Genomic DNA, 48,485 nt, shown 5'->3' on the forward strand with positions numbered 1-48,485 from the left:
CAGGAACTGCTTGAGTACGGACGAGCACTGGAGATAACGGTTGGGGATACCTCTACGTACAGAGCTTTCCCTCTAATTGAAATGCAACACTGGCCATGGTACCTCTTAATCGACGAGAGCTTCATCCGGCTCGATGGAATCCGCGGGGACCTGGTTGAGCGTGCGCACTCCATGCGCGCGCGGATCCTGCAGTGGGTGGGCATGCCTTGCTGCATTGGCATCGCCTCAACCAAGAGCCTCGCGAAGCTGGCCAACCACATCGCAAAGCAGGCCGATCGCAAGCCCGGGTCCTACCCCGTGGAGCACGCCCAGGTCTGCGACCTCACCAGGCTCTCTCCCTCCCAGCTCGATGAGCTTTTGGCGGCCACGGATGTGGCCGACGTCTGGGGTGTCGGCCGGCGCATTTCCAAGCAGCTCAACGACCAAGGCGTGCACACCGCCCTGGATCTCAAGCGCATGAGCCCCGCGGCCGCGCGCAACGGATGGAGCGTCGTCTTCGAGCGCACCGTGCGTGAGCTGCAGGGGGAGTCGTGCATGGACATCGAGGACGTCGCCCCGGACAAGAAGGAGATCGCATGCACCAGGTCATTCGGTGCCCCGGTTAGGGATGTGGTCGAGATCCAGGAGGCGGTGACCGACTTCGCCTCGCGCGCCAGCAAGAAGCTCCGGGACCAGGAAGGCGTGGCTGGCCAGGTGCTGGTGTTCATCCGCACGAGCCCTTTTCGGAAAACGCCCCAATACAGCCGTTCGGTGACGATCCCTATGCGGACCCCTTCATCCGACACCGGCGCGATCGTGGCGGCCGCCCTGATGGGTCTGACGGCGATCTTTCGCCCGGGGTTCGACTACGCCAAGGCAGGCGTCATGCTCATGGACATTGCGCCTGGTGCGCGTGAGCAGTTCGAGCTGGACCTCGGGGCGGATGACCCAACGCCGGCGGCCAGGCCCAGGTTGATGGAGGCGCTGGACAGGGTCAACGATCGGTACGGCCGCGGGACACTGCAGCTGGGAACGGGAACCTTGGGAGCCAAGCCCCGGAAATGGACCATGAAGCAGGAGAGGCGAACGCCTGCGTACACCACCAAGTGGGAAGACATGCCTGTGGTGCGGGCGTAAGGCAGTCCGCGAACCTCAGCGATCACCCACAGGACTTAACTCCGGCGACATGCCGCTGCATGGTTCATTTGCAGACGGTATGGAAGCTGGGCATCGAAGGCGTTCCGGTGTTGTGGGAAATGCAAGATGTCTCTCTGGGCTGGGCGCTCTCGATGAGTGCCTGCCGCGAATTGAGTTCGTTGATTCGCCGTTGTTGCAAGTAGACCCATTGAGTCTCGGTGAGCTTGCCAAAATCAATTTGCTCGGCAAGTGCACGTTGATATGAACGGATTTCCGCTGTGAACGGCGTGTCACCCCTGCCGCGGTACAACTGATCCCGCAAACGGTAGTAACCATCAACCAGGGATACCCAAGACATCTGACCGCTCCGGGCACGTGCGTATGCCGCTGCTGTGTAGTTGTCCAGAGATCGGCAAGCCTTGGAGAAGCACTGGTTTTTGATGGGCTGCGAGTCGAGGTAGTACACAACGTCGCCCTCGAGCATAGAGGCGCAGCCGGTCAGTGCAGACAATGCAATGGCGAGATAGAGCTTTCGCATGGGGCCCCCGAAGTGGTGTTTGACTACTTTATCGGCCCATCACACTACTTGCAGTCGAGAATTGATATGCAAACGTCTGCCAGTTCTTTTGATGAGCAACCTTGCATTCGGGTTTTCACGTCGAGCGACTAAGGCAAGACGCGTTCAGTGCGCCACTCATACATCCGGTCCTTGATGAGCGCCGGATCGACCAGGAATTCACGTGTCCCACCTGCCTTGATGTCGAAGTAGCGAAACAGCACCTGGGCGGGATGCCCGTCGGGACCTGGGCTCATCCAGCAGCCGGTTGCATTTGTCTGCCGGCCAGAAAACTGGATGAATCCCGCCCGGCCTTTGGGGCAGTATTTGAGGAATGACGCGCTGTCTGAGAAAAACAAAACCGTGCGCACTGATCCGTCGTCGATGCGTGTCTCAGCGACTTGAATGGGGAACCGGTCGGGAGTTGACTGTGCATGCGCAGTGCCAAGGTACCCACTGCACAAAACGAGTGCGATCGAGCTGATTTTCATGGGTTCAATCTCCGATGGACCGAGGCGACGAGGCTCAGAGGTGATTCAGAGGGCCATTTGCCTCAAGGCCCGTTCTTTCTGCTCACGCTCTTTTCGTTCATCGTGATCTGCAGAATACGGTACATCCACAAGGTAGATCACGGTGAACTTTCCCTTTTTCGCATGAAAGGTCAGATCAATGGTCGAACCCTGAGCCTTGAAAGCATGGACAACGCCATCTTTGATGGCGCTTGTCTGCAAGTGCGAGTATTTCCGATTCAAAGACACAAAAGTCTCGTTCACGGCGCTCAAGTCTGCCTTTGGGTCCGCATCATGGATTCCAAGCCGACGGATGCGCCCAAACTCGCATCCGATTGTGATCACGGCCGCACCAGGAAATGCCGCGTCCACATTGGTAAAGCGCTTGAAAAGCATTGCAGAGGGTTCACCCCCGGCTTGGTCAGAGAGCGATCTGTCAACTTCCAACTTGGCGCCAAGAGATTTCAGCTTGGCATCCATGCGTGCGCATGAGTCGCGGGAAGTGAGATCGATGCCAAATGGATCAGCAAGTGGGCCTGAGGAGGCGCTGGCACTCAATGAAGTCCACAGAAAAATGGTCGCGAGCACTGTCGATAGGGGCTTCTTCATTTCAGTTCGGGGAGACTTTGGGCTGTGTGATGGTACCGAGGAAAGGAGTCGTCTGGAAATCGTGGCTCCTGAATCCGTCAATAGATCGCGATGTCTTGCCTGATGAAATGGGCGCGACTGAACGAAAGCGCTTGCTTGATGGCGCGCAGCACATCGATGTGAATCGGTCGAAGCATTGCCGGTCGCGCGCTATCGCGGGTCTCCAAACACCCAGGATGGTCGTAGGTGAGCAACTGCTCGCCGAACTGCGGATAGAGCTTGCGCACGTCAGTCATCGTATTGACGGTGAACCCTTGACAAATGGGATCGACGTTTTTGCGAAGGAACAGCAGGCCCTCAGGATCGATGCCAAATGCAGACATGATCTCTTTGTCTGATGAGCTTGTGAGCAGCATGCGAAAGTACATGCAGATCCCAAGGAAGCTGTCCAGCCGACGATCCTTGAGGCCGTAGATGGGCTGATCCAGACTCACGCCGGCGCGCACCTGTCGATCGGCTTCGCGGCGCTTGTTGACCCTGCGCATAGTCGTGTCGATCATCAGGCCTTGGCCCCTCATAAAGCCACGCTGCATCCTCGTGAGCCTGGGCGCTCTGCCAATCTGCTCCACCGCCCAATCGGCCGCGAGTGCTTCCGCTTCTGGGTGAACAACACCCAGGTACGCAGGCGTTTTCTTGGTCGAGGTGACGTAGTAGTCGGCCATCTTCCACCACCTGGCCTCTTCCGCGTCGACAGGATCTTGTCCGGCGTGTCGCCACAGGGGAATTCGAAAATCCTCAAGTGACGCCTCGATCTTGCGAGCTCGCTCGGTGTAGCCGCGGACTGAAAACGTGTCTTGCAGAAGGCGCTGGAACTCGATGAGTTCATCGGGCGAACTGTTGCTCAGGTCGTATCCGCCGGTGAGTTGGTGCCAGGCGCGAAGGGCGTCGATCAGATCGGCATCCGGGCTGCGGTGACCTTTGCCGGTGTTCGTTGCCTCATACCGGGAGAAGTCCAGTCCGTAGCGAGCCAACTGGGCGATGTTCGACTCCCCAAGCGTGCCTTTTTTGAACTGATTGAGCTTGAAGCAGAACCAGTTGCGCAGTGACCGGAGCTCGGGGGTGTCTGGGGGCAATGTCATGCCATGGTCACGGACGAAGTCCGCAGCCCAGTCGAATTTGGACCCATAGTGGCTGGGCATAGGAAGGCTGCTCATTGCAGGCTCCCTTCGGCAGACCCTGCGGATGGCGTGGTGAGCCCCATATCTCTGGCGATAGGCCCCCATTTGTAGAGGATTTTTCGACCACCGAACGGCCGAATGTAGTGCACGTCCTTCAAAAGAACTGAGTCTTTCAGGCGTTCGCGAATCGTGCCAGCGTCGTACCTGATTCGTGCTGAAAGCTCTTCTGTCGTTAGCAAATCGCTCTCATGGAAGCGAGGTGATGAATCAGGGGGCACCTGCGGAGATTCAGGAGGCTTTTGAACTGCGGGAGGAGTGTCCACCGCAGGCCTTGAAAGCACCGGCAGATTGCCATCGAACGGGGTGCGAACAAGGCGATCCATTCGCACGCTAAGGCCAGCGTCATAGAGGATCACACAAAGGGCGGCAATGTCCAGGGGGTCGCCATCAGCAATGGCCTCAGTGAGAGATGTGCTGACGGACCCATGTTGAGACAGGCTCAACGGCGCTTCGGCGGCGCCAGTGCGCCGCCGAAGCAACTCCACCCGCTTCGCCAGCGATTCGGAAATGTCTTCTGGCAAAGCGTGAGTGTTGTTGACGGCGGGCTCAGTTGGCAATAGTCCGCGCGCATGCTCGGCAACACATGCTGTTTTGAGTTCGACCCCGGCCGCGGAAGGCGCAATAGGCGATGGGGAAATCGCGAGCTGGGATGAGAGGGGAGGCGAGGGTGGGGTCGCATGAGTGGACGATTCAGAAAGACGCTGCTTGATGCCCTTGTCGATGACTTCAGAGAGGAAGTTGCGGACCTTGACTTCTTGCGACGCGCTCGCTTTGGTGGTGCCCCAGAACCGTTCACGGGCCCGCTGGCGAACGTGGGCCTTGAGGCGCGAAGTGGCCAATGCAAATGACTCACCGCTGAATTCGAACCGGATCACCACCTCGGCATGAAAAAGCGAGATGGATGAACGCTGAATCTTGATCGGTCGGGTCATTCTCACGCCAAGACGATCGATGGCTCTCTGGCACGCGTTGTCGGCAAGATCCCTCGGTGGCGAGTTCAAGTGCTTTGCGACCAGGCGCGCGCCAACGAACAGGTCTTTGAACTCGTTGAGCAACCAGCGCATGGCGTCGATTTGTCTGGCATCGTCAACGAAAGCGATGCTCACGCGCCCATTTCCAACCTTGATGTCGGCCTCTTGAAACAGCGCAATGCGTCGCATGGTGAGGACATCGCTTTCCGTAATCGCCTTGTCAACCATGTCATCAACGCGCAGCGTCAGATCGGACTCCGTCAGGTGGATGTCGCGGGGGAGGTCGATGCCACCATTGCGTTGGGATGGGAAAAGCCTTGTGTTCGTGGAGTTCTGGAGGGTGGCGGCATGCGTCATGAGAAAGTCCTTGAATCTTTGATCGATTGGATCGTTCGGTTATGGCAGATTGATTCTTATGGGTAAAGAATATGCTATACGCATAAATCAAGAAGCCAGAAGATGAGAAATCTGTCCGATTAAGGGCGCAGGGGGCGGCGCGCCTCCGGCGTTGGTGATGGGCGAGGCACTGACTCGACTCTGTTCCAGGCGCCAGGGGCAATCACACCAGTCGCCATCCCCCCGGTTTGCATGACCAGATGGCCATCCTTGAGCAGCACGCTTCCAAGAGGTGGCAGATCAACTCGCGTGCCATCCTGGAGAAGGATTTGAACCGTATCCTGGGTCGTGGGCTGAATGAGAATCCCGCCATTGAGCGCTGACATCATGAGATCCTTGAATGAAGTTATGCTGGGCGCCGCAGCTGGGCGGCTACTTGCGAAAGAGATGCCGACAGGCTCTCGATGTCCTCAACCGTCATGCTGTTGAGGTCGAATTCGGCCGGCGCTTCACCGGCGCCGCGATCGAGAGAGAGGACAACGAAGAAGCTGAGTGGGTGACCGGGCACCGGGGTCTTGCGCTCGATCCAGCCGTCCTTGTCGACCCATGCGGTAACACCCACGCGGCCCGAGCTGGCCTCCACAGGATCGGGGGGCAACGAAGGTAGCTTTTCTGGGGCCGGCTTTGTCATGGCATGGACTCTTGGTGAGGCAAAAACTGGAAAGCCCTCTTTCGAGGGCATTCATGGTGCAGCGATTCGCTGCGATTGCTGGCTTTCATCCAGGCCGGATGTAGGCGTTTCTCAGCAGCGGGAAGAAGTTGTCCGGGAGGTTTTCTTCACCCTTGGCCCAGCGTATCACGTCACGCGAAATTTCCTTCAATGCCTTCTCGAAGATCTGGCGCACCCGTTCTCGTGAGAGCTTGACGATTTCGCCGATCTCGCCAAGCGAGAGCGGTTCGTTCTCGTAGTCCGGATGCAGCCCAACGCGCATCTGGAAGATCTCACCGTGGAGCTCGTTCTCGGTACCGTTGGATGCGCGCAGCAGCCAGGTCACCAGCTTCTTGGCTTCCAGAGCCTGGTCGACGCCCACTTCTTCGGATTCGAGCAAGTCCATCAACGTACGGTCATCATCAGCGCTGACCTGCTGGTTCGCACTGGTGAAACTCGCCGCCGTCGGGCGTTGCGACATCATCACGTCGGCCTCGGCATCGAGATCATCGGCCTCGTCCACCTTGCCCGCCGCACGCGCCTCGCGGGCCGATTTCCGGATGGAAACTTCGCGATCACGAAGGTAGGTGGGTGTGCGAACCAGCTCATCTGCTGACAGGTGCCGACTGATCGACTGGCGAATCCAGGCATCGGCGTAGGTCGAGAAGCGGAAACCCTTGGAGGGATCGAAAAGCTCGGCTGCCCGGATCAGTCCGAAGGAGCCGAACTGAAACAGGTCATCGAGGGAGCGACCTGTCTTACGGTACCGCGCGGCAATGCGAACCAGCAGGCGCGTGTTTCGCTCCACGAGTTCATTTCGGGCGGCTTCGTCACCAGCTTGGATTCGACGGCCGAGGTTGGCCTCTTGCTCGACACTGGGAGGTGCAAAGCGGTCGCCACGCAAACGGTTCAGGAGCGCCTGCATCGCTGCAACGTGTGCAGCCTTGTCAGCCTTGGCTGCGCGTTCTTCTGCTTCGCTCTCGCTGACGGGGGCACGGCCGGCCTCTTCATTGTCGGCGGCCGACTCGCCTTCGTCGTCGACATAGCCTTCGACAACTTCATCCGGCGGATCGATGTCGCCGGACTCAGCAGCTTCTTCCGACGGCGTTGCGGCTGCATCGGCCTTGCGTGGTCGGCCGCGCCGTTTCGCCTGTGCAGGTGCAGATGGCTCGCTGGCAACGTCCGGTGCCATGCTGAAATCTTCGTCGCCCAGGATCCGAGCGATGGCGAAGTTCTCGCCCAGATTCTTCGCTGCATCCTTGTAGGCAAGAGTGGCCTCTTCGGATGCGTCAGCGATCGCGACCATGGCCATGACAGCCTTGGCGTTTTCGCTGGAGCTCTCCACATAGTCCTTGACCGAGGCGAGGTCCATGCCACCCGCGCGCAGGTACATGGCCGTGGACACCTCATCGGAGTTGGCGGCTATATGGCCCAAGTGTGGGTTCGTGGCCGTCACACTGTGGACCACGTCGCGCATTCGTGCCATCACGTGGTCTGCCCTGCTGAGGACGTCCTCGGCAGCGGAATCGTCATCACCGTTGGCGATGTCGAACAGGTCAAGCTGTCCTTCAGAAAACCAGTCTCGGCCGGTTTTCCTGGAACGAGGTCGGGCGGTACTCATGTGCGCTCCGATCAGGCCTTGGCCTTTGCCTTCTTGTTCAGAGACGGCATGTCATCACGGTTGCCGACCACCATGGCGACGAAGTCGTCTCGGGCCTGGTCGGGGTTGTTCCAGATGCCACGGCCAGTGGAGTCGGCAAAGCCCAGCGCCAGGGCCTCTACGACGCCACGGTTGAGCTTGACCTCGATGCCGTCGTACGAACCCAGCGTGTTGATGGCACCCATTCGAGTCATCACACGGGACAACGTGTAGTTCATGTTGCCCGCGGCGAGGTTGGCCAATCCCGTGCACAGGCGATCGGTGGATTCACGCAGGTGCGCCTCGTAGGCGGCTTCGCTCTTCCCCTTGGCCTCGAGGGCTGCGGGTGACAGGGAGATGCGCTCGAAGAACGAGTCGGCCAGCGCCGCACCAAAACGGAAGGAGAAGTCCTGCTCGGATGCTTTGGTCTCGTTGCCGATGTTGGCGTCGAACTTGACCTGGTTGAGGTCGCCGGTGGCCATGAGTTCGTCAGCCAAGGGGATGGCATCGGTCAACATCGCTCGCATGAAACCCACGTAACGCTCTGCAAGCACGCCGCCGGCAGTGCCCTTGACAACGTGGCCGATTTCCTCGGCAAAGATGGTGGGGCTGGCATTGGACTCGCGCGCCATGACGAAGTAGGGCAGCACTTTGGCCATGGCGTTTTCGAGCGAACGGGAGTTCGGCTTCGGAATGCCTCGAGCGCTGCGGCCGTCGCCCACGGGTTCGCGGAAGATGCCATCCTCGTTGCCGTACTTGCCGATGAAGGCGCTGAAAAGCGCGTCGCCGGTCTCGGCGTACTTGGAAGCCACGCGTTGAGCCCAGTCACGCGGTGTGTCGCGCACTCGGACCTTGAACACACGGGTCACCTCGGCATCCGATTGCTCGGATTGGGTGTTGGTGTTGTCTTCCGAGCCCATGTTGCCGGTGAAGGTGACCATGGCATTGCCGATGTCCATCACGCCCGAATAGCGGTTGCTCTGGGCCACCTCCAGCAGAACGTTGCGCACCGATTCCGAGGCGTTGGCCACGTCATCGAAGTTCACGAGAGAAAACGGGGTCTTCGTGGCCATCGCAAAGCGACGGTTGGGCAGCATCTCGGCGACGTACTCCACCGATGCGTCGGCCTTCACAGGAGCGTACGTCGTCAGGCGAATGGCATTGGTGCCCTTCTTGACCTGGATCTGCAGGCGGCCGTCCACCGCTTCGTCACCATCGCGCAGCATGGACACGCCGCCGCCAATCTTTTTGGCGTCTTCGATCACCTGGCGAATCAGGGTGTTGACGAGCAGGTCCAGTTGCGCCGGCTCGCCCTTGAGGACCAGGTCAACAGCGCGCAGGGACCCCTTCATGTATTCGGTCGGCTCTGCCGAGGCAACTTTTGCCAACGCAGACATTCCGCGCGCACGGCTGGCGACTTCGGCCAAGAGCCAGTCGCCGGCGTTGTTGCTACGCGAGATCGCGCCCATGCCCGGCGTGTACTCACCCTTGGATGGCAGGCCGCCGATATCCATTGGGGAGTTTTTGCCTGAGAGGTTGACGGTGAAGTAGTAGAAGTCCTTGGGCGTGAACTGGTGGCCATCCGTGGGGTTTTCCACGAAGTTCAGTTCAGCGACTTCGCAGAACTCTTTGATGGCTGCGCGAATCAGCGTGGTTTTACCCACGCCCGGCTCGCCTTCAAGGTAGAAGGGGACCTTCGGCTCGCCCTTGAAGGTGCCTGGGATCATCTTGATGCCCGCCTTGCCGGAGATGCGCTCAGCGTGAGCGTCGATCTTGGCGTCAACAGCCGGATCGATTCCCTTGAACCTCCGGGCAATGTCAAACAACAGATGCTGGCGGCATTCGTCGGAAGACCAGTTGACGAAGGGGCTGGAAGCCAGGTCGGAGGGGGCGGACGATTTCTTTGCCATGGGGGCTCCAGATTGATTTGCCGCTTCCGATGTGCCACCGGTTGCAGGCCAGGTCTTGTTGATGTGTAAAGGTGATATCCTTTACGCAGCTTGATGCAGTTTCAAAACGCCTCGATGAGGCGTCAACTGGAAGGCGTCAGAACACAATATGTGCGGAGTATATCAGTTACGCATCAAATGCAAAGTCGGATATCCACCGAAAGAAGCGCGGATCAGTTGATCGGCTTGAGTGCGAAAATGTGCATTTCTGAAGCAGTCAAACTCTGCGCTCGTGCCACGTCTGTTTTGGCGCCGGCGCTCTGGGCGAAGCTGCGGCAGGCATCACATCCGCCCATGCCCAACATACAAGCTCCCGACGAAGAGATTCCCGGTCTCTGGGATGAGCTGCGCCCGTTGTTGGAAACCATGTCGGAGCACGAGGCCGAGACCAGCGCATTGGTGGGGTCGCTTTTGAACGTTCCCGATCCACGCGATCTTGTGGGCCGTACCCCGTTGATGCTTGCCTACTGGCTTGGCAACTTGCCCGCCGGACACGTGATCGGTCGCCGCGGCGAGAACTACGATCTCCTCGATCGTGAGGGGCACGATGGCCACTGGTACCTCGCGCACCGTGGTCAGGGTGCACGCATGCGCGGCGTGAGCAACTTCATACTTCAGCACCTGGCGCGAAAAGCGCTCTACAAGGTCATCGAAGAAGAATCGCTCGCTCCCAAGCTGGCTGGCACAGTTCACACTGAAACGCCATCAGCCGGCCCCAGGGCTGATCGCTTGGGGGATGACGGGAAGGTCGTATAGCGCGTCGACCGGGAAGCCGGAGCCACATTCCCCGTGTTTCTGTGGATAACGTTGGGGATTCCTTTGGGGCGAATCCCCTTGAGGCACGGCCCGCTTGAGCCGGCGCTAGATTGCCTTGTTTTTGAGCACAGGAACAAGTGGTCGGCAAGCCTACCGTGAGCACTGCCCTCCATCGAGGAGGCCCATGAATCCGAAACTGAAAAGCCCCGGCAGATTTGCGCTGCTCGGGGCTTCATGATGATGGCGCAAAGCGCGCCAGTCGCGCGCGATTACAGCGCGGCGTCTTTCAGCTTCTTCAGCGAGCGCACCTTGATGCGCACGGTGGCCGGCTTGGCAGCGAATTCGCGCTCCACCTTGGTGAAGGGGTCGATGCCGCGGCGCTTCTTCTTTGCCGGGATGGCCAGGGAGGTGACCTTCAGCAAGCCAGGAAGGGTGAATTCCCCCAGGCCCTTCTTGTTCACGGAAGCGAGCACCGTCAGCTCCAGGCCGGCCAGCACGGCTTTCACGGCCTTGGCATCAACACCGGTGAGCTCAGCCAGGTGGACTTGCAGAGCAGTCTTCGAGAGCGCAGTCTTGATGGGCTTCAGTGCTGCGGGCAAAACGTTCAGCGCAGGCTTTGCCGCGGCCGATTTCACGGGCGCTGCTTTCACAGGAGCCACCTTGACAGAAGTCGCCTTCTTCACCGGAGCGGACTTCTTCACTGGAGCAGCCTTCTTCACCGGGGAAGGTTTTGCGGCTGCGGTCTTCTTGGTAGTTGCCATTTCGAATTCAATCCTTGTGTAGTTGAGCGCCTTTGCGCAGCGGCCATTTTAGGCATGGCGTTCGATGCAGGCTCTTGGGGCTGCGCTGGACGCATTCTCAGAATGGAAAAAGGGCAGGGGTTTGCACCTCCTGCCCTTTCGTTTTTGCGTTGGCCTTACTCTTTCGAGCCGCCACCGCCTTTTCCGCCATCCCGGCGCAGCATGGTGGCAGACAGGCCCGCTTTCACTTCGGTCAGCACGCGTGCGGAGGAGGAATTGGCCTGTTGTGCACCTTGAGCAAACTCTTGCGCTTTCTCGTAACCCGCGAACTGACCGCCGATCCAGGTGTAGACCTTCTGTGCAAGGTCATAGACCAAAGTCAAGCTCGTGCGAACCACCGTCCAGATCATGACCACATAGAGGCAGACCAAAACGGCGATGGAAGCCAGGCCAGTCGTCGAGTTGGCCTGGACTGAGTTGATCGTCGCCGAAAACGCAATCGCGGTGAATTTGCACATCGGATCCAGAATCAGGAATGCACCGATGAGGCCCAGGATGATGAAGATGGGACGCGTCGCCGTTTCGAGCAGGATCATGTAGCCGCCGGCCGCGCGCTGGCCAGCGAAGCCATCTCCATCGGGGTTCAAGTGACCGGCAAGCCAGATGGGTGCCGCGACAACCGCTGAGAACACGGCCATCAGCCAGCCCAGAACGGCCCCGGTGGTCATCAGGAATGGGAGAGTGGGAAGAATCAGCGACATCATGATGCCAGCGAAGAAGAGAACGCCGGCAAGCGTATAGATGACTGGGGCAGCACCTTTCATGAGCTCGGAGAAGATACCCCCAAGAGCCGATCCACCCAGGCTCCCGACTTTGGCGGCAATCTTTGCAACGCCAGGAATTGCATTTGCAGCCTTGTCGATTCCATACACAAGGACCGCAATGCCCTGCGCTGTCACCATCATCGCATCGCCCTTGTTCTTGATTTGAACCATGGCATGGTCAGAGTTACCTGGGTCAAATGCAACCAACTCACCAATCCATTTGGCGAGTGAATCGCCCGGGTTGAACGAGTCGCTCGTGTCTCCCGCGAAACCATTCTCAATTCTGGCGTTGATGCTGTCGAGATCGGTGACCATGTCCTTTGTGGTGAGCCCGGCAACATCAATGTCGCCAAGATGCGAGGAGGAATACACAGGCGTCTGAGAGACCACTTCATTCATCTTGGTGCGAATGGCTGCCATCTGGAAAAATGCAGGACCAGCCATCATCCATCCAGCTTCGCGGCTGTCTTCCATGAACGAGTCCAGGTCGCCCTTGATGGTGTTCACGGATGCTGCGAGTGGGGCTTTGGTGTTCGTCATGTAAATCTGAACACCTTTGGCAATCGCGCTCTTCACCAAGGCCTTGAGCTGTACGTCGTTCAGATCAACCTGGTTTTGGTTCGCATCTGCTTTCGCAGCAATTTGGGCTGCGGCTTCACGCAGTGGACCCTCGGATGCCATTGTGATGGCCCGGGTCTGCTGGTCGATGAGCGTTTTCATCGCCGCTGCAGTGGCCTTCTCATCGCCTGAGCTGGCCCCAGCGATGGCATCACTTCTTCCAAGGATTCCGCTGGTAGCGGATTGCACCGCGAATGATCTGCTGGTCCTCACATACTGCAGTGAGTTGACTTCCCCGCAGTTGTTCATTTCGCTGGTGTTCGGTAGGCCGTACTGCAGAGTCGTTCGATACGTGGAGCCATCGGGCGCTGCCAATGGCTTCACCGTGATGCCGTGCGCCTGCTGAGATGACTCGGTCTTGATGGCCAAGCAGACTTCGGCAAGGAGGACATCCTTGAGGAGGTGCTCAACTTTCTGCTGATGCAGAGCGCTTTCAACTGCAGTCTGCGCCTGGGATCCAGCGAACCCCTTCATGGCATGGCCCCAAACAGCGGAGCCGCCTCCGCTGCCAGCCATGGCCAGCCAAAGAATCAAGTGCTGGGCTGTCGAGTAGCCCGTTGACAGCGGCACCATCATGCCCGTGCCCATGATGAATCGAAGCGGCACCCAGGTGCTGCTCCACTTTCTACCGAGCACCTCGCCATCCTGAGCCGAGTTCAGCGTGCCAATGATTGACACCCAGGTAAACATCAGGGTGCCGAACGCTAGCGCGAAGATGTTGAGCTGCTGCATCGCAGCGCCCAGCATCGGAACTTGTGTGTCCGCGTTCCAGTCGCCAAAGATTGCCTTGAGCACCCACAGGCTCATGTCACCCTCTTTGGGCATGAAGTCACCAAGGGATGGGTTGACCGGGATTTGCGCCTGCGCCATGGCAATGCCCGCCGAGAGCATGAGGACCAGGAAAACCCCGATGCCGTTGACTCGGTGACGCTTTCGGGCGAATGCGATGGAAGGGCTTGTCATTTTTGGACTCCAGCTCAACGGGTGGTACCGCTAGGATCGATCTGCAGGGAAAACTCAGTGACTCACAGCACCAGGTAGGTGCCTCGAATACGGATTCCGTCTTGGAGACGGATCAAGTCGCGGTTCTGGATCTGCCAGGCGCGAAAGCCGTAGAGGTAGCCACGAACGAAAATGCCAACCGCCCAAAATGCGCTGACACCACCGAACAGAAGCGAAGAGGTGATTGCAAGCCACACAGCGTAGACAAGGACAAACGCCCCAATCACATACATGGCCACGTGCAGGTTCTTCAGCTTTTCGAGCTGGGAAGAGAGGAATTCCTCGGTGAGCCCCTGGCGCGCGACTGCGGCATCGAATGTCTCGACGCGCTTGGGCGCGACGTTTCCGCTCAGCAGCCCCTTGTAGGTGCGGAACACTTCTTTGTTGAAGCCAGCCAGATGAGTCGGGTATGCCATTTCCCGTTGCTGGTTCCAGAAGCCCGAGGCCCAGCGCTTCAAGACACCTGGTTTTTTGACGTTTTTGTCTGCTGCGACCACGCTGGTCTCCTTGAAAGCCGCGCAAAACTTCTGCGCATAGGGTGTAAAGTATATCCATTACGCACAGTTTCTCAATTCCCTGTCGAGCAGGGAATGGCTGTGTGGTCACGCGTTTGCGGGTTTTGGTGCAAATCCGCCGCTGTTTGCAGCGCCTCGACCACCGCCGCCCTTCTTGGTGACGCCTTCGAAGTCAGGCTTTCCCTCATGATCGTTGTAGGCGGCCTTGCAACCACCATCTGCATCGCGCCAGTGCGAGCATCCCCAGAAACTGCCCGTGTTGTCTCGGCGCGCCTTCTTCAGCAGGGACCCTTGTTCGCAGCGCTTGCATTTGTACTTCTGCCCTTTGTAGGCCTCCAGGTCGGTACTGCTGTTGCGTGCGCCGCCTGGCGTCTTCTCCTGAGGCGCACCTTCCACCTGGCGGAACGTCTTGCCGCACTTGTCGTTGGTGCACTTGTAGAACGGGCCGTACTGACCGGAGATCAGCCGCAGCTTGGATCCGCACCCCGCGGTCGGGATGAGACCAAAGCACTCGTGGTCCGTGTCCTGTGCGGCCGCGCGCGGGGGGTTCTTGGGGTCGACCGGGAATTGGCTGGGATTGAAGAAGCCCGAAGAGCTTTTGACCAGCTTCGTGATCCATGACGACTGACGCACGATGAAGTCGCGGTAGGTGGTCTCGCGCGCCTGCACGGCGGCTCCAAACTGCTGCCACACCGCGGTCATGTCCGGCGTGGTGATGTGAGGCGGGAGCAGCTGGATCATCCGCATGCCGTTTTCCGTGGGCATCAACTCCTTGCCCTTCGTCTGCATGAGGTTGCGCTTGGCGTCGAGCAACGTGTCGATGATCTTCGCGCGCGTGGCTTCCGTGCCGATGCCCGAGCCTTCACGCAGTCCCTTTCGGACTTCGGGGTCGGTGACGTACTGGTGGATGTTCTTCATGGCCGATATCAGCGTGCCTTCAGTGAAGCGCTTCTTCGCCTTCGTCTTCTTCGACTCGAATCCGGCGCCAGAGACTGGAATGGTCTGGTCTTTGGTGAGCTGTGGCAGGGTCACGACTGGATCGGCTACATCCGCTCCATCGTCATCGGCCGAGTTTGCATCGGAGAACGCCTTGCGCCATCCGTCATCGACATAGCGACGGCCTTTCGCGCCAAACGTTTCCATCTGCCCGCCGGTGCCAACGCCCAGGACAAGCTCGGTGGCCATGAACTTGGCCTGTGGCCAGAACTGCAGCACGTAACGCTTGACGATCTCGCAGTAGACCTTGAGCTCGATCTCGCTGAGCCGCGCGATTTCGCCGGGGTTGTCCAGCATCGTAGGAACGATCGCGTGGTGGGCTGTGACCTTGGCGTCGTTCCAGGCCCGGCTTTTCAAGGACGGCCGAGCGCCCACCAGGGCGTTGCCGATCGCGACCGGCAGACTGGCCTTGGCCAGCGATGCGATGATCTTTGGGGCATCCGCGTGCTGATCTTCGGGGAGGTATTCCGTGTCCACCCGGGGGTAGCTGGCCAACTTCTTCTCGTACAGCGACTGGACCACCTCCAGCGTCTGCGTTGCTCCCAGCCCGTAGAGTTTCGAGCAGTGGGATTGCAGGCCGGATAGGGCAAACGGCAGGGGCGCAGATTCCGTTCCTGGTTCAGTCTTCGCAACGAGGACCCTGGCCTGCGCAGTGCGCTTGACCAGGTCGATGATTGCTTCCGCATCCGCTTTGTTGGTCAGGAGCTTTTCGTCATTGACGCGGGGATCGATCACCTCACCCTTCGCATCGGCCCGCGGCATCCAGGTCGCCTTGAACCCCGGATCAGTGGCAAGAGCGATCTGGGGCACAAAATAGTCCACAGACTTGAAGTTCAGGATCTCCAGCTCTCGATTGACGACAAGAGCCAGCGTTGGAGTCTGCACGCGGCCGATGTACACGGGTGAAGTTGCGCCCGCATTGCGGGCGTGGATGGTGCACGCCCGGGTCATGTTGATCCCGTAGAGCCAGTCGGAGTGCGAACGGCACATCGCCTGCTCGTACCAGCCAAGGTATTCCACATTGGGTTTCATCGCGGCCAAGGCCTTGGTCAGCGAAGAATCATCCAGGGCGCTCGCCCAAAGACGGATCACCGGCTTTCGGTTCTTCAGGTAGATCAAGATCTCATCCTGAATCATCTGTCCCTCAGCGTCCGGGTCACCGAATCCAACCACCGTCTGGCACTCTTTCAGCAATTTCCCGATTGCGGCAATGTGCGCATTGGCACCTGCACGGTTGCCCTTCATGTCGCGCTTGGGCGCGAGGATGAACTCGTTGGGAATGATGGGCAAATCATCGAAACGCCACTTCGCAAATCGCGGGTCATAGTGATCGGCGTCGACCAGCTCCAGCAAGTGCCCGCGCTCCCAGCACAGTGCGTCTTCGCCCACGACGATGTGGGTTGAGAATGCTTGGGCCTTGATGCCCTGAGAGCGGGCCAGGAAGTCAGCAAGGGTGCGCGCAGCAGAAGGCTTCTCGGCAATGAACAGGCGATTGAAGGAGGGCATGAAGGCTGTTGTGTTTTCGGAGAAAGCTGCGGGGCAGCGCAAATGCGGTCAGCGCCTTGAGGGCGCGAGTCTCATGGACGCGTGCGCGATCGCCGAGGTGCCGGTGCGGGCGCCTCTTCATGCTGCTCGGCTGATTCGCCGGGTGCATCGTTTGCGGGCTCCTGCATGTCGTCGCCGCCAAAGAGGTCAATGACACCCTGCGCAGAGGAGAGCATCGAGCTTCGACGTTGGCGCGAATCGGGTGCTGCAGTTGCAGCAGTCGTTGGAGTGGCACCAGGCGCGACCTGGGGAGCCGGGGTCTGTTTGGCCGACGCGCCAAAAGTCTGTCGAACGGCGTCGCTGGTGCTGCTCGATCTCGACGCGGCAGCGGGCGCGGGTGCGGCGGCCGGCGCACTTCCCGCGGCGCTGGTTGCCGTCGGCTTGGATCGCTGCTCGATCACTTTCAGAGCTGCATCGCGCAGCGGGGGGCGCACGAATTCGGCGCCGGTCATCCACTTCAGGTAATCGGTGGGAACCTGCGACAGCGGCTTGCCTTGGTGGGCCTTGAAAGGGCAGATGACGTCGTTCGGATCCCCGGCGCCGGCGGCAGGAGAAGCAGGCGTGCCCGCTTTGAGCTTTTCGTAGGTCCGCTCCATGTTGACCTTCAGATCTCGGTCGAGATCCTTCAGGTTCTTGAAGGCCCACTCGTAATAATTCAGGGGGATGTCGATGAGCTTTTCGTGCGCATGCTTCCCAAAGGGCATGACATCGATGGTGATGGTCGTTTGCACGAAGTCCCGGACATCGGCAATGCTTCGCAGGCCGCGATCAGCCGCCAGGCGAAGAACGTGACCCAGTGTTTCGAAGGTCACATGGACGTCATCCATGGCGCGGTGTGCGCCGAGTCCGCCAGATTCAGGCTTTGTCTTGAGCCAGTAGCGCAGTACCTGGTTGCCGAAAGCAGGCGCCAGTGGCATCAGGTGCTTCGCACCGCGCAACGTGCACAGCCAGTTTTCTGCATCGGGCTCCACGCCCATAATGGGATCCACAAAGAGGGCATCGAACCCTGCGTTGTGGGCCACTGGAATGGACCCCTCGAGCATGGCCTGAATTTGTGGGGTGACCTGCTCGAGGGTGGGCGCATTGGCCACATCCTCATCGGTCAGGTGGGTCACTGCCGAGCAGGTGGGGGGAATCGAAAAGCCCGGGTTGATGAGCGTGGTGAACCGCTCATACACGTTCCCGCGCCGGCGCGTGATGCCGATCTCGATGATCTTGTCGACCGCCGGATCGATGCCGGTTGTTTCGACGTCCACCACGGAGAAATCACCATCGATGTCCAGGGCCTCGATGTCGATGTTGCCAGTGGCCGGCGGCGTGGCAATGATCGGGTATTCGGTGCGCTCTTGGGATTTTTCGGCGGATGAGTTCATGTGGTTCTCCAGTAAATTCAGATTCAGCCTACGTGGGCATGCGTGGCGGCACCGTCATTGGCAGCGGGCCTCTCACGGTCGCAAGCATCGATTTGCAGGGGCAGGGGTTGGGGCGGCAGATGCAGCACGCGGTAAAGGTCTCGCCGTTCATCAAAACTCATGCCGTCGAGCTCACCCAGGATTCGATTGGCAGCGCGCGAGAGCGGTGGTCGGCCCGATTGAGCCGTGGCGGGCTCATTGACCGACTTGATGGGAAATCGCTCCTCAATTTCATGCCGGGCTTCGGCAGAGGGGAGCGAGGACAGCAGATCGACGATCTCGTTGACCGAGTCCGTGCTCAAGCGAGGAATGCATGCAGACAAGAGCCGCATGCTCACCATGGCTATGCGCCGGGGATCCACGTTCTGGTCAACAAGGTAGGCCCTGGCCACGTTCATGTACTGAACCGCCGCCTTGGGCTCCAGGCCTTCTTCGATCATGAAGCGGTGAAAACTGGAAGCCCCGGTACGCCCCCTCCAGGCGCCAGAATCCTTGAGGGTCAACAGGTTGAAGCCGATCTCGAGGCGTGAAAGCCCGATGCGCATGCGGCTCGCGTGGAGCTGGCGGTAAGCTTCTTCTGCGGCGTCGCAGCGGTTTTCTCCCGCAGCCAAACGGGCAGCCTGAGCTTCATGCCAGCGGTAGTCCATGCCTCAGCTCTCGCCCACCAGGCGAAGACCAGTGAATTCACCATCAGCGCGCGTGGACTCGGCAGCGATCGCCGAATCTGGCTCGATGTGATCAGAGTCACTATTAACTTCAACCAGTTGAAGTTCTGGGATGTCGATCGCCGAGAGCCCGGGTGCACCCAGGGCAACGGCGCCCACCAAGGCATCAGAAGCCTCGGCAGCCATCAGCGGCGCCTGTGTTGAAGGCGCCCCTGAAGAAGGGGTCGCCGAGTCGATTCCTGGGGCCGCAGGAGCCTCATTGAGTTCCAATCCCAGCTGAATCCGCGTGAAGTCGGCAGATGGCTCGGGATTGGAGATTTCAGCGGGTTTCACGCTGTCGTCAGTTGCAGCCGACTCAACCGCCAGAGCTTGAGCATCCACCATTTGGTCTGGGACGGGCAGGCGCTCGACAGCAGTGACGGCCGATTCCGAGTCATCGAGACCCCCTACATGCGGCTGGGGAGCGCTCGCGGTCAACGTGTCACGGATTCCGGCAGCCCCGGCTACGTCATCGACCTCACGCTCATACGGCACCTCAGCGCCCGCCGTCATGCGGTCAAAAACAGGGAAAAGGTCGCGCTCTTCGGCCTTGAACCGCTCCTTGAAGCGCGAGAACACCTCGCCAGCGCTCTCGGAGAAGTCCGACATCTGGGCCAGGATCTGGCTCGGAGAGCCGAACGTCATGAGAAGTTTGTCCAACGCTGTGACGGCCGAGGTGGCTTCACGCTCGAATTGCTCAGCAGCCAGGCGCTGACGGGGGTCGCTGGCCAGGACCTTGTGCATCAGCCCGGACTCCAGCACTTGATGGGTCTCCACCATGGAGCGCAGGGCGGTCAGCGAATTGGCCGTCTCCAGAGCCCGCTCTGCCAACTCCTCACGGCTGCCGCTGGCATACGACTCGAAGACGATCGAGTCCATCATGCGCGCCAACAATTCGTGCTGGACGCGAAAAATGTGCGACGAACTCGGATTGGCGGCGAAACGCGTCAGCGAAACCGGCCCGAAGCCGTCAGCAAGGTTGGTGGATTTGATGTTCATTCTTGGCCTAAAAGATATCCTATAAACACGGAAGTGCCAACTTTGATCAGGCAGCTTTGCGGGCCGCGGCTTGGCGTGCTCGAATCGTCGCAAGACGGTCGCTGGTTGAAGCGGGAGGGGCAGTCGCTGCAGGAGCAGCAATTGCAGGGGGCTGATTGGCATCGTTGGCAGAAGCTCGGTCTGCTCGAGGATTGAACTGCCGGCCCTCGGTGTTGAGGAAAACACCCTTGATTCCGCGGATGCTCATGTCCGACAGGTGGACCACGTTGCTGCGCGTGGCCACGGTGACGTGGCCCTGGTGCATGCCGATGGCGGCGCATGCCTCGCTCATGTTGGCGCCGTAGTGATAGACCATCTCTTCGTCCAGCACCAGGGTAGCCACGGGAAGGCGCTCGATGAGCGCCTTGACGGATCGAAGATAGGAGGAGCGGTCATCGCTGTCGCGCGCCGCGACGAACAGATTGATGGCGCCACTGGAGCGGATCGCCTCATGCACGCCTTCGCAGTTGAGTCCATCCTCGAACAGCCTGGTCATTTTCCCCATCAACTCTGGGCTGCGTTCCGCAAGATGCCATGGCATGAAGCCGAGGTAGCTGGCGTAGGACATAGCGCCGAGCTTGGCCGAATTGAGGAGGCGGCTGATGTCCCGCGGCCCCATCGGCTCTCCCAGCTCGAGGTGTTTCTCAACACTCAGCACAAAGTCATGAGCCACCAGTGCGTCGAGATGATCCCGGATCGTGCCCCGAAGAACTTCGGGAAGCCGGTTCAATGCGGTCAGGGTTTCACTGAGGTGGCTCTTGTCCTGGGATTCCCAGGCTGCTTGGGCTGCGTCCGTGGCGTTCATGGCGTCCTTCAGTGAAATGGTCAGGTTCGGCGAGAGAGGATGAGGCTCTCGGGTTTGTAGCGGTACATGCCGCTGCCACCCAGGACTGTGGCCTGGAGAAGCTCATCTTTGGCATATGGACTCTTCCCCGCCGAAACGGCCAGTTCGTGGACGATTTCAGAGGACTTCATGTCCGACTCGAAGCACATGACCAGGCAGTCGGTGACAAGGCACACCTGGCGGGGACCCAGGTATCGGAATGCAAAGTCGAGAACCGTACGCAGGCGAATGTCAAGCGACCGTGCAATCGACGTCGCCTGCGATTCGGCCGGCTCGTTTTCGATGATCGATGCCACATCACGTCGCCACTCGTCACGAACTGTGCGAGCGAGGCACATGAGGAGCTGATCGCGAAACGGGCCGCACCCCTCCCAGGATGCGGCAAAGAGTTGCCCATTGATGGCAGTTGAGCCGTCGCCATTGCGTACCGCATCGAGACACACCGGGCTGACAATGAGCGCGATGACCGCGTTGAACTGGCGAACGCTGTCGCAAACATGGCGCGCCGGATCGGTTTTCAACTGCTCGTTCATGGGTTGATGATGAGGTAGAATTGTCGTAAAGTGTATCACATACACAGCTTTTTCAGCTGGAAAACAGCCCCTTGAGGCCCATCGATGAACGCTCCGCTTCCCACCCAGAACACCCCCTCAGGCGGCACCGAACGAAGTGCCCCTCGATACAGCAAGGGGCCCAACCTCGTTGATCGAATCAAATCGAAACTCTCTCTTGACAAGTACCTTGAGCCCATCATGGAGCTGAAGAAGGGCGGCAAGGGTGAGTTGGTGGGGAAGTGCAACATGCACGACGACAAAACTGCCTCGCTGCACGTGAACACCGAGTTGGGGGTCTACCACTGCAAGGGGTGTGGTGAGTCGGGCAACGTGATCCAGATGCACGCCTTCATCCACAATTTGTCGTATGAGGATGCGAAGAAGGACCTGGGGCGCCAGCTCGGCGTCTACACAGACAAGGTCCTCGACAACGGTGAGGCGATCCTTGCGCGAGCCGCCAATCTGTATGCCGGGCAATTGCAGCGCAAGGAAAACGCTCTTGAATACCTGAAATCGCGGGGCTTGAATCAGGACACCATCGAACGCTTCGGCATTGGTTTCTGCTGGGGCCGTGAGTACATGGATCTGACGCCGAAGCAGCAGGATATGGCGCTGCAGGCGGGCCTGATGAAAGAGGACTCGAAGAAAAGCTGGCTTGCCGGGCGAATCGTTTTCCCTGTTCGCGAAAAAAATGGTCGAATCGTTGGATTCGGCGGCCGCTTGGTGCCCTCGGACAACTACGTGCCCACCGGCCCAAAGTACATGAACACGCCGGAAACGGCGTACTTCAAGAAATCGGAGCTTCTCTACGGGCTCTACGAGGCGAGCGGGGGGATCTCGCGCGCAGGGCGAGCCATCGTTGTCGAGGGCTACATGGACGTTGCCATGCTCCACCAGACCGGCGTGAACAATGCTGTGGCGGCCATGGGTGCCCAGGCCACCGAAAACGCTTTTAAGCTGCTGTGGAGCGTCACGAAGAACATCGTCTTCTGCCTGGACGGAGACAAGGCCGGGGTGACCGGCGGTATGCGCTCCGTCATGGCTGCAGCGCCTACCATGCCTGATGGCGGCATGATCTCCATCGCCACGATGCCTGCGGGTGTTGATCCCGACGAATACGTGATTGAGCACGGTCAATCGGCATTTGACGCTCACTGCGACCAGGCGGTGCCTCTGGCAAAATATCTGATGGATTCGAAGGTCAACGACTTCGATCTGGCGTCGCCGGAAGGCCGCGCCGGCCTGATCAAAGCAGCCCAGGAATTGGGGGCGACCTTCAACTCGGCGCCCATCGTGGCCGAACAACTCGAGGAAGAGGCCCGTGCCCTTTGCGCAAGCGCCCTGGTCGAGTCCACTCTTCGGCGCATGGAGTTGCCTGCGGTGCTGGATCAACGCGACGTCGAAATGGCCATCGGTCTCCTGCAGAAGCTGGTCTCCGACGTGCCCAGGCAGACCGGCCGTGAGCGCATCGCTGCGATCCGCCGCCAAACCCTGTCGGCGCGTCGACCGGCAGGCGCCTGATACCGTGATCACTCATAGCCGCTAGAAGAGGGAAAGGTACACAGATGTTGGGCAACAAGTCACTCCTCATCACAGCGATGCAGGATTCCATAGACGATGCGGACGCTAGTCATCGCCGAGAGATCGACAAGCTCCAGCAGCGGCTGCATGACGCGCAAAGAACCGCGGTCTTTCGCGACGCAGCCAAGCAGGCCCTCGGAACGCTTGTAGATGAAATGGTCGATGAGGTGAAAGGCAAAAAGCCCGTGCGCTTGAGCGACCCTGCAAACCGAGATCTCCGCAATGCCTTTTACGTCGACACCATGGCAGGCAACGTCAAGGTGTTGGCTGATGGACGGGCGCGGGCGCCAGACGGCACAAAAATTGAAATGACCCCCGAAACAATCGCCGAATTCAAGGCCAAGCGCCAGCTCAAGTAAGGAATCGCCATGATCGGTCAAGACGGAAGATTGATGGGGCTTGCTCTGGGCAAGCAGCTCTCACAGAAGGAGTTCGATGATGCGGCGGCCACATTGAGGCTGCGCCTTCAACGCGCGCAAGAGAAAGCCGAGCTCGAAGTTCCCATGCACCTGGGGATGATCGCGACGGCGAATGCAGTGACGGAAGAGATTGCCGCAATCGCAGCAGGCAAACTGTCACCTGACGATCGCAGGCTAAGCAGCCCAAAAACGAACATTCACCGCATCCAGTTGTTTCGGGATGCATCCGACGAAGCTGAGCGCAGACTGAGCGGAGGGAAGCTGGGGCTTGAGTTCCAGTCCAAGTTGCTGGATGTGCCAATCTCGATGGAGGTCAGCGCGGGTCACCCCAAGGTCGTACCCTCTGAAAAGAAACCAAAGCCACGTTGAAGGCATGGCAAACAAAAAAGGACCCGAAGCGGTCCTTTTTTCTTGGGTCGGAAAGTCCTGCGCTTAGTGAGGCTTTCGGCTCTTCGCCTTCGGGGTGGCAACCACCTTGGATTTGGCGACTTGTGCCACGCGATCCAGGAATGCGTTGGGCTCCATGTCCGCGGCCAAAGCCGCTTGCCCCACCTTCGCCGCAGACAGCGGTGCGTCGGGGCCCACGGCCTTCGCTGCCGCCAACACAATCACCTGGCCACCAAGCACTTTGGCGGTGCTGAGGACCAGCCGGTCGCCGTCAATGGCAGCCGAGCGCAGGCCCTTGATTCCGGTGAGCATGGGCCGTTCAGCTGCCGCCTTCGAGATGGCACCGAGGCGACTCATGACGCCAGCGCCAATGGGGTGCGAGATATCGGGGAAGTAGAGGGAGCCGCGAAAACCCTGACGGGAAACGCTTTCCGCCAGGTCGCGCGGAGCAGGGAAGAAGCCTGCCCCCGGGTTGTCGTCGAACACCAGTCCGAATGAAGCCATCTGCATCGAGTCACGTGATGCAACACCCCGCGCTTTGACGTTGAGCTTCGATTCCAGGAAGGATTGAAGTTCAATTTTGGCGGCGTTGAGTCGAGTCGACCAACCGGCAAACTTGTCTGCGAAGGATGCGGCGACCTGCTGGGTCACTGCATCGACTGGGGAAAATGCGAGAGCTTGTTGGGACTTGACGAATTGCATGTCTGTGCCTCTGTTACGTAAGTGATATTTTATATGAAAATGTGCACGCAAGATGGCCGTAGCCGATCAAGCCATTGAAGGCTTTTCGAAGCGGTTGAGTGCTCGCTTGATCATCTGGGCGATTCGCTCGACCATTTCAGCCATGGCCTTTGCAAGCTTCTTCATTTGCTTCTTCATGTCTTCATCCGCCAGCATATCGATCGACTCCTCGAATGAAGGCCGAATTTCGTCCATGCGCGCCTTGAGGGATCGCGCATTGATCAGATGCTCACGGCCGCGGGTGGCCTGCGCCAGGTCCGAAAACAGTTTCGATGCGGCCTGCTGACAGGCCTTGCCATGGGTACGCTCCCAATCGACGTTTCCTGCATTGAATCGCAGCTCGGCGCCAACATCCTTGAGCTTGAGGAGGGTCTCGTTCATGCGTCGGTTGTTGTGAGCACGGACATCCCCTGCGTAATCCCCATTCTTCATGGTCTTGGCATAGAGGTTTTGCGCACCCATGATCACACTGTCGGCCAGAGTAAATCTTTCAACTTTCGTTTCAAGAAGGGTGTTCATCTGCATCACGCGAGCCTTCATGTTCGTGTGAACCAGCTTGGCCAGCTCCGATGCTGGGTAGCCGGCATCATCAAGTGCCGAGATCAGATGGCCAGAATTCGTCGCGAAATGTTTGTTTGCGTCTTCGAGAGTAGTTTTCCGAGCCTCGAGTCCGGCTGCTGTTTTAGCGTTCAGCGGCGTACCGTCAGGCTTGTAGAGTACCGTCCAATTCTCTTGAACGGCGTCATGAAACGCTGCGTTGAGGTGGTGGTGAAGAGCTTCGATCACGCCTTCATGACCGCACTGGTTCTTGACAAGCTCTTTGAACTGCGTTGCCAAGGCGTCCATGGGGCCGTGAGTGAACATCAGGTTCGTGCGCGAGGCTCCCAGCAAGGCATCTTCCTGCAGGATGCGCTCAATGGCCTCCATGTTCAGTTCCGGAAGGACCTTCGCCTCGACGTCCACAAAATCCGCGTGAGGGCCGCCGATCCGCATGACTCTCGGGCCCACGCTTTCGGCAGGGCCCGAGTCGGCATGATTCGATCCACGAGGCATTTCAGGATCTGCCCCGTCTTCACCCGATGCGCCATCGTCTCCGGCCCCGCCGCCGCCGGCACCACCGCCACCGGCCGCAGGTGGCTCTTGTGAGTTCGCAGCGCGATTGGCTTGATCGGGTTCGTCGAATCCTTCGTCGAAATCGCCGGAGTTGAAGGGGTCGTTTGGTGGGGGCTGAAAGTCGTCGAAATCGTTGTTCATGTCGGCTCCAGAAATTTGGGGTCAGTTGTCAAGGCTACTTGGGTGCAACCGAGGAAATTGCACGCTGCGCGTCGACTTGAGGACGAAGTGCTTTCTCCGTCATCAGCACATGCAGCATCGCGTTCGTGGCAAGGACGCGCTCGTTGATGGCTGCCGCCTCGTGACGCATTCGCAGGCGAATCGCGTTCATGTATGCCAGTTCCGCATAGAGCTTCACGCCCGATAGGGAGGCAAGCTGTCTCTGGTAGTCAGGGTTGAAGGTGCGAGCGCCGATGTCATTGGCGATCTGTTCGCGGTAGCTCATGTTCGAATCGAGGTAGTCGTTCATCACCGGCAACTGCTCGGTGGACGAACCCACGGGCATGCTCTCACCGACATCCGGCTCGGACTGCTGCGGCCCGCTTTCACCTTGCAGAATTCCGCCCTTCAGAGGGGGTTTCGTGCAGAACATGCTCATCGGATCGACGGTCCTCCCACCAGTCTTGATCTGGAAGTGCAGGTGAGGGCCCGTCGAGGCCCCGGTATTTCCCGACTTGGCCACAACCTCGCCTGTCGGTACCGACTTCCCCATCGTCGCAATGACCTGCTCGTTGTGGAGATACCCCATCTGGTATTCGCCACTCTGGATGAACAGCATGTTTCCGCCGACGTTGCTCCACTTGGTTGCGGAGACCGTGCCTTCTGATGCTGCCTTGATCGGCGTGTACATCGCACATGCGAAATCAACGCCCCCATGCATCTTTGGCGTGGCCTCCTTCGTAACCGGATGGATACGAGGGCCATAGCCGCTCGAGATTGGGCAGTTGGCAGGCAGCTGGATGCAGGTCTGGGCGATGGCCACCCCCGTCATGGAGAACATGCCGGCCAGGATCACCAGATTTCGAGAGTGCTTGAGTGCGATCATGATTTCAGTGACGCAAGGCATCAATTCACTTGCGTGACGGTTGATTTGGCGCAAACGCGTGTTCCGGCATGGCCATGTACCGCGCGGAGACGTTGAGCTTTTCCAGGGTTGCCTTGTCCAGATTCAGCGCACACACGCTGTGGCTGGCGATCTTCACGGCAATGTCGTCCTGGAAGCCGTGAGCAAGGAGGTACAGACGAACGGCCGGTTTGCTGTAATGCATGCCCATGGCCTGGCGGCTGGTTTCGGCACGTCCGATCAACGTGGTGAGCGCGGCAGACGCCTCTTCGATTTCCTTGGAGTGCCCATGATCGTGGGCATTCCCGTGGCCAGACTCCTCCTCGGAAATCTCATGTGGAATGGGTTGCGTGAGGATGGTCATGTGGCTTTCGAGGGCCTGCCCGAACTTTTGATAGCCTGGCATCCGCATCGCGGAGTCGTTCACGAGCTTTGCCGCCACAACGTGGCCCCGGATCATCAGCCACGAAGCCTGAGTGGCCCTGCGCAGAGATTCTTTTTCGACGGGGCCAATGAAGCGAAATCCGGTCACGGCCATCTGCTCTCGGGCCTGCGCATAGGACAGGCCGTTTGGTCGCGCTCCAGCAGACGCCAGAACGGCGTCGGCGGCCTGGAGCGTTGGGAGAGTCGGGCTGGGGCAAACAAGTGCCTTGCCAAATTTGGACTGTGCATGGGCTGGTGCGGCCAAGCCGGCGCCACTCAGCGCAACAGCAACTCCCAGAGCCAGCGACCTGAAGTCAGTGGTGAAGATTGACATGTGCAGGCCCACTCCTTTACTGGCGAACCGTGCGGCTGGCCACGACGCGCTGAGCGTCGATCTGAGGGCGCAGGCTTTGCTCGGCGACCAGGGCGAGCTGAGTGGCCAGCATGCCCTCCATACGGGAGTTCTGCTCGAGTTTCTGGTAGTCCATCCAAAGGCCGAAAGAATTCTGCGTTGCCATCGCACGCAGGATCTTGTTCGAGTCCGTGGCAGTTGCCAGGTCAGTTGTGACCTTGTCGCTGAACTGGGTCTGAACGAACCTGCGGACGGCCTCGTTCATGGACATGCTCTCCTCGACAGGGAAGCCCTCCACGTTGTGAAGCTTCGTCTGTTTGCCCAGGTCCTTGATCGGCTTGCCAGCCTCACGGATCTGGTTCAGGGAGTAGGCGCTCATCGAAAGCATGCCCGTGTAACGGCGAACAAGCTCGATGTAGGCGCGCCCCTGGGGGGTTTTGTCCATGTCCTTGGTGCGCAACTGCTCCGGCGGGATGCCGGCGACCATTCGCTGGATGTAATCGCCCGCAGCCTCGTGCTGGCTGGCGCCATCGCTGGTGGCGGCGTCAGAGAAGGTGCGAGAGCCGGATCGCGACTGGAACAGGAAGAGGGCGTTCTGATCCGCGCCGCTGAGTTCGTTGTTGGGCTTGTAGGTGCAAATGCCACGCGCACCGTCCTCCTCGCTGCAGTATTTGGTGTCGGACTTCTTGCCCAGGGCCTCAACCAACTTCAGCGTGTTGGTGTTGCTCTTGATGGCCTTGGACACCTCGGTCTGCCCCTTGATCACCGCCGCCTGTGTCGATTGCGACGCTTTGGCCAGGCCGTCCATTGCGGCCATGTTCGAACAGGTGTTTGCCGGCAGCTCAAGCTTGGCCTGGAGGTCGATGGCGCTCTTGCGCAGGTCTTCCTGCTGACGGTAGGACTCCAGACCCTCAAGGACAGCCTTGTTGGCGATCGCACTTTTGTTGATCTCCCCGCTCAAGATGCCGGCAACCTCGCTCATGGTCGTGCGGATTGTGCTGTTCATTTCGCGCGTCGATCCATCAACCTTGCTGTTGATTGCGCCCTGAACCAGGCTGAAAAAAGCAGTCTGCAGGAATGCGATCACGGCCGCAGCATCGCCCGCGGCGCGGCTGGGCCCCGCGCTGATGGCCAGCGCCGTAACAACGGCGGTGGCGATGATGGTCTTTTTGAGGGTCGGCAGGGATTCATGTAAAAAACCGCAGAAACGACCTTAAGCCTATGATTCCATTGGAATTATGGTGGCATCGAAATTCAAAGGACCGATCTTCCTTTTGAAGTCCAGCGTGTAGTCCCCAAACCTGTTGATGTGAGCCGTGCGAAACGGCGCCAGGCCCCCCAGGATCTCCAGCGTGATCTCGGTGCCCTCATCTCGAAGCTCCTGCAGAACCCGCGTCATGCCCACCACGTTGTGCAAAATGATCATGTTGGCCACCAGGTGGTTGTACTTGATCACCTTGCGTTGCTCGTGCCGGATGTTCTCCGCAATGATCCCCTCTCCCCCGAAGAAGGACCAGCCGGCAAAGCCATTGAATTGCTCGCTCTTGTTGGTTTCGGCATGGATCACCTTGCGCAGCCCGACATCGCCGATGTAGCTCAGCAGGAACATGGTCCGGATGACCTTGCCGAGTTCCACAAACGCGAAATACAGTTTGTTCTTGCGGCTGTAGGTGCCGAGCCGGCGCAGGATGGCCGACGGCGTGATCTTGCCGGTCTTGATGGAAACCGCCACCCGGAGCATCGCCGGCAAATGCAATTCAATCAGCCGCCAGTCGATCACATCGCTGAACAGCGCATTGATGTTACGGTAAGCATTGCCCGGCTCGGGGCGATGGAATTTGAGGTCCTGAATACCCCGGATGCGCGGCATGAGCTGGATGCCCAGCAAGTGGGCCAGCGCGAAGACCGGGTAACTCTGGGCCTGCGTGTCCCCGTGAATCGTGTCCGGCCGGATGTCCGATTCGTTGGTCATCAGCCCATCCAGGATGTGGATGCCCTCATAGGTGCCGCAGGAAATGAAATGGCTGAACAGCGCGATGAACTTGTCGGACACATGGTAGTAGCCGATGCCGCCGTACCCGCCATAGCGGATATGGTGCTCGGACAGCAAGTTCTGCTCGTAGAGGTTCCACTTCGTGCCGTCGGCCGACGCGTGCTTGCCGGTGCCCCAGTAGCCTGGCAGTTCAAACTTGTTGTACGCATTGATCACCTTGACAATGGCCTTGTCCAGAAGATCCTCGCTGACGTATTTCAAGTTCAGCCAGGAAATCTGGCGGCGGCTCAGTCCTTTGATGGATTTGGCGGTCTGAACCGGCCCCAGGTTGCAGCCGTAGCAAAACAGCGTCGTGATGACGCGCATGCGCAGGTCCGCAAGGCGGCTGTCCGTCCCGGCCAATGGCCGGAACAGCTTGTGCAGGTCGAGCCAGCGTTCGGTGTCGATCATGACATCCACGATGCTGGCCGCTTGCATCCGCTCGGTGATCAGGGCGTCGATCCGCGCGGCGGCCTCGACGATTTCGGAGCGCGGCGGTTTGCGCAGAATCAGGCGGCCATCGACGATCTCAGCATGGGCGTTTTCCGGGAAAGTGGCGTCGATGTCCCGAGCCCGCTGAGCCATGGCGGATTTGAGCATCGTCACAAAGGTGCCGGGATCGGTCTCGATGCCGGTGACCTGGCCATAGCCGCCCACCTCCTTTTCAAAGGTTTCGTCATCGACCAGCTGCTCGCGGTAGTCGTCGTAGCGCTCGCCGTACTTGATGAAGAGATCGCCCGACTTCAGGTCGTCCTTGACGGCATGCATGACTGCCAGTTCAAAATACCGGCGGTGGACGGCCTCTGCCCGGCCCTTGCCTGATGGCCGGACCAGCACCAACTTCTTCCACTGGGCGGACATCCAGCGGAGGTCCTTGTCTTCACTCAGGCCCAGCATGTCCAGCAGGACGATGTCCGTGCGGTTGTCGCGCAGCTTGTAAAGCGCCTCGATCAGCCGCTCCACCACCTGGTCCTCGCTGCTGGCTTTGGGCGAGGCGATGCCAATGCAGTTGAGCAACTGGGCCCGAACCATCTTGTAGGGCTGCAGCAGGAAAGGCAGATGGTTGCGGCCGGCGTAGGCCAGGTGCTGCTCGCATTCGTTCAGCAGCTCGTCCACCTCGGCCACCAGGGTGGTGCTGATGGCTTCAACGCGCTGGGTGTCCGTCCCCTCCAATTGGTAGGCGCCCAGGATGTCTTTGAGCTGGCCGACCAGCATGTCGGTTTTCTGGACCCGCTCCTGCTGGAAGGAGAGCAATTTCTGCCTGGCATTGTTTTCCAGGTTCTGCATCAGGCGAATAAACAGATCGGCAGCATCGTCCAGAGACTGGGCATGCTGCGCCCGGATGAAGATCACCGCCAGGGCGTAGCGCTTTTGCGGCTTGAGTTCGGCCATCTCGGCCGCATCGAGGGCGCGCGCCAGGTGCCGGAACTGCTTGAGCTTGGGCACCGGCACGTCGGGCTTGGGAAGCAGCTCCACCAGGTATTGCAGGCGCCGGATGTGCTGAATGTAGGTGCGCGTTTCCTTGTTGGTCGGCCGCTTGGGTTCGCGCTTGAGCATTTGCCAGGGAGAAACCGACTCACCCCTGGCGGTTTTAAGCAAGCCGTCGATCAGGGCCTTGGTATGAGCCGTCAACTGACTGGTGATCGCGGAGAAATACCGATTGTTGCTCTTTTCCCGGGCACGAAACGCCATCCGGTCCAGCGTCGAGAAGGCCGGCAATTCGTAGCGGTGGTGGACCAGTTCCTCCAGCATCACGTTGATGATGTCGGCCACCGCGTGTTTGGTCTCGGCCGCCGTGTTGGCCACGACCTCCAGCCAGGCGTAGCCCGCCGGGTTCAAGGGTTTGACATTCAAGTGCCGGCGCAAAGCCGCGAAAAGCGCCATGCGCGAGCCCGAGGCCTCGAAGCGCTTGAGGTCCGCCGCCAGGGGCGGCCGAGCCGCACCCGCCTGCTGCGCAATGTGCTCTCGGATTGCCGGGGGCACCTCGGCCAAGGGGATGAAATAACCAAGGCGCTGGAAGACCTTCAGGTGGATCAGCGCCGCCATGCGCGGCAAGGCGCGCTTACTGATGCCTGCAGCCAGGAGTTGTTCGTCCTCGGTCGGCGTGTACAGCTCCGCCAACTCACGGGGTGTCGGATCGGGTTTCAGGCTGGGATAGGCCGTCTCATGGAGCGTGGTCATTCGCGGGGACTGCCCCGCCTGGTGGCTTTGCTACCCATCACATCAATCCCAATAGGTGTCGGTGGCGGGCTCGTGAAACGAGGTTTCCAGCAGGCACTGGTTGTCCTCGGCGACGCGATACATGTCATCGAGCAGCGTGGCGATCACCTCGTCCAGCGAGTCGCGGGACAGGCAAGGAATGCTCAACTCGTAGAGTGTGCCCTCGGCATTCAGGCGCTGCATGGAAAAACGCTCAAAACAGGTCTGCTCGATCAGCCTGTGGCCGCGGGCCAAGCCGCGCGACTGCTTGCTGAAGCGGGCCAGCACCATCGTGACGCGCAGGACCGCCACGGGCGTTGTTCCTTCGGCCGGCGGGCGGGGAACGCCCGCCGGCGCTGTCCGCAAAAGCAACGCAGGCGGTGGCTGCTGAACGGCCGATGCCAACGCAGGCAGTCCCTGTTCGAACCGGGCTTGCAGGCTGGAATCCGACGTATCCAGGTAGCGCATGGCCGATTTGACATCCTTCCAGCCGACGTATTCCATCAGCTCCTTGATGTCCCAGCCGCTGGCGCGAGCCCAGCCGGCAAAGCCGCGGCGCATGGAGTGGCTGCTGTATTCCTCGGGCGACTCAACGCCAGCTTCGGCGAACAGGCTGCGCAGCAAGGGGATCAGGCTGTTGGCGTGCAGGCTCTCCTCGGCAACATGGCCCCAGCGGTCAATCTTGCGGAACACCGGGCCTTCGGTCAAACCGGCCAGTCCGATCCAGCCATTGAAGGCCGTGACGGGGCATAGGCGGGACAGGGCCGGGCATTTGAAAACGCGGCCCTGCAGTTGCCTGTCGCTTTTGCTGCGGCCCAGGTAGCAGGCCATGCCCTGGCCCGGCGTGACCTCGGTGTTCTCGACGCGCAGGTTGACCAGTTCGTCGGAGCGAAAGCCGCGCCAAAACCCCAGCAGCATCAGGCTGCGGTCGCGCGTGTGGCGCAGCAAAGCCAGTTGGTCGCCAGAGCGCTGGGCGTTGCTGATGGCGGTATCGAGCCACTGATCGATCTGCTGGAGCACCGCCAGTTCCAGGGGGCGCGCGCGCTTTTCTGGCACGCTGTGAACGGAGCGAATGCCCTTGAGGACTTGGCGCACCAAGGCCGATTTGGTGGGATCGGGAAAGCCCTGGTCGTTGTGCCACCTTGACAGCGCCGCCAGCCGCTGGCGCAGGGTGTTGATGGACAGGGTAGCTGCGTGGTCGGCCAGGTAGCGGGCAATGGCATCAGCCGTGGAAGGCAGCAGGCCTTTCCATTCGATCTCGAAATGGCGGATGGCAGAAGCGTAGCTTCGGCGCGTGTTGTCGCGCTCGGCAGCCTCAAGGTATTGGGCAAGACGGGTCATTTGACTGTCGATTGCGTGTGCTTTTTTGAATATTGCCGCGTCTCAACGCAGAGATGGCGAACAGCAGTATGCAGGTGATCCAGCCGGGCTCGGCTCGTGCAGCACCACAAAGCCGAGCAGGAGCCGTAGAACCGGCGCATCACCGCCATGTCGCGGACGAAGACTACCTTGCGCTGCCCCGAACATCCTCTTCGCTATCCAACTGTCTCCCACCATGGTGTAAATTCCTGCGCCCGGTCAGCCACGCCCGCCGCCGGTGGTGCTGAACTGCGACGAAGTCGCTCGTCTGATCGCAGCTGCACCGAACCCCAAGTATCAAGCGGCGCTTTCCGTGGCCTATGGGGCCGGACTGCTCGCCAGCGATGTTTGCGCGTTGAAGGACACCGATATCGACGGTGAACGCATAGCGCTGCGCGTGGAGGAAGGCAAGGACCTCTATGCCTTGCTCTCGCCCGTGCAGCTTGAGCGGCTGAGCTATGCGTATTTCCGATCGACCAGCACAGGTGCATCAATGACCAGATCGTCGGCGGATATCCATTCGACGGCGTCCAGCTTCAAACGGGTGCGTTGCTTGAAGATCTCATGAAGAGCCTTCTCGACCGTAGCCGCGTCAACGCCCGGATGCAAGACGCCGCGCAGGGTGACCGTCTCGCGGTGTTCCTGCTTCGTGACCACCACTTGAGCGCGCTGCATATGCGGAACCTGCATCAACACCTCCTCGACGTTGCGTGGATAGATGAAGATCTCTCGGGCCTTTACAGCCTGTCCGACCCGACCTTTCAAGAGACTGATGTGGCTCACAAAGCCATCGGCTGATGCGACACTTCCACTCGCCACATCGCCGGTGCCAAAACGCACGAGGGGCCAGCCACGGTCCAAGGTGGTGACCACGATCTCACCGGTTTCGCCCAAGGGCAACGGGGTGCCCGTTTGCGGGTCGCAAATCTGGACCAGCCTTTCCGGCTGCACGGCGTAGCCCTCCTGACCCGTTTCCTCGTAGCCGATGAGGCCGAAGTCGCCGGTGGCGTACGCAGAAAAGATCTTGATGCCGTACCTCGTCTCAAGCGCGCGCCGCTTGCCCATCCAGTCACCCATTTCCCCACCGAGCAGCGCCGACTTGACCTTCCAGGCGCCGGGAAGCTGGTGGCCCATGTGCTCCAGGGTGTTGACCAGCGTGACGAAGAAGGCGGTGGAGGCGCAGATGCAGGTGACACCCAATTCCAGGATCAGTTGGGCCTGCTGTTCGGCGCCCCCCGGGCCGCAGGGGATGACGGTGGCGCCCGTGGCCACGATGCCTTGGTCGAGCAGGACGCCTGCGGGCACCAAGTGGTACGACCAGGTGTTCAGCACCCGGTCCTGCGGGCCGATGCCTGCGCGCCGGAAGCAGTGAGCGAAGCCGTGGCCGTCTTGATCGTCGTTTAACTGGGGCTCGTAGATGGGTCCAGGTGACACGAAGATACGCCGTATCGCCGCTTCGTCGGCAGCCAGAAAGCCGCCAAAAGGTGGCGCCTCGCGTTGACGGTCCAGCAGCGCATCCTTGCTCGTGACGGGCAGTCGCGCCAGGTCGGCCGCGCTGCGGATGTCCTGTGGCGTCATGCGGGCGCGCTCGTAGATGTCGCGGATGGCGGGCGCTCGGTCGTAGGCGTTTTGCTGCGCCGCGCGCAGCGCGTCGAGTCGATCCAGCGGCAAGGCATGTGTCATGGCCAATCTCTCCGCCTATTGACCGGTGAATCGCGGCGCGCGCTTCTCTTCGAACGCCAACAGCCCTTCGCGCTGGTCGGCGCTGTGCGCGTGCACTTCCGACGCGAGCAGTTCCAGACGCAACGCCGTCTCGACGGGTTGTTGAAGGCCATCATCGACCAGTGCCTTCATGCGCCTCAAGCCCAACGGGCTCTTGCTGGCGATCTTGTCCACAAGCGCTTGTGTGGCCGCTTCCAGTTCATCGTGATCGACCACCTGGTTGACTAACCCGGCCTCTACCAGCGCTTCAGCGCTGAGAAATTCACCGGTGAAAAGCAGGTACTTCGCGCGTGTTGGCCCTATGGCGCGGGGCAGCCGAACCGAGCCACCTCCGCCCGGCAGCAAGCCGTAGTTGGCATGGGCATCGCCGATCTTTGCGCCGCGAGCGGCAAGCACCAGGTCGCAGCAGAGCACCAACTCGAGGCCGCCGGCCAGGGCCAGCCCATTGAGCGCGGCGATCACCGGCTTGGGGAAGCTGTCCAGCCGGTTCATCGTGGCCAGGACGCTGTTGAGAAACAGACCAGGGCCGACCGATCCCGATTGCGATCGGACGTACTTGAGATCGGCCCCGGCGCAGAAGGCCCGGCCTGTGCCGGTGAGAACGACCGCCCGCACGTCCTGGTTCTCCTCGGCGTCGTTCAGGGCCTGATCGATGCCGCTGAGCACCTCCGGCGTGAGGGAATTCATCGCCTCCGGCCGATTCAGGCGGATCCACATTGCACCTTCGCGAACATCTACGACAACAGCGGGTGACAGCATTTGTTCTCTTTCCATGGCTTGATTTTTCATGAGCAGATTCTGCGATTCAACCGTGGGATCGGTTGTTGGGGATTTCCATTACTACAAAGTCGTTTAATTTACTTTACAGTAAAAATGAATCAACCAGAAGAGCACCATGAACCATCAGATTGCATCGCGTGGATCTCCGCTGAAGGGGGTCAAGGTCGTTGAGTTCGAGGGCATCGGACCGGGGCCTCTGGCCGGCATGCTGCTCACGCAACTGGGGGCGGAGGTCACCGTGGTGGCGCGTCCGGGCCCTGGCGATTTGCCGAAGGATCTGACGCCGCGCGAGGATGGATTGCTGTCGCGCGACAAGCGCCGGGTGGTCCTGAACCTGAAACAGGAAGACGACCGCACCCGGGCGCTGGAGATCGTCGCGGCCAGTGACGGATTGATCGAGGGCAACCGTCCGGGTGTCATGGAACGCCTGGGTCTCGGGCCGGGTGTCTGCGGGCAACTGAACCCGCGTCTCGTGTACGGCCGCATGACCGGTTGGGGCCAGGACGGACCGCTGGCGCAGGCCGCTGGTCACGACATGAACTATGTCGCGCTTACCGGCCTGATGTCGCTGACGGAGCGTCCTGGCCATCCGCCCATGCTGCCTCCCACGGTGCTGGGTGATGCAGCGGGTGCGCTGGGTTTCGCGCTGGGCATGGTGTCGGGATTGCTCGCGGCCAAAGAGAGTGGGCAGGGCTGTGTGGTGGATGGCGCCATCGTGGACGTGCTGGCGATGTTGTCCCCGCTGGTGCAAATCATCAGCGCCTCCGGCGGTTTTGATCCGGGTGTGCCCAGTGTTTTCCACGACTCGCCCTTCTACGACCGGTACATCTGCGCAGACGGCCGCTACATCACCGTGGGGGCTATTGAGCCCCAGTTCTACGCGCTGCTCCTGCAGCGCCTGGGTCTGACCGATGTCGTGTTGTCCGATCAGATGAACCGGTCTACATGGCCGGCGCTGAAAGCGCGAATGACAGCTCTTTTTGCATCGCACCCCAGTGCCCATTGGACGCAAATTCTGGAACGTACGGATGCCTGCTATGCGCCGGTTTTGAACCTGACCGAGGCAGCCGCACACCCCCACAACGTGGCGCGTGGCTTGTACCGCGTGACGCCGGGTGGCGACATCGAGACGGCGAGGGGATTGCGCTTCCTTGCGCTCACCGATCGAGCCGCCGACGTTTGATCGGATGTCGGGATTTCCCTAGTGCTTCGACATCAATTTTACTCTACAGTAAAATAACTTTATAAACAGTAGATTGGCGTCAATGAGGCGCTTTCCCATAGGCCCGCTTACAGGAGAAATGCATTGGAAGACATCTATGTCATTGGTGTGGGAATGACCCCGTTTGGTCGCCATCTGGACAAGGACATCAAGCAGATGACGCGCGAGGCGACCGAGGCGGCGCTGGTGGATGCCGGGATCCGGCAAGAGGACCTGCAAGCGGCCTTTTTCGGCAACACCTCCCAAGGTCACATGGAGGGCCAGCACATGATCCGCGGGCAGATTGCATTGCGCGCCATGGGGATCGGTCGCATTCCCGTGGTCAACATCGAAAACGCCTGCGCCAGCGGATCGTCCGCGTTCGTGTTGGCATGCAACCATGTTCGTGCGGGTGCGGGCGATGTGGCCTTGGCTATCGGCGCGGAGAAGATGTTCACCCCGGACAAGCAGAAGATGTTCTCGGTCTTCGACAGCGCCTGGGATCTGTCGCGGGCCACCGACATCCGCGAAGAGCTGATGAAGCTCGGGCGCGATGTGGCGGTTCCGGAAGGCTCGACCTCTCCCCGGCCCTACAGCGTGTTCATGGATGTGTACGCGGCCTTCGCGCGCTCCCACATGCGCACTTTCGGCACTACGCAACGGCAGCTGGCGGCCGTCTCGGCCAAGAACCACGCGCATTCGGTCCACAACCCACTGTCGCAATACCAAGTGTCGTACAGCATTGACGACGTGCTGACAGCGCCACCGATCACCTACCCGCTGACCTTGCCGATGTGCTCGCCTGTGTCGGACGGCGCCGCCGCGGTCATCGTGTGCAACCGGTCTGCGCTCAAGCGGTTGAACATCGACGCGAGCCGGGCAATCCGGGTGCTGGCCGCTGTGGTTCAAAGCGGCTCCGCGCGCAATGAGGAAGACGTTGCCAACCATTGCACGGCGCTGGCCGCGCGGCGGGCGTATGAGTTGGCCGGCGTGGGGCCGGACGACATCTCCGTGGCCGAAGTCCACGACGCCACTGCCATGGGGGAAATCATCCAGTCTGAAAACCTGGGCTTCTGCGAGTTCGGCCAGGGGGGTGTGATCGCCGAGCGGGGCGACACCCGCATCGGTGGGCGCATTCCCATCAACCCCTCGGGAGGCCTGGAGTCGAAGGGACATCCGGTTGGTGCGACGGGCTTGGCGCAGGTGCACGAGCTGGTGACCCAGCTTCGCGCGGAAGCCGGCGCGCGGCAAGTCGAAGGCGCCCGCATCGCATTGGCCGAAAACGGCGGCGGCCTTGAGGGCATCGAGGAAGCCGTTGCCTGCATCTCCATCCTGGCGCGCTGAGCGCCTCACCGAAAGAAGAGACAAGCATGGACATCAAGAACACGGTTGCGCTGGTGACTGGTGCGGGTTCGGGGCTCGGCCTGGCGACCTGCAAGGCCCTGGTCGATGCGGGCGCCAAGGTGGTGGCGGTCGATCTGGATGAAGACCGCCTGATGCGCGAGATGGCCCCGTTGGGCGACAGCGTGCGTGCGCTGAAAACGGATGTGGCCGACGACGCCAGTGTGAAAGCTGCCGTGGAGTTCGCGGTCAACACGTTTGGGGCGTTGCATGTGGCGGTGAACTGCGCGGGCATCCTCGGCCCCTGCAAGACCTTGTCCAAGGGCGAGCTGTTTCCGCTGGACCTCTGGAACCGCGTGATCGGTGTCAACTTGACCGGCACCTTCAACGTCATCCGGCACGCCGCCCTGGCCATGTCGCAGAACGACGCGAACGCGGATGGCGAGCGTGGCGTGATCGTCAACACATCGTCAGGTGCAGCCTGGCAGGGGCAGATGGGTCAGGCCGCCTACAGCGCCAGCAAGGCGGCCGTCATGGGGTTGACCCTTCCGGTGGCGCGGGACCTGGCGCAGCACGGCGTGCGAGTCGTCGCGCTCGCCCCCGGTTTGTTCGAGACCGGCATGTCGGCAGGCATGCCGACCAAGGTGGCGCAAAACATCATCGAGAAAGTCATCCTGTTCCCGAACCGCATGGGGCAGGCGCCGGAGTTCTCGGCGCTGGTCCGTCATGTGGTGGAGAACGCCTATCTGAACGCCACCACGCTGAGCATCGATGGCGGGGCACGGCTCTGACGGTATCGGACATGGCAGCCCGAACAGAACACCACCACGAGACCCCACAACGGTCCGAACAAGGAGACTCGATGGACATGATCCCACCCGTCAAGGGGCACGCGTCATGACGGCAACCACCAGTGTCAACCCGGACGGTGTGGTGCTCTCGGCCCGCAACCTGTTGCTGCAGTTCGGTGGAATTGTCGCGCTCAACGATGTGTCCATCGATGTGCGCAAGGACGAGCTGCTGGCCATCATCGGTCCGAATGGCGCGGGGAAGTCCTCGCTCATGAATTGCCTGAGCGGTTTTTACCGTCCCAAGAAGGGCGACATCACGCTAGGCGGGCTGAGCGTTCGCAACATGGCGGTCCACGAAGTCGCGGGCCAGGGCTTGGCCAGGACCTTTCAGGGCACGCACATTTTCTCCGGCATGACGGTGGTCGAGAACCTGATGGTGGGCCGCCACATGCACATGCGCTCGAACCTGGCGCAGTCGTTCCTCTACTTCGGCGCCGCTAGGCGCGAAGAGGTGGTCCATCGGGAAGTGGTGGAGGAAATCATCGAGTTCCTGGAGATCGAGGCCATCCGCCATGCACCAGTGGGCAGCCTCGGCTACGGACTTCGCAAACGCGTGGACTTGGGTCGGGCGCTGGCCCAGGACCCCCGGATCCTGTTGATGGACGAGCCCATGGCCGGCATGAACGCGGAAGAAAAGGAAGACCTCGCGCGCTTCATTCTGGACGTGCGCGAAGCCAAACGGATTCCGGTCGTGCTGGTGGAGCACGACATGGGCGTGGTGATGGATCTGGCAGACCGCATTGCGGTGCTGGACTTCGGTCGCAAGATCGCCGAGGGAACCCCCAAGGAGATACAGGCAAATCCGGCCGTCATGAAGGCCTATCTCGGGGAGGGCGGGCAATGATGCTCAAGATCGAAACACTGCCGCAACTGTTGCGACGCCACGCGGACGCCACACCCGAGCGGCTGTCTCAGCGCCACAAGCAGCGCGGCATCTGGCGTGAATACACCTTTGCGGAGGTGGAGCGCAATGTGCTGGAGCTGGCACTGGGCCTGCACCACATGGGCGTGCAGCGCGGCGCGACGGTGGCGATCATTGGCGAGAACGAGCCGCAGCACTACTGGGCGGAGTTCGCGGCGCACGCGCTGGGCTGCAAAGTGGTCTCCCTGTATCCGGATCTGACGGCGGACGAAGTGCAGTATTTGCTGGAGGACAGCGAGACGGTCTGCCTCTTCGCCCAGGACCAGGAACAGGTGGACAAGGGCCTGGACGTCAAGGGCAAGCTGGCGCTGCTTCGCCATGTCGTGTACTGGGATGACACAGGCATGTGGTCCTACAACGACCCGATCCTCAGCACCTTCAAGTCGGTGCAGCAGCAAGGGCTTGAGCGGGATGCGCAGGACCCTCGGCTGTACCGTTCGTTGGTCGCGAAGGGCTCGCCCGATGATGTGGCGGTGCTGTCCTACACCTCGGGGACCACGGGCAAACCCAAGGGGGTGGTGCTCACGCACCGCTTCCTGATCGACAACGCGCAGCGCCTGATCCATGCCACCGATGCGAAACCGGGCATGGAGTATCTGAGCTACATCGCGCCTGCCTGGGCCACCGAGCAAATCAACGGGATCTCTGCGGGCCTGGGGCTGCCCATGGTGGTCAACTTCCCGGAAAGCCCCGAGCAGGTGCTGGCCAACATCCGCGAGCTCGCCGTCGAGGCCATGACCTTCGCCCCGCGTCAATGGGAAAGCATGGCCTCCTCGGTGCAGGCCCACATGCTGGACGCTGGGCCCCTGCGGCGTGCCGTCTACGAATGGGGTATGAAGGTGGGGCACGCCTTCAACGTCGGTCGCCTGGATGGCAAGCCGATCGGCTGGCTGGATCGCCTGCAATTCCCCTTGGCCGAAGCTCTGGTTCTGCGGCCGTTGCGTGACCAGTTGGGGCTGACCCGGCTGCGCATTGCCAGTTGCGGTGGTGCCACCATGGCGCCCGACGTGTTTCGCATGTTCCATGCAATGGGCGTGCCCTTGCGGAACATCTATGGCTCCACCGAAACCGGCTTGCTCACGTGCCACCAAAGTGATCGCTTCGACCTCGAGACCGTAGGGCACTGGATGCATGCGCACCCGGAGGCCGGTGCTCCCCTCGAATGGCGGGTGAGCCCGGACGGCGAACTCCAGATCCGTGGTGGAAGCCCTTTTCTGGGCTACTACCGACGGGAAGGGTCGGTCGAGTCGAAGGTCAAGGACGGTTGGTTCTACACCGGTGACGCCGTGACCAAAACCGACCGTGGTGAGCTGGTTTTCCTCGAACGGCTGTCGGACTTGAAGCGACTTCGCAGTGGCGACACCTTTCCGCCCCAGTTCGTCGAGACGCGTTTGCGGTTCAGCCCTTTCATCAAGGACATCATGACCGTGGGCGATGAGGGGCGCGACTTCGTGGCAGCACTCATCAACATCGACATGGCCGTCCTGTCGCGCTGGGCCGAGGACAAGCGAATCGGTTTCTCGACCTTCACCGACCTTTCGCAGCGTCCCGAGATCGCGGTCTTGATCCGCCAGGAAATTGCGCGGGTCAACCAGTTTCTGCCACCCCATGCACGGGTGCAGCGGTTCGCCAACTTTCCCAAGGAACTGGATCCCGACGAGGGCGAGCTGACGCGTTCGCGCAAGCTGCGACGCGAGTTCTTGGAGGAGCGTTACGGCGCCTTGATCCAGGGCTTGTACGACGGTTCCCGGGAAGTGCGAATCGACATACCTGTGACCTACCAGGACGGGCGTCGAAGCAACTTCAACGCGCAGGTATTCATTCACGATGCTGACGGATTCAGTTTGAACACTTCGACCGAACCCCATCGCAGGAGGCACACATGAGCGATTTTCTGAACTACCTAATCAACGGTGCGTTGTCCGGTCTTCTCTATGCCCTCATCGCGATGGGCTTCGTGGTGATCTACCGCGCATCCAAGGTGTTCAACTTTGCACAGGGCGAGCTGGTGGTCTTCGGTGGCTACATGGTGTGGTGGACCATCATTCAGATGGGCATGCCGGTGTGGATCGGTTTGCCGGTGGCCTTCGCCAGCGCGGCGATCTTCGGCTTGATGATCGAGCGCATATTTTTCGCGCGCCTCGTGGGCGAGTCGGTGTTCTCGATGGTGATGGTGACGATCGGCCTGTTGATCTTGATTCGAGGCATCGTCCTGGTGCTCTTTGGTCCGCAGGTCCGCGCGTTCCCGATCATCTTTCCGCTGGAACCCATCATCCTCGGCGATGTGGTGATCTCCCGCTCGCTCCTGTATGGCGGCATCCTGACCATCGTCATTGGCCTTGGCCTTTCTTGGTTCTTCAACCGGACCCGCGTGGGCTTGACGATGACGGCCGTGGCCGAAGACCACCAGGTGGCGATGTCCATGGGAATTTCGGTGCAGCGCTCCATCGCATTCGCCTGGATGCTGGGAGCCGTGCTCTCGACGCTGGGAGCCATGGTGCACCTGAGCGGTCGGTCGATCAACATGATGAGTTCCGACATCGGTCTGGCGGCGCTGCCAGTGGCCTTGCTCGCCGGCTTGGAATCGCTTGCCGGACTGCTGCTGGCCGGCGTGCTAGTCGGTGTCATCCAGGGGCTGGCGTCGGCCTACCTCGATCCGTTGGTGGGCGGGGCACTGGGCTCTGTCTTTCCTTTCATCATCATGCTTTTGATGTTGTTGATCCGTCCCACCGGCATGTTCGGCTGGAAAACCATTGAAAGGGTATGAGCATGGATCCCGCAGGTGTTTTCGCAACGTCGTTTGCCCAAGACCAGGCGCTGGTCCGCACGCGAAGCCAGGCCGTGACGCTGGGCTTGTTCGTTATGTTCATGTTCGCTCTGCCGTGGATCGCCGACGCCCGCTCGGTGGCGGTGATGACCTCGATGCTGATCACCGCCGTGGTGGTGATCGGGTTGCAGATCAACACCGGTCTTGCCGGTCAGATCAACCTGGGCCAAGCGGCGTTCATGGGCGCGGGCGCGTACGCCACCGCGCTGCTCGCGACGAAGGGCGGCATGCCGTTCTGGATCGCGCTGCCGGTCGGTGGTGTGTGCGCCGCCTTGTTCGGTCTGGTGTTTGGACTGGCTGCCGTCCGGATCAAGGGTTTCTATCTGGCGTTGACGACGATCGCGGCACAAATCCTGTTCCATTTCATGGTGCTGAACTTGCCCGCTGCCTGGATGGGTGGCTCCAACGGCATCACGGTCGAACCGGCGCGGCTGTTCGGCTGGGCGCTCGACACCGATGCAGCCGTCTACTACCTGTGTCTGGTGGTCGCCTGCATCATGATCGCGGGCGCCTATGGCGTGGCGCGCAGCCGCCATGGCCGGATCTTTGCGGCCGTTCGGGATGACGACGTCGCCTCCGGAATGATGGGCATCGACGTGGTGCGGACCAAGGCATTGGCTTTCCTGCTGGGCGCCTTCTACGCGGGCATCGGCGGCGGTTTGTGGGCGTACTACGTGCGCTTCGTCTCGATCGACCAGTTCACCCTGATCCACTCTATCTGGTTCATCGCCATGGTCATTGTGGGCGGCATGGGATCGGTGACCGGCGCGCTGATTGGCGTATTCGTCATCCGGTTTGCTCAGGAATTCTTCACCAGCGTGGGTCCTTCCCTGGTTGAGAACTTCTCGTTCCTGAGTGGCGACGTGGTCTTCGCCGCGCTGAACATATTTCTGGGCGGCATCATCGCCGGCTTTCTGATTTTTGAGCCGCGTGGATTGATGCACCGGTGGAACATCCTTAAACGTTCCTACCGCATGTGGCCTTACCCCTACTGATGCCGAAACTTGCGGCCGTCCGCTGCGCTGGAGGACGGTTGATTCGTGTTGGACAGCGTGATCAAAACCAGGAGACTTGTGTGACTACAAAAAATGAATGTCTGTCGGCCTTCGCCCGTGTGGCGCGATGCGGTGCTTTGGCCGCCGGTGTGTTTGGTTTGGCGGGCGCTGCCCAAGCACAGACCACCTACAACGTCGCTGGCTTGGCGGACTTTACCGGTCCGTTTGCCGATGTCATGAAAGACATGACGGGTTGCCGAAAAGGCGTTCTCGACTGGTGGAGCGATGAGGTGGGCAAGGCGCAAGGCGTGGCACTTCGCGTCAAGGAATACGACACGCGCTACGACGTGGCGCAGGTGGCCAGTCTGTGGCCCGGCATCAAGTCAGAACTGGACCCCGTGGCCATTCTGGGTATCGGCGGCTCGGATGCGGCGGCCCTGCAGCAGCGATTACCCAATGACAAGGTGCCTCAGGTCCTTGCGACCGCCGGTTATGGCTTTGCGTGGAAGAGCGACAGCTGGGTGTTCAACGCCCGGGCCACCTATCCGCACGAGGCGGCGGCTTTCTACACCTGGTTGCAGAAGAAATCGGGCTCCAGCGCACCCATCAAGGTCGGTGTGATCTCTTCCGAAGTGTCCCCGGCTTATGTGGATATCCACAAGGGCATCGAGAAGTTCGCGAAAGACAACCCCAAGATCTTGGAGGTCGTGGAGACGGTCTACACCGAAGCCCAACCCACCGACCTGACCCAGCAAGTGAACCGGTTGATTCGCAAGGGCGCGACCGTGCTTCAAGTCTTCAACAACACGGCCTCCGTCGTGGCGACTCGTCGAGCCCTGCAAAGCCTTGGAAAGACCAACATCCCGATCGTCATGTCGGCCCACAATGGGTTGATTTCGTCGGGCAAGGCCTTGGGCGGTCTAGAGCAGATGGAAGGCAACTACGAGGTCTACGGGATGGCCATGCCCACGGAAGATCCGACCACGGCGCGGGCATTCTTCGAGAAGCTGCGCACCAAGTACAAGGCACAGGTCAGCTACACCTCAGCCTGCATCATGGGCATGAGCCAAGGCCTTATCGTGGCCAGAGCCTTCGAGCAGGCGGTCAAGATCAAGGGTGTCAAGGACGTCAAGGGGGAAGACGTCCGGGCGGCGCTGCTGTCGACGCCGATGCCGAGCGAACGCAGCTTCGGTGTGCTGCCCAATATCCAATATAGCAAAGACGCGCCGTTCCCCACCGAAGGCATGGCAGTCAACATCGGTACTGTTGAAAAGGGCCATTACAAGCTCCTTGAGCAGAGCGTCCCCGTGCCTGTGCTGAGCAAGTGGTAACTGCAACCCGGCGTGGATACGGTTCGTTCGGGATCCACGCCAACCCAACCGGAGACACTTGTGCTTGAACTGAACAACGTTGAGGTGTTGTACAGCGATGTCATTCTCGCTGTAAAAGGCATTTCAGCCAAAGTGCCTGCTGGGCAGTGCGTGACCTTGCTGGGCGCGAACGGTGCTGGAAAGAGCACCACGCTGAAGGCCATTTCGAACCTGATCAAGACCGAAGACGGTCGCGTGACGGCAGGCGCCATCACCTTTGATGGTGTCGACATCGCGGGGGGAAATCCGGCCGCCCAGGTCCAGAGGGGGCTGGTACACGTCATGGAAGGTCGCAAGGTTCTGCGCCACATGACGGTGGAACAAAACCTGGTGGTCGGCGGGCACATGGGCAATGGGCGCGATGCCAAGGAACTGCTTGACGAGGTGTACGGCCGTATCAAGCGGCTCGCCGCATTGCGCAACCGTACCGCGGGCTATCTGTCCGGGGGTGAGCAGCAGTTGCTGGTGATCGGGCGTGCTCTCATGGCCAGACCGAAGCTGGTCATGATCGATGAACCCTCGCTCGGCTTGGCGCCGCTTATGGTGGAAGAGGTCTATGGCTTGCTGTCTGAACTCAAGGCCAGTGGCCTGACACTGCTGATCGTCGAGCAGAACACGCGCGTCGCGCTGGAGCTGGCCGACTACGGCTACGTGATGGAAAGCGGCCGGGTCGTGCTCGAAGGCCCATCGGTCAACCTCAAGAGCAACGAGGACGTGCGCGAGTTCTATTTGGGTCTGACGGTGGACGGTGAGCGCAAGAGCTTCAGGGACATGAAACATTACCGCCGCCGAAAGCGGTGGCTGGGCTGATGGGCACGTGCCCCGCAGGATCGACAACATTCAAGGATGAGCGATGACGAGCGTTTCCAATGCATTTTTGAGCGAACAGGAAGTGATGATCCGGGAGTCGGCCCGTCGCGTGGCCAGCGAAGTGGTGGCCAGCACTGCGGCGGAACGTGACCGCAGCAGCGCCTGGCCCTACGATGAAATCCGCGCTGTGGCCGAGGTTGGCTTCATGGGGATGCTGGCGCCACAGGCCTATGGCGGCGCCGGGCTGTCGTTCGTGGAGTACTGTCTGGCGATCGAGGAGTTCGCCGCGGCGGACGGTGGTTTTGCGACCCTGATGCATGTGCACAACTCGTCCGCGCACGTGCTCCGATCGTTTGGCACCGAGGAGCAGATGCAGTTGTACCTGCCCGAGTTGGCCAGCGCCCAACGCATTGGGGCTTTTCTGTTGTCGGAGCCGCATGCCGGTTCCGACACTGCAGCCATCCGCACCACGGCCAAGCGCGATGGTGACAGCTATGTGCTCAATGGAAGCAAGCAGTGGATCTCCAACGGCAGCGAGGCCGGCTTTGCCCTGGTGGTCGCCGCCACGGGAGCACCGGGCGCTCGCGACCGCTTCAGCTTGTTCATCGCGGACCCGAAGGACCCGGGCTACGAATGCCTTCGAATCGAAAACAAGCTGGGCCAGCACACGGCGCACACCGCCCAGATTCAGCTGGACAACTTGCGTGTGCCGGCGAAGAACATGATTGGCGAGGAAGGGCGCGGTTATGGCAAGGCCCTCTCGTTGCTGTCCGACGGCCGTATCGCGATCGCAGCGCTGTCCATTGGCATTGCCCGCGCTGCCCTGGAAGCCGCGATCCGGTACGCGAAGGAGCGTGAGGCCTACGGAAAACCGATCGCCGAATTGCAGGCCATCAGCTTTGACCTGGCGGACATGGCCACGCAGATTGACGTGGCGCGCCAGTTCATGTTGTATGCGGCGCGTTTGACGGATGCGAAGCTTCCGTCCATCAAAGAGGCCGCGATGGCCAAGTTGTTCGCCAGTGAAATGGCGGAGAAGGTCTGTTCCGCTGCGCTTCAGGTGCACGGTGGCTATGGGTACGTGAACGATTTCCCTGTCGAGCGCTACTACCGCGACGTGCGGGTGACGAAGATCTACGAGGGAACCAGCCACATTCAACGGCTGATCATCGCCCGGCAGATACTGGCGGGTTGACGCACGCTCGGACGCTTAGCTCTGTGATTTTGCCTGTCCGATATCATCGAAACTCAGCCCTTCTCCGGGCAAACGCGCACAGGACACTGCAAGAATGAGCACGCAAATCGACGCCAAGCCGAAGCCGCGACCCCGTGGCCCGGCCAAACGCCTGGCCAAGGGAGTGAAGTGGAACAACGCGGTCGGCGGCGCGGACGAGCAATACCAACTCAAGAAGCAGGCGGTCATTGCGGAGGCGTCTCGCACGTTCGGCCGCCACGGGTACAAGAACGTGTCCCTGGACGAAATTGCCGCCGCGCTCAACGTCACGAAGCCTGCGCTCTACTATTACTTCAAGAACAAGCAGGAACTGATCTACGAGTGCCACGAGCTGTCGATGAGGCTCGGAGACCAGGTCCTGAAAGATGCCATTGCCTCGGAAACAACGGGGTATGAACGCATCGCGACCTTCATCAAGAACTACATCTCACTGCTGACCGACGAAATGGGGGCCCCCGCCATCCTCCACGACTTCTCGGCGATGACGGCGGCGGATCAGAAGAAGATCACCGCGAGGCGCCGCAAGTTCGATCTGGAGTTGCGCCAGGTGTTCGAGGATGGCGTTCGAGACGGGTCCATCGCGCCGTGCGATGCCAAGCTGGCGGTGTTCTGGTTCATGGGGGCCGTCGGCGGGATTTCCCAGTGGTTCCACGCAGAAGGTCGCCTGCGTGGCGATGAGGTTGCCGACATTTTCATCGGGCTGCTGGCCCATGGCATTCGTCCGGTTGCGTCCGGCAAGACGGGGACGGTGGCGAGGACGAAATCTTCTGATAGGCCAGGGTCCGCTTGAGATGCGCCGGATTGGCCGATTCCTCGGTGGGCAATGAGGAAATGGCTTCGTACTTTCCCACCTAGCAGGCTGCTGAAATACTTCGACGCAAGCCCCGTGACTTGATCCAGACGAAGGCGTAGGCAGGACAATGCGGCATGCGCGGATCCGACACCTTCACCGAAAGCCTGTTCAGCATCAAGAAACTCGATGACTTCGTGCCGGCGACGCACCCGCTGCGAGCCATTCGCGCGATGGTCAACGACGCACTCGTCGAGCTCGAAGATCTGTTTGCAGGCATGTATGAAGACGCCAGCAAGGGCGGGCGTCCCAGCATCGCGCCGCAGAAGCTGCTGCGCGCGATGCTGCTGCAGGTTCTGTACTCGGTTCGCTCGGAGCGCTTGCTGATGGAGCAGGTGCAATACAACCTGCTGTTTCGCTGGTTCATTGGGCTTTCGATGGAAGACAGCGTCTGGGTGCCTACGGTGTTCAGCAAGAACCGCCAGCGGCTGATAGAGCACGACGCGGTGGTAGCGTTCTTCAACCAGGTGCTCGCGCAGGCCCAGCGCAGGAACTGGTTGTCCAAAGAACACTTCAGCGTGGACGGCACGCTGATCCAGGCCTGGGCCAGCCACAAGAGCTTTGTGCCCAAGGACGGCGATGGAGGTGGCAGCGGTGGCAGCGACTTCCGCGGCCACCCGCGCAGCAACGACACCCACGAATCGGGGTCTCCTCGTTTTCAGTGCAATAAGTGACGGTACGCAAAGCTAGCACTGGCGCGGGGGTGGTCTGGGTAGACCGTTGATTTCATTGACTTTCCTGTTCGCTTTGTAAA

Annotated in this window: 42 protein-coding genes and 2 pseudogenes; 18 read left to right on the plus strand and 26 right to left on the minus strand. The window is 60.4% G+C overall.

Annotation, left to right across the window (positions count from 1 at the left end):
* Positions 1-1,116, plus strand: a 1,116-nt coding sequence (locus FFS09_RS22995; protein ID WP_137921271.1) for a DinB/UmuC family translesion DNA polymerase, incomplete at its 5' end; no start/stop codon positions are given.
* A 64-nt stretch (positions 1,117-1,180) separates the two neighbouring features.
* On the opposite strand, the gene FFS09_RS23000 is transcribed toward FFS09_RS22995, so the two are convergent.
* The 8 genes from FFS09_RS23000 to FFS09_RS23035 all read right to left on the minus strand — a co-directional run bounded on the left by FFS09_RS23000 (position 1,181) and on the right by FFS09_RS23035 (position 9,572).
* Entirely contained in the window at positions 1,181-1,654 is a 474-nt protein-coding gene (locus tag FFS09_RS23000; protein ID WP_137921272.1) for a hypothetical protein, read from the minus strand.
* A gap of 128 nt (positions 1,655-1,782) precedes the next feature.
* Positions 1,783-2,163, minus strand: coding sequence for a hypothetical protein (locus tag FFS09_RS23005; RefSeq protein ID WP_137921273.1), 381 nt, complete (start codon positions 2,161-2,163; stop codon positions 1,783-1,785).
* Between the two features lie 45 nt (positions 2,164-2,208).
* Entirely contained in the window at positions 2,209-2,790 is a 582-nt protein-coding gene (locus tag FFS09_RS23010; protein ID WP_137921274.1) for a hypothetical protein, read from the minus strand.
* Positions 2,791-2,867: 77 nt separating this feature from the next.
* Positions 2,868-3,983, minus strand: a complete 1,116-nt coding sequence (locus tag FFS09_RS23015; RefSeq protein WP_137921275.1) for a hypothetical protein — start codon at positions 3,981-3,983, stop codon at positions 2,868-2,870.
* Positions 3,980-4,225, minus strand: a complete 246-nt coding sequence (locus tag FFS09_RS23020; RefSeq protein ID WP_137921310.1) for a hypothetical protein — start codon at positions 4,223-4,225, stop codon at positions 3,980-3,982. The genes FFS09_RS23015 and FFS09_RS23020 overlap by 4 nt, the downstream gene beginning before the upstream one ends.
* A 1,495-nt stretch (positions 4,226-5,720) precedes the next feature.
* Positions 5,721-6,005 carry a hypothetical protein gene (locus tag FFS09_RS23025; RefSeq protein ID WP_137921276.1) on the minus strand — a complete coding sequence of 95 codons (285 nt, stop codon included), beginning with the start codon at positions 6,003-6,005 and terminating at the stop codon, positions 5,721-5,723.
* Positions 6,006-6,090: 85 nt separating this feature from the next.
* The gene (locus FFS09_RS23030) at positions 6,091-7,644 is read right to left on the minus strand and encodes a sigma-70 family RNA polymerase sigma factor (RefSeq protein WP_137921277.1); all 1,554 of its coding nucleotides are present in this window, start codon (positions 7,642-7,644) and stop codon (positions 6,091-6,093) included.
* Positions 7,645-7,655: 11 nt separating this feature from the next.
* On the minus strand, positions 7,656-9,572 hold the full coding sequence (locus FFS09_RS23035; RefSeq protein WP_137921278.1) for a P-loop NTPase family protein: 1,917 nt from the start codon (positions 9,570-9,572) through the stop codon (positions 7,656-7,658).
* 333 nt (positions 9,573-9,905) lie between these two features.
* Here FFS09_RS23035 and FFS09_RS23040 point away from each other — a divergent pair, with 333 nt between their 5' ends.
* Entirely contained in the window at positions 9,906-10,367 is a 462-nt protein-coding gene (locus FFS09_RS23040) for a hypothetical protein (RefSeq protein ID WP_171020151.1), read from the plus strand.
* Between the two features lie 269 nt (positions 10,368-10,636).
* On the opposite strand, the gene FFS09_RS23045 is transcribed toward FFS09_RS23040, so the two are convergent.
* The 9 genes from FFS09_RS23045 to FFS09_RS23085 all read right to left on the minus strand — a co-directional run bounded on the left by FFS09_RS23045 (position 10,637) and on the right by FFS09_RS23085 (position 21,138).
* Positions 10,637-11,128 (minus strand): HU family DNA-binding protein, encoded by a 492-nt coding sequence (locus tag FFS09_RS23045; protein ID WP_137921280.1) that lies wholly within the window; start codon positions 11,126-11,128, stop codon positions 10,637-10,639.
* A gap of 155 nt (positions 11,129-11,283) precedes the next feature.
* Entirely contained in the window at positions 11,284-13,512 is a 2,229-nt protein-coding gene (locus FFS09_RS23050) for a DotA/TraY family protein (protein ID WP_137921281.1), read from the minus strand.
* A gap of 62 nt (positions 13,513-13,574) precedes the next feature.
* Positions 13,575-14,048 carry a hypothetical protein gene (locus tag FFS09_RS23055; RefSeq protein ID WP_137921282.1) on the minus strand — a complete coding sequence of 158 codons (474 nt, stop codon included), beginning with the start codon at positions 14,046-14,048 and terminating at the stop codon, positions 13,575-13,577.
* A 105-nt stretch (positions 14,049-14,153) separates the two neighbouring features.
* A complete protein-coding gene (gene topB / locus FFS09_RS23060) occupies positions 14,154-16,568 on the minus strand; it encodes a DNA topoisomerase III (protein ID WP_137921283.1) in 2,415 nt (804 codons plus the stop codon).
* Positions 16,569-16,639: 71 nt separating this feature from the next.
* On the minus strand, positions 16,640-17,980 hold the full coding sequence (locus FFS09_RS23065) for an exonuclease domain-containing protein (protein ID WP_137921284.1): 1,341 nt from the start codon (positions 17,978-17,980) through the stop codon (positions 16,640-16,642).
* A gap of 23 nt (positions 17,981-18,003) precedes the next feature.
* Positions 18,004-18,666: a hypothetical protein gene (locus FFS09_RS23070; RefSeq protein ID WP_137921285.1), complete on the minus strand. Its 663-nt coding sequence runs from the start codon at positions 18,664-18,666 to the stop codon at positions 18,004-18,006.
* Between the two features lie 3 nt (positions 18,667-18,669).
* On the minus strand, positions 18,670-19,722 hold the full coding sequence (locus FFS09_RS23075) for a hypothetical protein (RefSeq protein ID WP_137921286.1): 1,053 nt from the start codon (positions 19,720-19,722) through the stop codon (positions 18,670-18,672).
* 46 nt (positions 19,723-19,768) lie between these two features.
* Positions 19,769-20,566: a hypothetical protein gene (locus tag FFS09_RS23080; RefSeq protein WP_137921287.1), complete on the minus strand. Its 798-nt coding sequence runs from the start codon at positions 20,564-20,566 to the stop codon at positions 19,769-19,771.
* 20 nt (positions 20,567-20,586) lie between these two features.
* Positions 20,587-21,138, minus strand: a complete 552-nt coding sequence (locus FFS09_RS23085; RefSeq protein ID WP_137921288.1) for a hypothetical protein — start codon at positions 21,136-21,138, stop codon at positions 20,587-20,589.
* A gap of 84 nt (positions 21,139-21,222) precedes the next feature.
* Between FFS09_RS23085 and dnaG the strand changes: the two genes are divergently transcribed.
* From dnaG to FFS09_RS23100, 3 genes are read left to right on the plus strand one after another with little or no spacing between them, the layout of a single operon-like run.
* A complete protein-coding gene (gene dnaG / locus FFS09_RS23090; protein ID WP_137921289.1) occupies positions 21,223-22,680 on the plus strand; it encodes a DNA primase in 1,458 nt (485 codons plus the stop codon).
* Positions 22,681-22,724: 44 nt separating this feature from the next.
* A complete protein-coding gene (locus FFS09_RS23095; RefSeq protein WP_137921290.1) occupies positions 22,725-23,099 on the plus strand; it encodes a hypothetical protein in 375 nt (124 codons plus the stop codon).
* A gap of 9 nt (positions 23,100-23,108) precedes the next feature.
* Entirely contained in the window at positions 23,109-23,528 is a 420-nt protein-coding gene (locus FFS09_RS23100) for a hypothetical protein (RefSeq protein WP_137921291.1), read from the plus strand.
* A 63-nt stretch (positions 23,529-23,591) separates the two neighbouring features.
* Here FFS09_RS23100 and FFS09_RS23105 read toward each other — a convergent pair whose 3' ends face one another.
* The 7 genes from FFS09_RS23105 to FFS09_RS23135 form a co-directional block, all read right to left on the minus strand.
* Complete coding sequence (locus FFS09_RS23105) at positions 23,592-24,248, minus strand: hypothetical protein (RefSeq protein ID WP_137921292.1); 657 nt, start codon at positions 24,246-24,248, stop codon at positions 23,592-23,594.
* 66 nt (positions 24,249-24,314) lie between these two features.
* On the minus strand, positions 24,315-25,541 hold the full coding sequence (locus FFS09_RS23110) for a hypothetical protein (protein ID WP_137921293.1): 1,227 nt from the start codon (positions 25,539-25,541) through the stop codon (positions 24,315-24,317).
* A 34-nt stretch (positions 25,542-25,575) separates the two neighbouring features.
* Positions 25,576-26,445 carry a M23 family metallopeptidase gene (locus FFS09_RS23115; protein WP_171020152.1) on the minus strand — a complete coding sequence of 290 codons (870 nt, stop codon included), beginning with the start codon at positions 26,443-26,445 and terminating at the stop codon, positions 25,576-25,578.
* 25 nt (positions 26,446-26,470) lie between these two features.
* The gene (locus FFS09_RS23120; protein ID WP_137921295.1) at positions 26,471-27,220 is read right to left on the minus strand and encodes a hypothetical protein; all 750 of its coding nucleotides are present in this window, start codon (positions 27,218-27,220) and stop codon (positions 26,471-26,473) included.
* A gap of 16 nt (positions 27,221-27,236) precedes the next feature.
* On the minus strand, positions 27,237-28,325 hold the full coding sequence (locus FFS09_RS23125) for a conjugal transfer protein TraW family protein (protein ID WP_137921296.1): 1,089 nt from the start codon (positions 28,323-28,325) through the stop codon (positions 27,237-27,239).
* 132 nt (positions 28,326-28,457) lie between these two features.
* Positions 28,458-31,451, minus strand: coding sequence for a Tn3 family transposase (locus tag FFS09_RS23130; RefSeq protein ID WP_137921297.1), 2,994 nt, complete (start codon positions 31,449-31,451; stop codon positions 28,458-28,460).
* 42 nt (positions 31,452-31,493) lie between these two features.
* A complete protein-coding gene (locus FFS09_RS23135; protein ID WP_137921298.1) occupies positions 31,494-32,810 on the minus strand; it encodes a site-specific integrase in 1,317 nt (438 codons plus the stop codon).
* Positions 32,811-33,051: 241 nt separating this feature from the next.
* Here FFS09_RS23135 and FFS09_RS31250 point away from each other — a divergent pair.
* Positions 33,052-33,282: pseudogene (locus FFS09_RS31250) on the plus strand (site-specific integrase); the annotation flags it as partial.
* Positions 33,283-33,284: 2 nt separating this feature from the next.
* Here FFS09_RS31250 and FFS09_RS23145 read toward each other — a convergent pair.
* Positions 33,285-34,511 carry a phenylacetate--CoA ligase family protein gene (locus tag FFS09_RS23145; protein ID WP_137921299.1) on the minus strand — a complete coding sequence of 409 codons (1,227 nt, stop codon included), beginning with the start codon at positions 34,509-34,511 and terminating at the stop codon, positions 33,285-33,287.
* Positions 34,512-34,526: 15 nt separating this feature from the next.
* A complete protein-coding gene (locus FFS09_RS23150; RefSeq protein ID WP_252374484.1) occupies positions 34,527-35,339 on the minus strand; it encodes an enoyl-CoA hydratase/isomerase family protein in 813 nt (270 codons plus the stop codon).
* Between the two features lie 106 nt (positions 35,340-35,445).
* Here FFS09_RS23150 and FFS09_RS23155 point away from each other — a divergent pair, with 106 nt between their 5' ends.
* The 12 genes and pseudogenes from FFS09_RS23155 to FFS09_RS23210 form a co-directional block, all read left to right on the plus strand.
* Complete coding sequence (locus FFS09_RS23155; protein ID WP_137921300.1) at positions 35,446-36,513, plus strand: CaiB/BaiF CoA transferase family protein; 1,068 nt, start codon at positions 35,446-35,448, stop codon at positions 36,511-36,513.
* 123 nt (positions 36,514-36,636) lie between these two features.
* Complete coding sequence (locus FFS09_RS23160; protein WP_137921301.1) at positions 36,637-37,875, plus strand: thiolase family protein; 1,239 nt, start codon at positions 36,637-36,639, stop codon at positions 37,873-37,875.
* Between the two features lie 26 nt (positions 37,876-37,901).
* Complete coding sequence (locus FFS09_RS23165; RefSeq protein ID WP_137921302.1) at positions 37,902-38,663, plus strand: SDR family NAD(P)-dependent oxidoreductase; 762 nt, start codon at positions 37,902-37,904, stop codon at positions 38,661-38,663.
* Between the two features lie 106 nt (positions 38,664-38,769).
* Positions 38,770-39,567, plus strand: coding sequence for an ABC transporter ATP-binding protein (locus FFS09_RS23170; RefSeq protein WP_137921303.1), 798 nt, complete (start codon positions 38,770-38,772; stop codon positions 39,565-39,567).
* The gene (locus FFS09_RS23175; RefSeq protein WP_252374485.1) at positions 39,564-41,531 is read left to right on the plus strand and encodes an AMP-dependent synthetase/ligase; all 1,968 of its coding nucleotides are present in this window, start codon (positions 39,564-39,566) and stop codon (positions 41,529-41,531) included. The genes FFS09_RS23170 and FFS09_RS23175 overlap by 4 nt, the downstream gene beginning before the upstream one ends.
* Positions 41,528-42,412: a branched-chain amino acid ABC transporter permease gene (locus tag FFS09_RS23180; RefSeq protein ID WP_137921304.1), complete on the plus strand. Its 885-nt coding sequence runs from the start codon at positions 41,528-41,530 to the stop codon at positions 42,410-42,412. The genes FFS09_RS23175 and FFS09_RS23180 overlap by 4 nt, the downstream gene beginning before the upstream one ends.
* Positions 42,413-42,414: 2 nt before the next feature.
* Positions 42,415-43,467, plus strand: coding sequence for a branched-chain amino acid ABC transporter permease (locus FFS09_RS23185; RefSeq protein WP_137921305.1), 1,053 nt, complete (start codon positions 42,415-42,417; stop codon positions 43,465-43,467).
* 80 nt (positions 43,468-43,547) lie between these two features.
* Entirely contained in the window at positions 43,548-44,798 is a 1,251-nt protein-coding gene (locus tag FFS09_RS23190) for an ABC transporter substrate-binding protein (RefSeq protein WP_252374486.1), read from the plus strand.
* A gap of 60 nt (positions 44,799-44,858) precedes the next feature.
* Complete coding sequence (locus FFS09_RS23195; RefSeq protein ID WP_137921307.1) at positions 44,859-45,647, plus strand: ABC transporter ATP-binding protein; 789 nt, start codon at positions 44,859-44,861, stop codon at positions 45,645-45,647.
* Positions 45,648-45,690: 43 nt separating this feature from the next.
* Positions 45,691-46,842, plus strand: coding sequence for an acyl-CoA dehydrogenase family protein (locus FFS09_RS23200; protein WP_137921308.1), 1,152 nt, complete (start codon positions 45,691-45,693; stop codon positions 46,840-46,842).
* 94 nt (positions 46,843-46,936) lie between these two features.
* Positions 46,937-47,671: a TetR/AcrR family transcriptional regulator gene (locus FFS09_RS23205; RefSeq protein WP_137921309.1), complete on the plus strand. Its 735-nt coding sequence runs from the start codon at positions 46,937-46,939 to the stop codon at positions 47,669-47,671.
* A gap of 137 nt (positions 47,672-47,808) precedes the next feature.
* A pseudogene (locus tag FFS09_RS23210) lies at positions 47,809-48,375 on the plus strand (IS5 family transposase); the annotation flags it as partial.
* Positions 48,376-48,485 lie beyond the last annotated feature (110 nt).

This window comes from Hydrogenophaga sp. 2FB, assembly GCF_005503365.1.
Classification (GTDB): Bacteria; Pseudomonadota; Gammaproteobacteria; order Burkholderiales; family Burkholderiaceae_C; genus Hydrogenophaga.

Bases quoted from the DNA above. Each gene is read 5' to 3' on its own strand.
- FFS09_RS23205 (WP_137921309.1), top strand. From the start codon at position 46,937: ATGAGCACGCAAATCGACGCCAAGCCGAAGCCGCGACCCCGTGGCCCG.
- dnaG (WP_137921289.1), top strand. From the start codon at position 21,223: ATGAACGCTCCGCTTCCCACCCAGAACACCCCCTCAGGCGGCACCGAA.
- FFS09_RS23035 (WP_137921278.1), bottom strand. From the start codon at position 9,572: ATGGCAAAGAAATCGTCCGCCCCCTCCGACCTGGCTTCCAGCCCCTTC.
- topB (WP_137921283.1), bottom strand. From the start codon at position 16,568: ATGCCCTCCTTCAATCGCCTGTTCATTGCCGAGAAGCCTTCTGCTGCG.
- FFS09_RS23005 (WP_137921273.1), bottom strand. From the start codon at position 2,163: ATGAAAATCAGCTCGATCGCACTCGTTTTGTGCAGTGGGTACCTTGGC.
- FFS09_RS23050 (WP_137921281.1), bottom strand. From the start codon at position 13,512: ATGACAAGCCCTTCCATCGCATTCGCCCGAAAGCGTCACCGAGTCAAC.
- FFS09_RS23085 (WP_137921288.1), bottom strand. From the start codon at position 21,138: ATGAACGAGCAGTTGAAAACCGATCCGGCGCGCCATGTTTGCGACAGC.
- FFS09_RS23130 (WP_137921297.1), bottom strand. From the start codon at position 31,451: ATGACCACGCTCCATGAGACGGCCTATCCCAGCCTGAAACCCGATCCG.
- FFS09_RS23105 (WP_137921292.1), bottom strand. From the start codon at position 24,248: ATGCAATTCGTCAAGTCCCAACAAGCTCTCGCATTTTCCCCAGTCGAT.
- FFS09_RS23165 (WP_137921302.1), top strand. From the start codon at position 37,902: ATGGACATCAAGAACACGGTTGCGCTGGTGACTGGTGCGGGTTCGGGG.
- FFS09_RS23200 (WP_137921308.1), top strand. From the start codon at position 45,691: ATGACGAGCGTTTCCAATGCATTTTTGAGCGAACAGGAAGTGATGATC.
- FFS09_RS23180 (WP_137921304.1), top strand. From the start codon at position 41,528: ATGAGCGATTTTCTGAACTACCTAATCAACGGTGCGTTGTCCGGTCTT.
- FFS09_RS23150 (WP_252374484.1), bottom strand. From the start codon at position 35,339: ATGAAAAATCAAGCCATGGAAAGAGAACAAATGCTGTCACCCGCTGTT.
- FFS09_RS23040 (WP_171020151.1), top strand. From the start codon at position 9,906: ATGCCCAACATACAAGCTCCCGACGAAGAGATTCCCGGTCTCTGGGAT.
- FFS09_RS23110 (WP_137921293.1), bottom strand. From the start codon at position 25,541: ATGAACAACGATTTCGACGACTTTCAGCCCCCACCAAACGACCCCTTC.
- FFS09_RS23065 (WP_137921284.1), bottom strand. From the start codon at position 17,980: ATGAACTCATCCGCCGAAAAATCCCAAGAGCGCACCGAATACCCGATC.
- FFS09_RS23080 (WP_137921287.1), bottom strand. From the start codon at position 20,566: ATGAACGCCACGGACGCAGCCCAAGCAGCCTGGGAATCCCAGGACAAG.
- FFS09_RS23155 (WP_137921300.1), top strand. From the start codon at position 35,446: ATGAACCATCAGATTGCATCGCGTGGATCTCCGCTGAAGGGGGTCAAG.
- FFS09_RS23120 (WP_137921295.1), bottom strand. From the start codon at position 27,220: ATGTCAATCTTCACCACTGACTTCAGGTCGCTGGCTCTGGGAGTTGCT.
- FFS09_RS23115 (WP_171020152.1), bottom strand. From the start codon at position 26,445: ATGATCGCACTCAAGCACTCTCGAAATCTGGTGATCCTGGCCGGCATG.
- FFS09_RS23015 (WP_137921275.1), bottom strand. From the start codon at position 3,983: ATGAGCAGCCTTCCTATGCCCAGCCACTATGGGTCCAAATTCGACTGG.
- FFS09_RS23175 (WP_252374485.1), top strand. From the start codon at position 39,564: ATGATGCTCAAGATCGAAACACTGCCGCAACTGTTGCGACGCCACGCG.
- FFS09_RS23135 (WP_137921298.1), bottom strand. From the start codon at position 32,810: ATGACCCGTCTTGCCCAATACCTTGAGGCTGCCGAGCGCGACAACACG.
- FFS09_RS23170 (WP_137921303.1), top strand. From the start codon at position 38,770: ATGACGGCAACCACCAGTGTCAACCCGGACGGTGTGGTGCTCTCGGCC.
- FFS09_RS23000 (WP_137921272.1), bottom strand. From the start codon at position 1,654: ATGCGAAAGCTCTATCTCGCCATTGCATTGTCTGCACTGACCGGCTGC.
- FFS09_RS23145 (WP_137921299.1), bottom strand. From the start codon at position 34,511: ATGACACATGCCTTGCCGCTGGATCGACTCGACGCGCTGCGCGCGGCG.
- FFS09_RS23095 (WP_137921290.1), top strand. From the start codon at position 22,725: ATGTTGGGCAACAAGTCACTCCTCATCACAGCGATGCAGGATTCCATA.
- FFS09_RS23045 (WP_137921280.1), bottom strand. From the start codon at position 11,128: ATGGCAACTACCAAGAAGACCGCAGCCGCAAAACCTTCCCCGGTGAAG.
- FFS09_RS23030 (WP_137921277.1), bottom strand. From the start codon at position 7,644: ATGAGTACCGCCCGACCTCGTTCCAGGAAAACCGGCCGAGACTGGTTT.
- FFS09_RS23070 (WP_137921285.1), bottom strand. From the start codon at position 18,666: ATGGACTACCGCTGGCATGAAGCTCAGGCTGCCCGTTTGGCTGCGGGA.
- FFS09_RS23185 (WP_137921305.1), top strand. From the start codon at position 42,415: ATGGATCCCGCAGGTGTTTTCGCAACGTCGTTTGCCCAAGACCAGGCG.
- FFS09_RS23010 (WP_137921274.1), bottom strand. From the start codon at position 2,790: ATGAAGAAGCCCCTATCGACAGTGCTCGCGACCATTTTTCTGTGGACT.
- FFS09_RS23075 (WP_137921286.1), bottom strand. From the start codon at position 19,722: ATGAACATCAAATCCACCAACCTTGCTGACGGCTTCGGGCCGGTTTCG.
- FFS09_RS23100 (WP_137921291.1), top strand. From the start codon at position 23,109: ATGATCGGTCAAGACGGAAGATTGATGGGGCTTGCTCTGGGCAAGCAG.
- FFS09_RS23025 (WP_137921276.1), bottom strand. From the start codon at position 6,005: ATGACAAAGCCGGCCCCAGAAAAGCTACCTTCGTTGCCCCCCGATCCT.